The sequence below is a fragment of the Myxococcus sp. CA039A genome (assembly GCF_013336645.1).
Classification (GTDB): domain Bacteria; phylum Myxococcota; class Myxococcia; order Myxococcales; family Myxococcaceae; genus Myxococcus; species Myxococcus llanfairpwllgwyngyllgogerychwyrndrobwllllantysiliogogogochensis.
The window spans coordinates 1-40,985 of record NZ_JABUMQ010000057.1 but is presented as its reverse complement, the minus strand read 5'-3'; the positions used below and the strand labels follow the sequence as shown (position 1 = coordinate 40,985).

The following is a 40,985-nucleotide window of genomic DNA, read 5'->3' as shown; positions in this document are numbered from 1 at the left end:
GGCAACGGGTTCAACGTGGTGCAGGGGGGCGGGCAGCAGGACCTGCAGGAGTTCACGGCGCAGCCGTCGGCGGGGACGGGCTGGGCCACGGCGTATCAGTTCAACCTGGGAGACATCGCGGCGGGCGCGGAGAAGTGGGCCGGCGTGGCCTTCGTTCACTTCGGCAATCCGGAGGGGACGGCCACGGCGCGGCAGTGGCTGACGGACTACGTGGGCGCGTTGGATGCGAAGGCGCTGGTGGAGGCGGAGGTCGCGCGCTGGGCGGCCTTCCAGACGGACACCGTGAAGGTGCCGACGGGCACGGTGGAGAACGAGGAATCACTGGTGCGCCACTCCGCGGTGGTGCTGCACATGGCGCAGGTCCGCGAGGGTGAGACGTTCATGCGCGAGTCGCTGAGCCGGGATGGCGAGACGCGCCTGACGCGCTTCAAGGCACCCAACGGCGCGCCGGCGACGCTGCCGGGCATGGTGAAACACGCGGGCAAGGGCGCGGTGCTGGCGAGCCTTCCGCCGGGCCAGTGGACGTATGCGTGGATTCGAGACGGCGCCTACGCGGCGGCGGCGATGGCCACGCTGGGCATGCGGAGCGACGCGCGCGAGGCGCTGACGTACTACCTGAACGCGGACAGCGGGCGGTTCCAGAACTGGCGCGAGCTGCAGCCGTACTCGATGCCGCCGTACCTCATCACGCTCACGCGCTACCACGGCTTCGGTGTGGAGGAGACGGACTTCAACGAGGCGGGGCCCAACCTCGAGTTCGACGGCTTCGGGCTCTTCCTCTGGGCGCTGCGGCACTACGAGCGCACCACGGGGGACGTCACGCTGGTGGACCAGCACTGGCAGACGGTGTCGACGAAGGTGGGCGACGCGCTGGTGGCGCTCATCGACCCGGAGACGGGGCTCATCCGGCCGGACTCGTCCATCTGGGAGACGCACTGGAACGGGCGGCAGCGCGCGTGGGCGTACACGAGCCTCACGGCGGCGCGCGGCCTGTGTGACGCGGCGGTGCTGGCCGAGCGCGTGGGGGATGCCGAGCGTGCGACGCGCTACCGCGCCGCGGGCGAGTCCATCCGCCGGGCGATGGCGGAGAAGCTGACGGACAGCAACTTCGCGCTGGCCTCCAACCTGGAGGAGCTGAAGTCGGGCCGGGGATACTGGGACACGGCGGTGTTCGACGCGTTCGCGTTCGAGCTGTTCGACCCGGCGGGGAAGATTGCCCGGGAGACGATTCGCGGATTGGACTTGAGGCTGTCGTCTCCGGCGGGCGCGGGCTGGTCGCGCAACGATGACCGCTATGACCACACGGGCGGCGCGGACATGAGCCCGTGGGGCAGCGAGTACGACAGCGCGGAGTGGGTCATCGTGAGCCTGCGCGGCGCGATGGTGAAGCGGATGGCGGGGGACCCGGAGCGCGCGGAGCGGGTGCTCAAGTGGGTGACGGACCAGTCGCTGAAGAACTACCTGGCGGTGTCGGAGACGTATGACGAGCTGAACGGCACGTACAAGTTCAACTCGCCCATGGTGGGCTTTGGCGCGGGGGCGTACGCGCTCGCGCTGGCGCACCGCGCGGACGGCACGGCGGACCCGGCGTGTGGCGCGTACCTGGATGAGAGCACGCTGTCGAAGCCGCCGGACGCGGGCTCGGGTGAGCCGGACGCGGGCTCGGGCGAGCCGGATGCGGGCCCGTTTGTGCCGGATGCGGGGGACTCGGAGGCGCCGCGTGTCAGTGGCGGCGGGTGCAGCGCCTCGGGCCCCGGCGCGATGGCGGTGTGGCTGATGCTGGCGCTCGCGGGACTCACCGCGCTGACGCGGCGTCGCCGGGCCTGAGGCAAGGGGCTCGGCTCAAGGGGCTGGGAGCAGGGCGGGACAACGCCCGGCGCTTGTGGACACTCCAACGAGACATGACGCGCCCCAGACTTCCAGATGGAGACGTTCCATCCGGTGTCGGGGCAACGGGATGTCGCTGGAGTTCGCCTCAAGCGCGGGCGTGGATGACCGCCCGCCCCGTGGGCCCGCCGTGCTTCAGCGCCGCTGGTCGCTCCGGGCCTGGGTGCGACGGTTGCGAGAGGTGGTGTGCGCGTTGCGACGGACGGCGCCGAAGCGCTGCTGCTTGCGCGCACCGCCCTTGCGGCGCTGGGCCCGCGTCGCTCGCACGGACGTGGTGGCGGTGCGTCCGGCGGTGCGCGCGCGGCGCACGGGCTTGCGCCCACCCACGGTCCTCGTCGCCCGACGGGCCGGCGCCGAGGCGCGAGTCCTCCGCGTGCTGCTCACCTTTCGCACGGTGCGAGCCCGCTTGGCCTCCACCGCCTCACGGCGCTCCATCATGGCCAGGCGCTTCTCGAAGCGCATCAGGGCCTGACGGAAGTACGTCGCCTTGCGCAGGGTGTTGGCGTTGCCCTCGGCGCGACGGGCACGGGTCGGCTGCCGCCGGCCCAGGGCTTCACGCCGCTGACGGCGCGCCAGGCTCTCGTACTTGGTCATCAATCGCCGCGCGCGCAGGACGCGACCGCGCAGCTCCCGGGTCGACAGCTCCGTGAGGTTGCGCGGGGCGCTCGACAACACGAGCCTGGCTTCGGTTTCCGACAACAGGGACATCTTCTTCGAGGGAATCGTACGCAAGGGCCTGCTCCTTCAAGGCAGTGTGGCTTTCCTCGCGGAAACGTCGGCACGTGTCCCCCGCGCAGCAACCTGCTCTCCAGGGTGATTGGGGGCGCTGGCGCTACTCGAAAATGGACAACTCGGAGAGCGCGTAGATGAGGACGGGTCCTCCCGCGTTCCCCGCCCTCACCTGTAGCCGCACCTGACGAACCGGCGCGTCACCCGTGAGCGGCACGTCGAGGAAGCGCGCCTTGCGCTCCATGTCCAGCGGACCATCCCCATAGGGGCTGTCCTCCCCCGTCGATTCGATGGTGGTGGAGAACACCGGGTCGAACGGGCTCGAGGGGTCGTGGTTCACGTAGGGCACCTCGGCGAGCGTCGACCAGGTGGCGCCATCCGCGCTGCCCTCCACGCGCACCTGAATGATGGGGTCGAACCCCGTCACCATCTGCAGGTCGCGAATGACGGCGCGCCGGGGCCGCACGGCGGTCTCCCACTGGAGCGTCACGTTGTTCACGCCCGACGTCTCGCGGGTCAGGTCCGTCCGCACGGTCAGCAGTGAGCCATCCGTGTACGGGCACGGCGCTCCCGTGGGAGTCGGGACGCACGAGGCGCCGCGGCTGATGGGGCGCAGGCTTCCGCTGGGAACGGGCAGCCAAGGGCCACGCCATTCCACCCGGAACGACACGCTGCTGCTGTTGGCGGCCAGGGGATAGAAGAGCCACGAGCCCAGTGTCACGGCGCGGACCTGCGCCTCCACGCCCGGGAAGTCCTCCAGAAGATAGGGATTGGCATGCCAGGGCGACGTGGGGTCGTGCACTTCCCACACGCGGCCTCCGGGACCATGGAGCTGCAGCACGGGGTACGGGGTGAGGGGCTCCACGGGCGTCGGGTCGCCGTTGTCCTGGAAGTAGATTTCCGGAAGCTCCGCGGAGGCCGGCAGCGCGGGCGGTGGAGGCGCCGAGGCGAAGGAGAACTCGGGGCCCTCCGCGCCCAGGGCCAGCGCGAGCTGGGGTGCCCAGGGCCGCAGCGGTGGCAGCTCCGCGTCATCGTAGAAGACGAACGAGCTGAAGACGCCGTGGCCTTCCTCCAGCGGCGCCGCCACGCGAAAGCGATACTGGGTGAAGTCGGAGAGGCGCTCGTCGATGGAGTCGCCGTAGAGGACCTCCAGCGTGAAGGCCCCCGAGCGCTCACTGCGGCTCTCTCCGTAACGCTCGAACTCGCTAGCGGTGGGGTCGACGAAGCCGGAGCGCGTGTGAACCTTGCGCTCCACGGTCACCGTCGTGTCCGAGTTCGGAGAGCCGTCCAGGTGTTGCAGTCGGCCATAGACGAAGATGGGGTCTTCGGGCTTGCGGTCGCAGCCCGCGGCGACGAGCGCGAGCAGGGCCAGGGAGCGGAGCGGGTGGCGCATGTCAGTAGGTCCCCTTCACGCCGAGGAGCGGGAGGATGATGGGCAGGCTCTGGGGTTTGCGCTGGGGAGTGCCCGCGCGGTCGAAGCCATAGTCATAGGCAATCACCTCCTGCCGGGCCGACACGTTGAGGACGTCCAGATAGGCGTCGAGCGTGAAGTCCTCCATGGCCCATGATTTGGCGACGCGCAGGTCCACGCGGAAGAACGCGTCCAGTCGCTCGGACTTGTCCCGGTCCTGTCGCACCCAGTGCTCTTCCCCCTCCGGCGTCGTCACGATGCGTTGGGTGAGGGTGGTGATTTCGCCGGACTCGGGGCGGCCGGTGTTGAAGTGCACCACCGTGCCCACCGTCCAGTTGTTGCCGAACTTGTAGCTGAGCGCGGCGTTGATGACATGGGCCTGCTCGAAGGCGAAGGGCAGCGTGCCCTCCTGCGTACCCACCACGTGGTCATCGTCGCCGTAGCGGTCGAAACGCACGCGGCGCTTGCTCTGGAGGAAGCTGTAGGAGACCCAGCCGAACCAGTCGCGGCCCAGCGGGTGCCGGGCCATCAGCTCGAAGCCATACGCGTAGCCGCTCGTGGAGGGGTCGGGTGTCGCGAGTCCCCGGCGTCGTCGGTTCTCCACCACCTGCTGCAGGTCCAATTCCACCGCGCGGGTGAGGGGGTTGTAGAAGGCGTCGCCGCTCAGCTCCAGGCCGTCCATCGCCTTCCACTCGGCGCCCACGTCGAACTGGAGGCCCTCCTGGAGTCCGTAGCGGAGGCTGGAGGTGTCCACGGCGGGCAGGTGCACCAGCACGGTGGGCGATTGGTGGAAGACGCCCGCGCCGCCCTTGAGCACGAGCGCGTCCGTGAGCTGGTGGCGCACGGTGAGCCGAGGCTCCACCACCGCGTGATTGATGCCGGGGGACAGGTGGTAGTTGTCCAGGCGCACGCCCGGCTGGAGCACCCACTTTTCGGCGGGAACCCACGTCACCGCCGCGTAGACGCCGGAGAAGGTCGCCAGCGAGGAGGGGCTCTTGATGGGGTCCACCGGGTCGTCGGGGTTGGTGCCCGGGGGGATGCCGGTGCCGGTGATGTCGGTGGCGGCGCGCCGGTGCTCCACGTCGCCGCCCACGGCGAGCTCCAGCGTGGAGTCCAGGCGGCGCTTCCAGCCGGCCCGCATCGCGAACGTCGTCTGGCGCAGGGCGTACTCGCCCACCTTGCGGAAGGAGATGGCGCCGCTCGGCAGGCGTTCCGACTCCTCTCCGTCGAGGCCCAGCGCGTCCGAGCCCACGGTGAGGCCCACTTCCGCATCACCCCCCGCGAGCGGATGGGTGCCGCGCAGGTCCACCCGGTGGAAGCGGGACACGATGCTGCCGCCGGTGGAGCCGATGTAATAGGTCGAAGGGCTGGAGCCCACGTCGTCCGAGCTGCCCAGCGCGAACAGGCGCACGCGGCCCTCGCCGACCTTCTGCTCGATGCGCGCCTGGTAGTCCCAGAAGTTCGCGTGCACCTTCTCCGCGTCGGACCCACTGAGGAGTTTGGACCCCAGGGAGATCAACAGCGCCGAGTAGCTGACGCGGCCGGCGACGCTGACGGAGGTGCCGGTGCTCTCGAAGGGGTACTCGATGAAGCCGCCGCTGTTGAGCAGGTCCGCGTAGGCGGTGACGTGCAGCCGGTCCTCGCGCGGTCGGCTCAGCCGCCCCTCCACCGCGCCGCCCAGCAGCCGTCCGTACTGCACGGGCGGCGAGCCCGGGAAGAAGTCGACGGTGTCGATGAAGTCCGGGTGAATCACCGCGGGCCCGAGCATCAGGTGGTACAGCATGGGGATGCGCACGCCGTCGAGGAAGAAGCCGGTGGCGGCGGGCTGGCTGCCACGCACCACGGGGTAGCTGATGCCCGAGGCGAGGCTGCCCACTCCGGGCATCAACATGACGACACGGAACGGGTCGCCCAGCGTGCCGGGCACCTCGCGGAGTTCCTGCTCGTGCAGGGTGATGCGCGTCACCTCGGTGCGGGGGCGGTCGTCCCGCACCACCGTCTCGTAGGGATTCACGCGCCCGGGCTGCAAGCGGTAGATGACCTGGAGCGACTGGCCCTCGGAGAGCGTTTCCTCGAAGGTGCTCGGCGTGTGTCCGGGGGCGCGCGCTTCCACGTGGTGGGTGCCGGGGCGCAGCTCCAGGGTGAAGCGCCCTTGTGCGTCCACGGTGCCCGCGGGCTCCGTGCTCCCGTCCACGAAGAGGAGCGCATCGGCGAGGGGACGGCGCGTGCCGCGCGCGCGCACCTCTCCGGTGAGTCGCGCGGTGGAGACGGGGACGGGCGCGGCGGGAGGCACGAAGCGGTAGACGAAGGGCAGGCGCACCGCCACGGGCACTCCGGCGAGGGTGGCGGGAGTGAAGCGCAGACCCGGCGCGGCCTGGAGCGCGGCCTCGGTGAGGCGGGGCTCGTGCGGTGCGTCGACGACCTTCACCTCGGCCACCGCGCCCTGTTCATCCACCAGCAGCTCCAGGGTCACTTCACCGGGAGTGCCCTCCAGGCCCACGGGCCATGCGGCGGGTGCGTCGGCGACGAGGGTCGGTGGCACGAGCGCGGCTTCACCGCCATCGGTGGTGAGGCCCAGTCGCGTGGCGTCCTCGGCGGACACGGAGGTGCCGCCGTCGGTGGACTGGAGTTCGACTTCGACGGTGCGGGACTCGGCGGAGGGGGCGGGGAGGCCCTGCGCTCGCACGAGGAAGGGCACTGCCGCCAGGACGAGCAGCGGCAGGAGAGAGCTGCGCTCAAAACGCATGGGAAACCTTCAACACCGGATGGGCAGAGAACTGTCACCCCGGCCGGTGTGCTCTCACGCGGCGCAGCCTCACCTCCCCGGGCACGGGCGTCCACTGTTCTCGACACGGGATTGCACGAATGGCCCGGGTCCCGGAAACGGGACCCGCAGCTGTCTGTGCGAAAGGTACAAGCGAGGCGTAAGCGCCAGGACGTTGGCCTGTCCGTTCGTCTGCTCGCGTGTGTGGCGCTTCACGAAGAGCGCGTGCAGGCGGGCTGACCGGGTGGAGGTCCCTGGAGGGCACCACTACCGTTGAGTCGAGCAGGGGGCTTTGTGGGGGAAGGAGTCGTGGGGCGATGCGCACGGTGAAGGATGAGCTGCTCTTCCGAGCGGTGGAGCACACCCTGTCGGGCCAGCCCATCGAGGCGGCGCACGAGCTGGCGTCGTTGGAGACGTTGCTGGATGTGGACTCGGTGCCGGAGGACCTGGGCTACCTGCTCTTCGCCACGGCGGTGTCGCATCGCCTGGAGGGCGTGGGGGTGGGGGCGCGCAATCCCTATCTGTATCCGCATCCCGAAGAGGGGGCGCGGCAGATTGATTTGTTCCGGCTGTTGATGACGCACATGCCGCTGGCCTCCGCCGCCGATGCGTTGGCGAACGCGGTGTTGGTGGAGTTGTTGGGGAAGCGGGACGAGGCGACGTTGGTGGACGTGGGAATCGGCCAGGGGCGGCAGGAGGGGCGGTTGTTGAAGGCGCTGTCGGAGCAGGGAGCGCTGCCGCGCAGGTTGACGCTGGTGGGCGTGGACCCGAGCGGAGCGAGCCTCGCGCAGGCGGAGGAATCGACGGCGAAGGTGGCGCGCGAGGTGGGAGCGTCGGTGCGCTTCGTGGGGGTGGAGGCGCCGGTGGAGAGCCTGTCCGAGTCGACCTGGTCGGTGTTGCGAGGGTTGCCGGGGCCGAGGGTGGTGAACGCCGCCTTCGCGCTGCACCATGTGGCGGAGGAGCCCGGGAGCGTGGGCGCGGTGCGAGACGCGGTGCTGCGGCGGCTGCGAGCGTTGGAGCCGTCGGGGGTGGTGTTGTGCGAGCCGAATACGGACCACTTCCGCGCGCCGCCGCTGGAGCGCTTCCTGAATGCGTGGAAGCACTTCACGCAGGTCTTCCATCTACTGGACACGCTGGAGGTTCCTCGCGAGGAGCGAGCCGCCATCAAGCGCTTCTTCGGGAGGGAGGTGGAGGACGTGGTGGGGACGGTGGACGAGTCGGCGCGCTGCGAGCGACACGAGCTGGCGGAGACGTGGATGGCGAGGCTGAAGCGCGCGGGCTTCGTGCCACTGGAGCTGCTGGAGCAGGTGGAGCCCGAAGGCGTGCATCCGGTGCTGGAGTTGCGGCGGGAGCCAGGGCTGGTGGGCTTGAGCTGGAAGAACGAAGTGCTGGTGGCGGTGATGGGCGTGAGGCCGGAGGGGGCACGTGCGTGAGGGCGCGGCGCGTGGTGCGTGTGCCTCGTGAGGCTGGGCGTCCGGGTCGTGCGAGGATGGGGTGCGTTGAGTGTGGGAACCGAGGCTTCGCGAAGATGTGATTCGCGTGGCATGAACGTCGGGGCCACGTGAGGTCGAGGTCATGGAGTCGGAGGAGCACAGGTGACGGACGAGGGACGTGAGGACCTGGCCGGTCAGGTGCTGGAGCGCTGTCGACGCGCGGGGGTCCGGCTGGTGTTGGCGGAGGCGTGCACCGGGGGCCTGCTCTGCGCGCAACTGACGGACGTACCGGGCGCATCCGCGGTGGTGGAGCGCGGCTTCGTGCCGTACTCGCATGAGTCCAAGGTGGAGCAGCTCGGTGTGTCGCTGGCGCTGCTCCAGGAGCACGGCTCGGTGAGCGCGGAGGCGGTGGAAGCCATGGCGCATGGGGCGCTTGCGCACTCGCGCGCGGACTGGGCGGTGGCGGAGACAGGCATCGCGGGGCCGAGCGGGGGCACGCCGCTAAAGCCCGTGGGACTGGCCTTCATCGCGGTGCTGCGTCGAGGCGGGACGGCCACGGTGGAGCGCCACGTCTTCGATGGGAATCGGAGTGAAGTGCGGCACGCGGTGGCGCGACGTGCGCTGGTGTTGTTGCTGGCGCGGTTGAACGTCGAATCTTGAACTGGACGTTCACCCCGCACTCCCGGGTGTCTGGGCACCCGTCGAGGTGACCCCTACGCTGTAGGACGTCGGAGAGAAGTGCCTCCGTGTGTCCGTGTGGCGAAGGAGCGCCCGGTGTTCCGAATCGGGGTGGATGTCGAGCATTCCATCGTGGAGTTCGTCCTGGAGGGCTACATCCGGGTCCAGGAGATGGAAGTGTTCGTGTCGGAGCTGGAGGCGGCGACAGACTCGCTTGCGGGGCGCGACATCAAAATCAAGGCGGACCTGAGGACGTTCCGTCCCGCGTCACCGGAGGCGACGAACATGATTCGCCGGGTGCAGGAGTACGGACTGCGCTCTGGCGTGGTGCGAGTCGCGGAGCTGGTGGAGAGCGAGATTGTCGCGCTCCAGCTCAACCGGGTCGCCGAGAACAGCCACACGGACAAGATTCTGCGCCGCTTCTGGGAAGACGCTCCCGCGCGTCACTGGCTCATCCACGGCGACGTGGAGGATGGAGCGGCGTAGCGCCTAGTCAGGAAATCCGACTTCAGGCTCCGTCCAGGCTTCGTCCGGGAGCGACAACGGTCCCACGGGCAATCGCGCGAAGTGCGGAATGGTCGGGTACTCACGTTGGATGGGGAGCGCATCCAGCTCGGCCAGCCGAAGCAGGGCCGTGCCTTGGATGAAGACGGGGCCATCCGTGCGCCGTATCTCCACGGGAAAGGCATCCTTCTGACGGAACTGTCGGCCACGCTCCGCGATGGTCGCGAGCAGGCCGTCGTGGAAGGCCTCCGCGTCCCGCTCGAGGAGGGCCCTGCAGGTGCTGAGGAAGGGGGCGTGCTCGCCTTTGACGACGACGCCCCAACGCTCCAATAACGGCTGGAAGTCGAAGGGTGCTCGGGTGTGCAGTTGCAGGAGTCGCTTGTGCATGAAGTGCTGCAGGAGGAAGTCGTCTTCGTACTCCGCCCGAGCCTCGTGGTGTTCCGAGGCCAGTCGAGCAAGCTCCACGGCCAGGCCGAGCTGTCCGGCGGCGAGGGCATCATGGAAGGACGAGTTCCGGCTCGGGCAGGTGATGAGCGGCTCGAAGGTGCGTCCTCCCGCCTGCAATCGCAGCAAGTGGAGCTGTGCCTGCGCGGACTTGCAGAGGAGGACCTGAAAGCGGTCCGTGCGAGCCTCGGAGAGCAGCTCTCCGATGGCCAGGCGGTGATACATCTTCGAAGCGACGAAATAGGCGCGCCCGGAGCGCTCGACGGCCGCCTTTACGGTGATGGCCTTCAGGGCCATGGTCAGCGTGTACCAGGCGTTGTCTTGGATGGTTTCCAGGTCCATGGCGGGTGGCTCCTTTCGTGTGTCAGACGAAGTAGCCCTTCTCGCCCATGGCGACGTAACGGATTCCTGTGACGCCGTTCTGGTCGAGGATGGCACGCAAGTCATCGCGGATGACGAAGAAGCGAGGCATGACGCTGATGCGAAAGAGCCTGGCGTCCTTGGGCACCTTTTCCAGGTCCAGATAGAGCTGTTTGATGACCTGGAACTCCCCGGGCGACATGATGGATTTCTCGCCTCGCGTCTTCTTGAGGTCGACGCAGTCCTGGACTCCCAGGAGGTTGGCGATGAAGCAGCCCTCGGCGGCGACGCGGCCCTTGTGGTTCCAGAGGGCGAAGGGGAGGTACTCGATTTCAGCGCCAGCCTCCTTGTCGAGCAATGCCTTGAGTCGCCCGGTGATGAGGTAGACAAGCAGCGAGTTGGGGATGAAGTCTGGGACGACGATGCCGCGATGGCGTCGAGCCATGTTCAGTCGGACGCCCGTTGGATAGTTCGCCGCCATGGACGTCCCCTCGGAGGCGGGCCACATGGACCCCTTCATGGGGCTGGGAAACTCGTTGACGAAGCAGTACTCCACGGTTTCCTCCTGGGTGAGGTAGAAATACTGGTGGGTGTTCGTGGTCATGGTCGTGTCGACGGAGGTCTCAAGGAAAAGGAGGGGCTCGGAAGGCGCGTGCGCGCACCGTATTAGACGGCGTCATCCACGGTGGCGAACTGGAACTCGCCCGACAAGCCCTTCGCGAGCCCCGTCTTCCGAAGGAGCTTGCGAAGTGACGTGGAGATGTTCTCCAACTCGGTCGGCGCGTCCGATAAGTCGGGATGCTCGTCTGTCCTGGCTTGTTGCTTGCCCATCTTGTCCCGCACGGTTTTGACGTGGCTCTCGACGACGCGGCTGTAGCCGAGGTGATTGTTGACGTGCGCGGGCAGCAGATACACCCAGCCCATCATGGGTCTCGTCGGCAGCACCATGATGTTGATTCCTCTGTTGATGTTGTATTTCAGTTGTTGAAGCATGGGAGTTTCGTCCTCGAAGACCTGATAGAGGGCATCCGTCGGGATGAGGTGATGGGCATGGTGGCTCCAGGGTCTGGCCTGTTTGCCGGCCCTCTTGAAGTTGTCTCCCGTGCCGAGGTCCCATGCTCCCGCCGTGACCAGGGGATTGTTCTTGTCATCCCGGCCGGCCATCCGGATGCCCATCTCAATCTTCTTGCCCGCCTCCAGTGACTTCTTGGTTTCTTTTGCCTTGGGTTGGTAGCGAAAGCCGAGGGCTGCCTCGAGCCGTTTGCGTGCCCGGTTGCCTTCCTTGTGGAAGGGAAGGTTGTACCAGTGTCGGTCATTCGCCGTGTGGTACGTGACGGCGTTCTTCTTGTGGTCATGCCCCTCGAAGAGGCACTTGCGCTCGAAGGGATACTGGCGCGGGTGGGTCCAGACGCAGCGGGTCACGCACCCGTTCTCCTCGCCCGCCTCATGCGTGTCGCGTGTCTTGAGCTCCGCCAGATGCTCGTTCTTCTCGGCGGTCTTGGCCTTGTCCTCTTCCTTCGCCGCCTCCGCCGCGAGCTTGTCCGAGTCCGGGGCCGCGTCGGCCGCTTCCCGGGCCTTCTTCGCCTTCTCGCTCGCTTCCCGGGCCTTGGCCGCTTTGTCTTGATATTGCGCGACGGCTTCTTTTTGGGCGAGTTCCAGGCTCATCGATCACCTCGTCGAGCGAGACTGAGTGGGGATGTCATCAAGGAGGAGCGCGCCCCGCGCGGCGTCATCTCCCATGAGGAGGATGAGAGCCTGATCGCTCTCGGCGTAGCTCCGTGTGAAGGCGCGGACGGCGAGGCACGCGGAAACGGCGCCCGTCGCCGCGCCAAGTTCTCCAAAGGGTTCGGGCGGGTACCAGTAACGGAGCTCGGCGGGCAGCCCTGCCTCCCTCATTCGCACCAGGGCCATTCCAAACTCACGGGCTCGGAACTCGTCTCCGTTGAGGTTGACGACCACGAGGTTCGGCTTGCGCCTCGGGTCCCCGAGACAGGCCTCGACCGCGGCGGAGAGCGCGACGCCATGCTCGGGCTTGTCCGCGGCGCGGTCATGCGCGGCCGGCCGCGTGGCCACGGCGGTCACCGTCGCCTCCGCGGGCGCGGACCGCGCACGGAGGGCATCGGCTCGCTCCAACAAGACGAACGCCGAGGCCTCGCCCGGGAAGAAGCCCGAAGGCTGCTCCTCGGTCCGCAAGAGCCCCAGCGTGTGAAGCGTGGTCAGCGCGTCACCGTGGACGCACGTGTCGATACCGCCCACGATGCACCGGTCCAACTCGCGCAAGCGAAGCCGTTGAATGGCCTGCTCCACCGCTTGAGCGAAGATGGCGGGTCCCCCATGGAAACAAGAGCGCAACGCGGGAGGGATGGACACGTCTTGCATGGAGAGCAGCGACGGCACCAGGGAGGTCTCGAGCTTGTCGCGCCATTGACGTTGCTCCTCGAAATGACGCGCGAACTCCGCCCGCGCGACGTCCATGGGCGCGGGGCCCTGCCCCAGCAACTCGAGCTGCAGCAGCCAGGTGGCATGGAAGTGGCCGGGGAGGCACAGGTGGAAGCCCGTGCGCGCATGATGCGCGGGCTCGAGCTTCGCGGAGGTCATCAAGTCGGAGAGCGCCGCGTCTCCCAGGCGGAGCAGACGACCGATTCCCTCGAAGCCATCCGTCAGCCCCCGGACCGCATGTCCCTTCAAGGGGACGCTCTCCAGCGTGTCGAGGTCGGGCTCCTCGACGTCGAGCTGGGTCCAGTGGGTGGCTCCAGCTCGCGCGGAAGCACAGGCCGAGGCCACGTCCAATCCCCCCGAGGTGGTCATTCCCAGCGCGGTGATGGCGATGGCTCCCACTGGCAGTGGGGGAGCTGACACGGGGGCCGTCATGAGAGGACGCCTCCAGCGAGCTGACGGGTATTCAGCGTGAGCGCGGTGCTTCGCAGCGCGGCAAGGGCTGTGAGCTGCTGGCGAAGGAAGGCCCGCGTTCGGAGCTGGCAGGCCCCCTGACTGCGCAGGGTCAGCTCCAGGCTCCAGGCGTGCCGTCGCCGCATGGGCTCCGTCCACTGGGTTTCGAGCAGCGAGGTCTGGGTCCAGGGACGGCCGCGCAGGTACCGGACCGTGGGCTGGAACTGCTTGCGGGTTTGTTCCCACCAGGCGCGGATGGCACCGGCGTTGGGGAGGGGCAGCCCCGCGCCCGGGAGTGGATGTCGTTCGGGCGCCGCGGGGGCCTCGTCGGGGTCCTCGGAGCTGTCGGGAGGTCGCGCCACGAAATCTCCTTCAAGAGGGAGGCCGGTGATAGCGCTGAAGGCCTCCGCCGCCAGATGGCCCACGGCCTCATCCTCGAGATGCTCCAGGCAGGCTTCGGCGGCGGACACGTGGCCATTGAACCCCAGGGCCCAGAGTGCGTCGGCACGCAGCTCGGAGTCGCGCAGCAGCCCGGCGAACAGCGCCGCCGCCTCGGGGCCCGTGCCGAGCGACAGGAGCAAGGCAGGCAGACCGGGGACACGCTCCCGTGAGGCGAGCTGCTCCCTACAGACCGCCCACGTCTCCCGATGACCTGACAGCAGTCCGGCGAGGAGCGCCGCATCGCGAACCTCGAGCTCGGGCGAGGACAGGGCCTGACGGACCCCGCGCCAGTCGACCCCTCTCCTCGCGCGGACCGCCGCGCGAAGCGCCGAAGCGGCGACCTTCGGGTCGGTCGATATGGCGAGCGCTTCGACGAGGGCCTGAGGCTGAGTGGACTGGAAGCCGAGCACGTCCAAAGCCAGGGCTTGCAGTCGCGGCTCGGAAGCACCGAGAAGGGGTTGGAGCCAGGCTGTCCGTGGCCCGGGCGTGAGGACTTCGAGCGCTCGTTGGATGCTTGGAAGAGCTTCGGGCGGCGCCTCTCGCAGGTGTTGCAGGAGGACCTCGGGCGCCCAGTCGATGCCACCTTCGAGGAGCGCGAAGACCGCGGTGGACAGGCGCTCAGGCTCCTCCGTGGTGAGCGCGGGCCTCAGGAGCTTCCGGGCCACCGGTTCTCCACCGAGGACCAGGGCATCCACTCGCGCGAGCAGGCGCTCCTCGCTTGCGAGGGCCTCTGCGGGTATCTCGTCTGGCGCTGAGAGGCTTTGCTCCCATTGGCCCCACTGGAAGCTCGCCTCATCGAGGTGCTGCTCGTAGTGGTTCCAATTAAAGACGATGTCGGTCCGCAGCGTCATGGCCACGTTGCTAGAGGTGCTTCTTGCAGACGCGGCACTTGGGTTCCTTCTTGCTCCCCGCGCCCGCGACCACCGGTCCCTGCATGAGAGGAAACGGCGGCGTATTCTTGTCGTTGTGGAGCATGAGGTCGAAGGCGCGGGCCACGTTCTTCCCCTCGAACTTCACGTCGAAGGAGAAGTTGATGAACTCCGCCTTGCCCTTTGTCTTGCTGGAGGCCACGCCGCCACCGGCCGTGCCCGCCTCGTCACCCGTGCTCGTCTTGAAGTTGGAGTCCTTCACGCACACGGGATTGCCCGCGACAGACACCTTCTTCGTGCCCTTGTCGGTGTCGGAGGACTGGGCCACGTTGGGATAGGGAATGGGGACGGGCCCCGCGGGGCTGGGCGTCTTGCACACATCCGGGAAGGCCGTGGTCACGCCCCCACTGTCCTTGGTGACGACGGACATCTTGTTGACGCCTGTGTTGACGGCCATGGCCCCACCTCCAGGTCCGTCAAGGATACACTGCGCGTGAGTCTGGGTTCGAGTCCCCCTCCCCAGAGAGCGTCCTGGGGCGCGCTGGATGTCGTCTAGTTGATCTCCACCGAGCCACCCTTGATGCGGTGGGTGCCCGTCGCTCGCGACTCCAGATAGGTCCCCTTGATGATGACCTTGCCATTGCGGCGCAGGGTGATGCTGGCTTCGCCACACTTGAGGACGACTTCGTCCTGGCCCTCGATGACCACCCGCTTGCCGTCGACGTGTGCCTCGGTAGGCGGTGGCGCTGGCTCGGCGGTCTCCAGCAAGGCATCCAGCAAGGGCGTGGGGCTGGGCTCGTGGATGAGGCCCATGATGAAGGGCAGCGCCGGGTCTCCGTTCTCGAAGAGGAGGACCACCTTCTGGCGTCGGGCCACGGCCTCCTGGAGGCCCCGGGGCTCCAGGGCCACCGCCAGTCGCGCGGGGACGGGGCCCGAGGAGTTGCCAGGAAAATCCACGAGCGGTGCTCCCGAGGCCTCGAGTCCCACGAGCTGTCCGGAACGACTCCCGAGGATGGGCTCCCGCACCTGGGGGCCGGGCTGGCTCGACTTGCTGGCGGGGTGTGAGCTCATGCGGAAGGCCCTGGCGAACGAGGTGGATGAAGACGAAAGCTCTCAGCCGCGACCAGGCTGACGACGAATGATAGCGCATTCATGCGAGAGGCCGCCTGACAGGTGCCGGAGGGCCCTCGCCGTGCGCGGAATCGGCCAGCGCGGCCCCTCAATCCGATGTGGGCTTCGACACACCTTCCGCCGTGACACGCAGTCCCCGCACGTCGTGCAGGCCGTCCCCCAGGAGGACATGCCCTCGCCACAGCAGCGTCACCTGTTCCGCGTCGGCATCCAGGATGACGGTGTCCAGGTGCATCGCGGGCTTCGCGTCCTCGGTGCCCGCCAGCTCCACCGTGACGACCGGCGGCGTCTGCCCGGGCAGCGAGAAGGCCAGCCGTCCCTTCGGCGAGGCCCCGGCGATGATGACCGCCTCGTCCCCCTTCAAGTACCCCGGCGCCACGAGCCCCGGCGCGGCCGCGTTGAAGAAGCGCCGGTCGAAGTCCTTGGGCAACAGCGGCTTGCGCGTCTTGCTCCACGCCTCGTCATACGTCCCCGCGTACCTCGCCCGAGGCTGCCAGTCCGGTGACGTGAAGCCGAACCCCACCGGCGTCACCCGCTGCCCCAACTCCCGCAGCGGCTCCGCCGGGTCCTCCAGGTTGGGCAACCGCAACCCTTCCTCGAAGTGTCTCGCGCTGGCGCGAAAGCCCGTGCCCACCGGGTTGCGCGGCTCGAACGCCGGCCTCCCCGCATCCGTCCTGTCCCACCCACCGAAGGCCCGCTCCCACTGCAACGCCATCCGCTCGAACGGCAGCGGCTTCGTCGCCGACACCCGCCCCAGGCTCCGGAACCACGTGCGCTCCCCCAACACCCGCACCGCCTTCGTCAGCGGCCCCACCTGGAGCGCCACCAGCACCTCCGTGTCCCCCTTGCGCCGCGCATGCGCATGGCCCAGCAACACCACGTCCGTCGCGGGCTTGATGAACGCGCCCTCCACCTCGTACCGGTAGCTGGACTCCCCGGGCTCGCCCCAGGGCTGTCCCTGCCAGCTCACCTTCGGCTGCTCCTTCACCCCCGTCAGCCCCGCCTCGCCGAGTCCATACGTCGCCTTCACCACGAGCAGGAGCAATGGACGCCCCTCCTCGTCGCAGAGCCCCATCAGGTCAAAGGCGAACGGAGTCTCGTTCTCGACGGCGGGATGCCCCATGGCGCGCGCCCCCAGGCACCAGGCGCGAAGCCCTCGCGCCGGACAAGTACGTCACTGTAGCAGGCCACCCACCTCCGCGAGGCCGGCCCGCCTCCCCCCCGTCGTCACATCGGCTCATTTCTTCGACATCAATGTCTCTCAAGAACGTTCGAATTCCTCACAGACGCGCCCGTGTTTCAGGCAGGGTCGACTTCTACCGCCCGCTTCTCCCTGTGAGCTGTTACCCCGCACCTGGTCTGGACGTTTCTTGCTCAACAAGGAAAAACGCGTAAATGGGCTTTACAAATCATGTCAGGAAATAATCGGAAACATGAATTTTCGATTTTGTATTTGAAATCCTGATTCCAGGTGTGTCACGACTATCCCGTCTTTCTACCGGAGGTAGTGCGTTTGGCTCATCGAGTCCTGAAGACGATTGGTGCGGCTTGGCTGGGAGTAGCGCTCACTGCGTGCGGCACCGTGGATTCCACGGGAGACGAGACGAAGGCTCCTGAAGCGAAGTCCGGCGGCGACATCCAGGGCTCCCTCGGGAAGCTGCCGGGTGCGGGCGTGGCGGGCGTGCACTCCGACGGCATCCCCTTCACGGTGGTCGGTGAGCTGGGCAAGGTGGAGCGCACGCTGTCCGCGCTCTCCGTGGGCCACGCGGCCTTCGCCGCGGCTCCCGCGCTGTCGGGCATCGCCCCCATCTTCCGCCTGAGCGCGGACGACATGTTCCTCAACAAGGCCCGCACCGACGCCCAGGGCAACCAGCACCTGCGCTACCGGCAGACGAAGAACGGCCTGGAGGTCGTCAACGGCGAGCTCGTGCTGCACGTTCGCCCGGACGGCCAGGTGTACGCGGCCAACAGCTCCGCGCGCGACGGACAGGACCTGCCCGCGGTTCCCCGCGTGGATGGCTCCGCGGCGGCCCGTGCGGCGGCCCGCGCCACGGCCGGCACCGGCATCTCCACCGAGGGCGAGCCCCGGCTCGTCTATGTGCGTGACGTGAACGAGCAGCTCTTCCTGGCGTGGCAGGTGCGCGTCGTCGGCACCCAGGTCGAGGGCATCCCGCTGGTGGACGACGTGTTCGTCGACGCCCGTGGCCAGGCCGGTGTGGTCGCGCGTCACCCGCGCATCCACTCCGCGCTCAACCGCCGCGTGTACAGCGCCAACAACGGCAGCACCACGCCGGGGACGCTGAAGCGCAGCGAGGGCCAGGCCGCCATCGGCGACGCCCACGTGGACATGAACTACGACCAGCTCGGGTACACGTACAACTGCTACCAGACGCTGTTCGGCCGCGACTCCATCAACAACGCGGGCGCCACCCTCATCAGCACCGTTCACTACGGCAGCAACTACGTGAACGCGTACTGGGACGGCACCCAGATGGTGTACGGCGACGGCGACGGCGTGAACTCCATCGAGCTGGGCAAGGACGCGGACGTCACCGTCCACGAGCTGACCCACGCCGTGACGGAGAACGAGTCCAACCTCACGTACTCCGGCCAGTCTGGCGGTCTGAACGAGGCGATGTCGGACACCTTCTCCGCCATCTGCGAGAGCTGGGCCTCCGGCTCCTGGGCCACCACGCCCGCCATCTGGATGATTGGCGAGGACGTGTGGACGCCGGGCACGGCGAACGACGCCCTGCGCTACATGGATGACCCGAAGAAGGACGGCGCCTCGCTGGACTTCGCCTCCGACTTCACCTCCAGCACGGACGTGCACTACAGCTCGGGCATCCCGAACCTGGCGTTCGCGCTGCTCTCCAAGGGTGGCACGCACCCGCGCGGCCGCTCCACCATCTCCGTGCCGGCCATCGGCGTCGAGAAGGCCGCCCGCATCTGGTACAAGGCCAACACCGACATCTACACGGCCTCCACCACCTTCGTTCAGGCGAAGACGTGGACCATCCAGGCCGCGCTGGACCTCGGCTATGACCAGGCCACGCAGGATGCCGTGAAGGCCGCGTGGGAAGCGGTGGGCGTGGGCGTCACCCTGCCTCCCCAGCCGTCCGTCGTGCTGACCAACGGCATCCCGGTGAACAACCTGGGCGGTGCCACGGGCAACCAGAAGTTCTTCAACCTGACCGTCCCGGCCGGCGCCACGAACCTCAAGTTCACGCTCGCCGGTGGCACGGGTGACGCGGACCTGTTCGTCCGGTTCGGCTCGCAGCCGAGCTCCTCCACCTACGACTGCAAGTCGGAGAGCAGCAGCAACACGGAGACGTGCACCATCACCACCGCCCAGGCGGGCGTCTACCACGTGCTCATCAGCGCGTACGCCACCTACTCCGGCGCGACGCTGACGGGCTCGTTCACCACGGGCGGTCCTCCGCCGAACGTGCTGCAGAACAACGTGCCGGTGACGGGCCTGGCGGGCGCCGCCAGCTCCTCCGTGAACTACACGATGGACGTGCCGGCCAACACCCGGGTGACGTTCACCACCACGGGCGGCACGGGCGACGCGGACCTGTACGTTCGCTTCAACGCGGCCCCCACCACCACCACGTACAACTGCCGTCCGTACCTGTCGGGCAACGTCGAGACGTGCGCCCTGACGAACACCACGGCGGGCAAGTACTACGTGATGGTGCGTGGCTACTCGGCCTACACCGGTGTCACGCTGAAGGGCGCGTACTAGTCCTTCACGTCACATCGCAGGTCTGAAGCAAGCACCCGGGGGGCCTTCGTGGCGGCCACCCGGGTGCTGTCTTTTTGGGGCGGCACCTGTCCGCCAGCCCTCCCGTCACGCGGGCGTGTCCGGAGGTCCTTCGCGGGGCAGCTCGACGGTGAAGGTGCTGCCCTCGCCGGGCGTGCTCTCCACGCGGATGGTGCCCCCGAGCGCGGTGACCAGCTCCCGCACCAGGTGGAGCCCGAGCCCGAGCCCCCCATAGGCGCGCACGGAGACGGCGCGCTCGAAGCGCTCGAAGATGTGGGCGAGCCGGTCGGCGGCGATTCCGATGCCCGCGTCCCGGACGCTCACGTGGACGACGTCCGCGTCGGCCCAGGCCCGCAGGGTGATGGGTTTGCCGGCGCCGAACTTGAGCGCGTTGGAGACGAGGTGGACGAACACCTGCTGGAGCCGCGCCGCGTCCCAGCGGCCGACCAACTCTCCTCCCTCGACATGAAGCGCCAGCTCGCAGTCGGCGCGCTTCAGGGGCTCTTGCATGCGCCGGGTGACGGCGCCGAGGACCTCCACGAGGTCGACGCGCGACAGGTGCAAATCCAGGCGCCCCGCCTGGAGGCGGGAGATGTCGAGCATCTCCTCCACCAGCGTGGCCAGCTTCAGGCTCTGGCTGTCGAGCGTCTTGAGTCCGCGGATGGCGACGGGCGGCAGCCCCTGGGGCGTGTGACGCAAGAGCGTCTGCACCATGAGGCGCAGCGACGTGAGCGGGGTGTTCAGTTCATGGGAGGCGACGCTGAGGAACTCATCGCGCAGGCGGATGGCATCCTGGGACTCGCGGTAGAGGCGGGCGTTGTCGATGCAGACGGCGGCGCGGCGGGCCAGCTCCTGCGCCAGGCCCAGGTCCACCTCGCTGTAGCGGCGACCGGGCGTGCCGGAGACGAACGTCGCGACGCCCAGCGTCCTGCCTCCGGCGATGAGCGGCACGTGCATGGCCGCCTGTGAGCCCAGCTCGCGCAGGCGCTCGACATACTCCGGGCCGTGGCCGTGCTCGCGCAGCATGAAGTCGGTGACGTCCGCGCGCAGGAAGGGCTGGCCGGTGCGCAGCGCGTGGATGACGGCGGGCGGAGACGTCCAGTCCACGGGGTAGTGCTCCAGCAGCTCGCGCAGGCGCGCCTCCTTCACCGGGTCCACGTGGGCCACCGCCAGCGTGCGCAGCGTGTCGCCTCGCTCGACGACGGTGAACATGCACCAGTCCGCGAGGAAGGGGACCACCAGTCGCGTGGCCTTCGCGAGCGTCTGCTCCAAATCCAGCGACTCCGCGAGCGCGAGTCCGGAGTCGGCCAGGAAGCGCACGGCCCGCTCCGCGCGGCGGCGCTCCTGCACCTCGACATGGAGCTGCTCGAACAGGCGGCTGTTCTCCAGGGAGATGGCGATTTGCGACGACAGCGTGCGCAGCACCCCCACGCGCTCGGGCGTGAAGGCGCGGGTGGCCAGGTCGTTCTCCAGGTAGAGCACGCCCACCGTCTTGCCATGGCGCTGGATGGGGATGGCCAGCGCGGACTTCACGGCGCGGCGGAGGACATAGGCGTCCTGGACGAAGCGCCCCTGGTGCGCGGCGTCGGCCAGCACCAGCGTCTCCCCGGTGCGGAAGGCGTGCTCCAGCAGGGTGATGGGCACCTGGCTGGCATGCGCCAGGGGCGTGCGCTCCAGGCTGACGGGCTCGGAGATGGCGCCCACGGCGCGGACCCGGAGCGCGCCCGCTTCATCCAGGACCAGCGCGCCCCGCGTGGCGCCCGCGGCCTCGAAGCACACCGCCATCAGCTTCTCCAGGAGCCGGTCCAGCACCACCTCGCCCACCAGCGTCTCCGACGCCTTGAGCAACGTGAGCAAATCCAGCGACGCGCCCGGGGCATCGGGCCTCGTCGGGGTGATGCCCGGCTCGCTCCAGGAGCGGTCGACCAGGGACTTGAGTTCGGGGAACTCCTCCTCCAGCAGCACCACCTTGGCCTGCGCGCCCCAGCGCGTGTAGCCGTCCAGGGCCGCGCGCAGGTGGAGCGTGGCGAAGCGCTTGTGATGGAGCTGCTGGTGGAAGCGCCCCGCCAGCTCGTTCGCGAGGGCCTCGTCCTGGAGGAAGCCCTCGGTGTGGGCCCCGTCGATGGCGCTGTCGTACAGGGCCATGGCCTCCAGGTGCCGCCCCTCCAGGCGGGCCACTTCGGCCGAGACGAGCTGGTGCTTGTGGCGGAAGTTCTCCGGGCAGGTCTCCGCCCAGCCGCCGAGCTTCCGCTGGTTCTCCGCGAGCAGGCCGAGCATCGCCTCGCGCTCCTCGGGAAGACGGGTGGCCCGCGCCGCCAGCGTCAGCGACGTCAGCACGTTGAAGTCGACGTTGCGGAAGAAGCCCTGCGCGAAGTGCTCGTAGGGCAGCGCCTCGCGCGACATTTTCAGGGCCTCGTCCAGGTCGCCCAGCACATACGCCACCAGCAGCTTCAAGAGGGCGTGCAGATAGAGGCTGGTGTGCGTCGTCAGCCCCGAGTCGAGGAAGTCCTGCTCGTTGAAGTCGTCGTCGCTGAGTCGGGCGAGCTGGTGGGTGCGGCCCTGGAGCGCGCGAATGGCCTGACGGGAGAGGATGGACACGTCCGCCATCACCTGGACGCCCGCGCGGCGCGCGAAGGACAGGCTGGTGTCGATGGAGCCCAGGACGCGGACCAGCTCGGTGCCCATGGCCAGCTCGGTGGAGACGACGGTGGTGAGCGCGTAGCTGGTGAACTGGAGGTCTCCACTGGCCAGCCCCGTGGTGACGGCGCGCCGCAAGAGCGACAGGTTGGTGCGCAGGGGCGCGCGCCAGTGATTGATGTTGAGGGTCAGCGTGATGAGGGCCCGGCACTCCTGGCGCGCGTCACCCAGCCGCCGCGCCAGCGCCACGCCCAGGTTGCACCAGGTATAGGCGCTCGCGGCGTCGCCCTCGCTGGCGAGCAGCATCCCGTGACAGGCGTACACCGCGGGCGCCCAGCGGGAGTTGCCGTGCTCCAGCGTGAGCACCAGGGCGAGGGTGTTGAGGTACGAGAAGAGGTTCGGGTCGACGAAGAACGCGGGCGTGACGAGCTCGGACAGGAGCTGCACGCAGGCCAGGTGGCGCGGGTCCTCCAGCAGGGGCGCCTCCAGCAGCTCCTCCACCGCGCGCCCGCGCAGGTGTTGCTCCATCCGCGCCCGCTCCGACGCGAGCGCCTGGGCGTAGCCATGTTCGGGCAGCTCCATTCCGAACAGGCGCAGCCCCTCCTGGCCCGCGCGCAGGGCCTCCGCGTAGTGGCCGTTCATCAGGAGCGCCAGCACCTGGAGGACGTACAGGTCCACCTTGCGCGGCGCGGAGGCGGCGTGCTCGTGGGCGGTGTGGAGCAGCTCCTCCGCCAGCTTCCCGTTGCCGGACAGGTAGGCGCACTCCGCCGCCTCCTTGTGGACCTGGAAGATCTGCTCGTGTCGCCGGGGCCAGTCCTCGCGGGGCAGCAGGGCCAGGCCCCGCGTGAGGTACACCAGCGCCGCGCCGAAGGCCGACGCCTCCTTGGCCTTGAGGCCCGCGCGAAAGAGCAGCTCCGCCAGCGTCTGTCTCTCCCCGGCGCCGCTGAGCTTGCGCGCGCCGCGAGACAGGTGGTCCACCACCGCGAAGAGGCGCTCCTCGAGCAAGTCCCCTCGCGCCCCGCGCAAGAGCTGGCGCCCCGCCGCCAGATGGAGCTCCTCGCGCTGGTCCTCGGTGAGCAGCGAGTACGCGGCCTGTCGGACGCGGTCATGCGCGAAGCGATACGTGGCCTCGGGAGTGATGGGGGTGTCCTCCGTGCGCGCCTGCGGGCGCGAGGGCTCGTTCTCCGGAATGAGCAGCCCCTCGCGCAGCAGGCTCCACAAGGCGGAGGCCGTGTCCTCCGTCGCGCGCTCGTCGACGAGTGATGACAGCAGGCCCAGCTCCACCCGGTCCCCCAGACAGGCGGCGACCTCCAACACGTACTGCGCCCGCTCCGGCAGCCGACGGATGGCGGCGAGCATCAGCTCCACCACGTTCTCCGTCACCTCCACGCGCCGCAGCCGCTCCAACTCCCACGTCCACGTGCCCTGCTCCAAATCGAAGTTCAGCAGTCCGGACGTGTGCAGGAGCCGCAGCAGGCGGGTGAGGAAGAGCGGGTTGCCCGCCGTCTTGTTCAGGAGCAGCTCCGCCAGGGGCGCCACCTCCGACGGCTCTCGGCGAAAGGTGTCCGCGCACAGCGCGGTGATGGCGGCGGCATCCAGCGGCGCCAGCTCGAAGGAGTGGGAGGGAATCGCCCCCTGCTCCTCGAGCGTGCGCAGAAGCCGCGGCAGCGGATGCTCGGGGCTGACCTCCTGGGAGCGCCAGGCGCCGACGAAGAGGACGTGGAGCGAGCCGGGGTCTCCGCAGAGGCTCTTGAGGAGCTGGAGCGAGCCGGGGTCCGCCCACTGGAGGTCATCCAGGAAGAGGAGCAGGACGTGGCGGGGCGTCGCCAGCGCCTGCACGAAGGACTGGAAGAGCAGGTGGAAGCGCGCGGACGCCTCCACCGGTCCCAGCTTCGGTGGCAGGGGCTGCGGGCCGAGCAGCTCCTCCAGCGCGGGGATGACGTCGCTGATGACGCGGGCGTGGGGGCCCAGGGCGCCGAGCAGCCGCTGACGCCAGATGTCCCGCGCCTCCGGGGCCTCCTCCATCAGCTCGCGCAGCAGGCCCTGGAACGCCTGGACGAACGCGGAGTAGGGCACGTTGCCCTGGAGCTGGTTGAACTTGCCGGTCAGCAGTCGGTCGCCGCGCGCCGCGTCTCGCGCCAGCTCGTGGACCAGCGCCGACTTGCCGATGCCCGCCGCGCCGGACAGGAGGAGCAGCTCGCTGGTGCCCTGGCGCACCCGCTCCCGTGCCGCGCGCAGCTCGGCCTGCTGCGGCTCGCGGCCATACAGCCGCTCGGGGAGGGACAGCTGGCGGGCCAGGTCCAGCCGCCCCAGCTCGAAGTCGTCGGACAGGTCCGCGCCCTTCCTGCGGCGGACCTCCTGGAGGTCCACGAGGAGGGAGTCGGCGCTCTGGTAGCGCTCCTCGGGCATCTTCGCGAGCAGCTTGAGGACGATGTCGGAGACGACGCGAGGGACGGCGGGGTTGGCGAACGCGGGCGGCACGGGATGCCGGGCCAGGTGGGCGTGGACCAGCTCCACGGGGTCCGCGGACGTGAAGGGCGGCAGGCCCGTGAGCAGCTCGTAGAACGTCGCGCCCAGGGAGTAGAGGTCCGCGCGGTGGTCGATGAGCCGGTTCATCCGGCCCGTCTGCTCCGGGGCGATATAGGCCAGCGCCCACTGGAGCTCTCCGGGCATGTCCCCGGAGGGCGCGAGTCCGGAGACGCGCGTGGCCAGGTCGAAGTCGATGAGCGTGAGGCGCTGGCCGCTGGCACTCATCACGAGGTTGGTGGGGTTGAGGTCGCGGTGGATGACGTGGTGCTGGTGCAGGCGGGAGAGGATGCCGGCGAGCTGCAGGGCCAGCTCCATGAAGACCTCCACGCCCACCGGCCTGCGATGCAGCCACTCCTGGAGGTTGTGGGGCCCGGCGTCCTCCAGGACGAGCGCGAGCGGTTGCGAGGGCTCCTCGGTGAGCGAGACGACGCGGGAGATGTCCGGCACCGCGTCGCGCAGCTCGCGCAGGAGCGCGTCCTCGTGGCGCAGCATGGGGCCGCTGCCGACGGCGAGCGGACCTCGGCGGACCTGCTTGATGACGAGGGGTCTGCCGTCCTGTCCCCAGGTCCGCAGGACGACGTAGCGGCGTCCTCGATGAATCTCCTGAAGTCCTTCGGTGCCCGGCGCCTGCCACATCTCGCCCTCGCCGTGAAAGCCCTCCGTCCGGTCCCCGCGCGGCCAGGCCCACCCGGCCACTCCCCGCGCGGCTTCCCGCTTCCTTCACGATTTGGACGGAGGTGCCTTACGGCACGCGCGGCGCACGCGCTGACGGGCGACCCGCCGGGGCCTCGCCCGGCCTCCGGGTGTGGCGCGCCCGCCGGACACGGTCTTCAGCTCACGCGGCGCAGCTCGGGCAGGTCCTCGGGCCGCAGGGCCCAGACGGGCGCGGGTGGCAGCGCGGAGAGGAAGCCCGTCTGCACCGCGGGAAAGCCGTCCACCTGCGCCGCGTCCGGGAACAGGGTCCCCGCGCGGACGAGGCTGCCCGCGCCGACGATGCAGCCCCGGCCCAGGCGGCTGCGGTCGCAGAGGATGGCGCCTGGCTCCACCACCGTCCCCGCGCCCACGAAGCAGGCGTGCACCAGGCAGCCTGGCCCGATGAAGACGCCGTCCTCGATGACGAGCGAGCCGCCCGGCTGCAGGTGCACCACCGCGTTGGCGTGGATGCGCACCCCCGCGCCGATGCGCAGCGGGACGTGGGACTCGCCCACGATTCTCACACCGGGGCCGATGATGGCGCCCGGTCCGATGAGCACGTCTCCCGTCACCTCGCAGGTGGAGAAGAGGGTGGCGGTGGGGTGGACGAGCGGGTGCTTGTCTCGGAAGGAGTACAGCTGTCCCATGGGGGCGTCCTCGGCGCGGTCTCTCGCGAAGAAGGGGGTGAGGGGTTGTTCGGGCAGCGAGAGGGTGCCGCCTCGCGCGGTGCGCAGCCGCTCCAGGTCGCCGGTGTCGACCCGGCGGACGACCCGGGCGGGCCGCCCCACGACGACGGAATCGGAGGGCACGAACATGCCCGCGGGCACCAGCGTGCCATCCGCCACGAGGCAGCGGTCTCCCAGCTGCGCGCCGGGCATGAGGATGGCGCCAGCGCCCACGTCACACAGGTGGCCCGCGGATGCGCCGAGCATGAGGCTCCTCGGACCGAGCGCGGTCTTCTCTCCCACCGCGACGGGGTGTCGGGCCGTGCCGATGACCACGGCGTTCTCCCGGACCGCGGAGCCCGCGCCCAGTTGGACCGAGCCTTCTGGAGAGCACACCACCGCGCCTTGTGCGACGTGGACCCCCGGTCCCAGGTGCATGCGTCCCAGCACGCGCGCACTGCTGGCCAGACGGAAATGAGCGGCGCCCTGACTGGGGTCCGTGGAAGGTGCCACACGCGAAAAGCTCGTCACCATGAGTGGAGGCAAGCTACACCTCGGCCCGGGACAGAAGGACGGCCCGCCGGCGCTGGATGGGTGTTCGAGGCAGGACGACCGAGCCCTCGGGGCTCCGCCTCCGGTACGGGGCAAGAGACTTCCACGCACGCTCGTCCGGGCGCGAAGGACAAGGGCCCGCCCGCTCGTCCGTCCGCCGTGCTCCGGGCCCGGGGTCAGCCGATGACGGCGGCGGCCGTCCCTGGACGCGCCCGCGCCTTCCTGCCAGAAGGGCCCAGGTTCGGGGCGGCATGGAGGCCGGAAATGTCGGAGGTGGATGCGCCGTCGTCGCGGGAACCCGCGGTGGGGCTCTGGGCTTCGCTGAAGGAAGCCATGCATGGCACCGAGCGGGACCTCACGGGTCTGCCGGTGAAGCGGGCCATCTTCCTGCTCGCGGTCCCCATGGTGCTGGAGATGGTGATGGAGTCCATCTTCGCCGTGGTGGACGTGTTCTTCGTCGGGCGGCTGGGCGCGGATGCCGTCGCGACGGTGGGCCTGACGGAGTCGCTGCTCACCATCATCTACGCGGCGGCGGCGGGTCTGAGCATCGGCGCCACGGCGCTGGTGTCGCGCCGCATCGGTGAGAAGGACCCGGAGCGGGCCGCGCGCACGGCGGTGCAAGCCATTGGCCTGGGGGTGCTGCTGGCCATTCCCGTGGCGGTGGCGGGCGTCGTGTTCGCCCGGCCGTTGATGGAGCTGATGGGCGGCTCGCCGTGGGTGCTGGAGCACGGCGTGCGCTACACACAGGTGATGCTCGGCGGCATGGGCAGCGTGCTGCTGCTGTTCCTCATCAACGCCATCTTCCGGGGCGCGGGGGACGCGGCCATCGCCATGCGCGTGTTGTGGCTGGCCAACGCCATCAACATCGTCCTGGCGCCCATGCTCATCTTCGGCCTGGGGCCCTTCCCGGAGCTGGGCGTCATGGGCGCCGCGGTCGCCACCACGTTCGGCCGCAGCTGCGGCGTGGTGTACCAGCTCTACCGGCTGGCGCGTGGCAGCGGGCGGCTCCAGGTGCGCCGCGAGCACCTGCGGCTGGAGCCTGGGACGATGCTGGCCATGCTGAAGCTGTCCGGCGCGGGCACGGCGCAGTCGCTGGTGAACACCACGAGCTGGGTGGTGCTGGCGCGCATCGTCGCGACGTTCGGCAGCGCGGCGGTGGCGGGCTACACCATCGCCATGCGCATCGTCCTCTTCGCGCTCTTGCCCTCGTGGGGCCTGGCCAACGCGGCGGCCACGCTGGTGGGGCAGAGCCTGGGGGCGAAGCAGCCGGAGCGCGGTGAGCGCGCGGTGTGGACCGCGGGCGTCATCAACGCCGTCTTCCTGGGCTCGCTGGGGCTGTTGTTCATCGTCTTCGCCCAGCCCCTGGTGAGCGCCTTCTCGCCCGACGCGGCGGTGGTGGACTACGGGGCCCACGCGCTGCGCATCATCAGCGGAGGCTTCCTCTTCTACGCCTTCGGCATGGTGCTCACGCAGTCGTTCAACGGCGCGGGGGACACCGCCACGCCCACCCTCATCAACATCTTCTGCTTCTGGCTGCTCGAGCTGCCGCTGGCGTGGGTGTTGTCGGGGCCTGTCGGGATGGGGCCCTCGGGCGTCTTCCTGGCCCTCACGGTGGCCTTCTCCATGCTGGCCATCGTCTCCGCCATCCTCTTCCGGCGAGGCACCTGGAAGCTCCGCGAGGTGTAGGGGGCTTCCGGCTTCTTCCGTGAGCGCGCGGTGCGCTCACGGTGGGAATGCACCCGGGCGCTTGACTCGGGTGGGGGGAGCGGAGGGCAATGGGCCCCATGAGACGTGCGCTCCTCGTGGCCTGCCTGCTGTTGGGACTCCCTTCCTCCGCGGCCGAGCCGCCCCGGGCCTACGTGCTCAAGGCCGCGCGCCTGTTCGACGCGAAGACGGGGAGGCTCGTCACGCCGGGCGTGGTGGTGGTGACGAACGGCAAGGTGGCGGCGGTGGGCGCGGGCGCGAAGGCGCCGGAGGGCGCGCGCGTGGTGGAGCTGGGGGATGCCACGTTGCTGCCCGGTTTCATGGACTCGCACACGCACCTGACGGGCGAGCCGGGCGAGGACTGGAGGCAGGACGTCATCGACTCGCTCCAGCGGACCATTCCGGAGCAGACGCTGGAGTCCCTGCCGCGCGTGCGCGCGACGCTGATGGCGGGCTTCACCACCGTGCGCAACCTGGGCGCCGGAGACTTCATCGACGTGGGGCTGCGCAACTCCATCCGCCGAGGCACGGTGGTGGGGCCGCGCATGCTGACGGCCACGGCGGGGCTGGGCACCACGGGTGGCCACTGCGACGAGGGCAACTCCTGGCGCAAGGGCGTGCTGGCGGACGAGACGGGCGCGGGCGTGGCGGACGGGCCGGAGGCGCTGCGCGCGAAGGTGCGCGACACGCTCAAGTACGGCGCGGACCTCATCAAGGTGTGCGCGACGGGCGGCGTGCTGAGCCTCAACTCGGATGTGGACTCGCCGCAGCTCACGCAGGCGGAGTTGGATGCGATTGTGGATGAGGCGCACGCGCGCAAGCGCAAGGTGGCGGCGCATGCCCACGGCGCGGAGGGCGCCAAGCGGGCCATCCGCGCCGGCGTGGACTCCATCGAGCACGGCTCGCTGCTGGATGACGAGGCGCTCGACTTGATGAAGCGCAAGGGCACCTGGTTCGTGCCCACCGCCATGGCCTTCCAGGGCGTGAAGGAGCGCGCGGACCAGGGCCGCCTGCCGGAGGACAACATCCGCAAGGTGCGCGCGGTGGACGAGGCGCGCAAGCAGTCGCTGCGCAAGGCGATTGCGCGGGGCGTGCGCATCGCTTTCGGCACGGACGCGGGGGTCTTCGAGCATGGGCGCAACGCGGGCGAGTTCGCGCTGCTGGTGGAAGCGGGCATGGCGCCGGCCGAGGCCCTGCGCGCGGCGACGGTGCACGCGGCGGAGCTCCTGGGCGTGTCCGCCACGCTGGGCACGCTGGAGCCGGGGAAGCTGGCGGACGTGGTGGCGGTGCCGGGCAATCCGCTCCAGGACATCCGGAAGACGGAGGCCGTGTTCTTCGTGATGAAGGAGGGCGTCATCTACCGCCATGACGCCGAGCCCGCGGTGCCCTCCGCCGCCCGCTGAACGAACCCCCGCGGGCCCGACGAGTCCTCCTCGCACGGGCCCGCGCCCCTCGTGGGTGGGGGGCTGCTTCAGGCGCCGTGCGCGTCGCCCAGCGAGGCATCCCAGAAGGACGCCTCCACCTTGTGGCCGTCCGGGTCCCTCACGAAGCAGCCGTAGTAGGGCTCGCCGTAGAGCGGGCGCGGCCCGGGGGCGCCCTCGTCGGTGGCTCCCGCCGCGAGCGCGGCCGCGTGGAAGGCGTGCACCATCTGCTTCGAGGTGGCGATGAAGCCGAAGTGCGTGCCGTTGCCGACGGTGGCGCGCTGTCCGTCGAGGGGCATCTGCACCCAGAACTCCGGGAACTGCTTGCCGTAGGCCACGGCGTTGGGGAAGTCGAGCACCCGACGACAGCCCAGCGTGGCGAGCACCTGGTCGTAGAAGGCCACCGCGCGGGCGAAGTCATTCGTTCCGACGGAGACGTGAGAGAGGATGCTCGGGTTTTCGTCGCTCATGGATTCCTCGAACCTATCGGCTCAGGGGCAGTAGGGGCAGGAAGGCATGCCCGGATTGTCTGATTCGAACTGGGCGTACACGCGGCAGTTGTCGTTGCGCTTCAACGTGTTGCCCTGGCAGCCGTAGTGGTACGCGGCCTGGCAGAACGCGGAGGACTGAGGGTCCGCCGCCGGCCCCGAGTACGGACTGGTGCACGAGCCCGACGTGCCGCCACACTCGTCCGCGTCGTCCTTCAGCTCCGAGTACGAGCACGAGCTGTTCTCACCATACGCGGAGCAGGTGCTGTCGGACGGGCACCACTTGCAGGCATTGGCGACGTACTCACTCGCGCACGAGCCGCAGGTGGAAATCTCCGTACAGACGTCGTCCTCGGTGCAGGCGGAGAGGCCGAGGGACAGCACGAGGAGCGCGAGCAGGGTGATGTGACGGGGCAAGGTGACTCCGAATACCGGGGGGACACGGGATTGTTGTCGGAGCCTCGTTTTTCAATCAACGAGTCCGGAATCATCCAGGGCGACTCCTCCGAAGACTCTCGAAATCTCAGCCGACGGAGAACAGGCGCGCCTTGCGGAGTTGGACTTTGAGTGTCTGACCCGGGCGCACTTCAAGTGGTGGGGCCACCACGCGCAGCAGGGTGCCGTCGACGGGGAAGCGGTACTCGGCGGCGTGTCCGAGGAACAGGCGCGCGGAGAGGGGCAGAGGGGTGCCCTGTTCACCGAGCGCCAGGTCCTCGGGCCGCACGACCAGGGTCGCGGGGCCCGGGGGTGCTGAGGTGTCGGCGGGCAGTTGGAACACCGTGCCGCTCCGCGCGGTGTGGAAGGCGCCCTCGCGCACCTCGCCGGTGAGGACGTTCGCTCCGCCGACGAAGCCCGCGACGAAGGGCGTGGCCGGCTCGCGATACAGCGTCTCGGGCGCGTCCACCTGCTCCAGCACGCCCTGGTTCATCACCGCGATGCGGTCCGACAGCGCGAGCGCCTCGCCCTGGTCATGCGTGACGAAGACGAGCGTGGTGCCCAGCCGCGCGCGCAGGGCCGCCAGCTCCGCGCGCAGCTCCTCACGCAGCGCCGCGTCCAGGTTGGAGAGCGGCTCGTCCAGCAGCAGCACGCGGGGGCTGGCCACCAGGGCGCGCGCCAGGGCCACGCGCTGAAGCTGTCCGCCCGACAGCTCGTGGGGCCTTCGAGTCGCCAGCGCCTCCAGGCGGACCCAACGCAGGGCCTCGCGCACCTTCGCGGCGACCTCCGTCTTCGACATGCGACGCAGCGTCAGCGGATAGGCCACGTTCTCTTCCACCGAGCGGTGCGGCCAGACGGCGTAGCCCTGGAACACCATGCCCAGTCCGCGCCGCTCGGGCGGCACGCGCACGCCCGGCCCCGCCACCATCTCCCCGCCAATGCGGATGACGCCCGTGTCGGGGTGCTCCAGGCCCGCGAGCATCCGCAGCGTCGTCGTCTTGCCGCAGCCGGAAGGGCCCAGCAGCGAGACGAGCTCGCCCTCACGGACCTCCAGGCTCAGGCCGCGCACCACGGGCGTGGCGCCGTAGGACTTGAACAACCCTTCCAACGAAATCGCCGCCATCACCGCGCCTCCGCCGCGCGCCGGGCCACCAGCGCGAGCACCGCTTGTCCCAGCACCACCAGCGCGACGAAGGCGCAGGCCAGCACCGCCGCCGCGGCGGGGTCCGCGTAGCTCTGCAGGTCGAACAGCAGCTTGCCCAGCACCTCCGAGCCCGCGGGCACCAGCAACACGGACATGGTGATTTCCGTCGCGCACGAGAGGAAGGCCAGGATGAAGGCCACCGTGAGCGCGGGCCGCAGGAGCGGCAGGGGCACGTCGACGAAGGCCCTCAGCGGCCCCGCTCCGCTGATGCGCGCCGCCTCCGTCAGGGACGGGTCCAACTGGGCCAGCGCCTCCGCGCTGTTGCGCGTCCCCAGCGCCAGGTACTTCGCCGCATAGGCGATGAGCAGCAGCCACGGCGTGTGCGCCAGCGCGAGCACGAAGGCCACCTTGTCCACGAGAATGAAGCGCCAGTCCCGCGAGAAGGCGAGCAGCAGCGCCAGGGCCAGCACCGTGCCGGGCACCGCATAGGGCCATACGGCGACGGCCTCCACGCCCGCGCCGAGTCGGCGGAAGGCCCGCTGGAGCAGGGCCGCGGCGAGCCCCAGCCCACACACCAGCGCGCCCGCTCCCGTCGCGAGCAGCAGGCTGAGCCCCGTGGCGCGCAGGGTGCGCGGCTCCAGCAGGACGCCGGACCAGTGCGCGAGCGTGAGCTCCTCCCACGCAAGCCTCGCCCCGAAGCTGCGCTGGAGCGAGGTGAGCAGGATGGCGGCGAGCGGCAGCAACACGAGCAGCGCGCACGTGCTCGCGACCCCCACGGTGGCCCCGGTGCGCGCGCGGCCCAGGGACAGGGGACGCGAGGCCAGGCCCTTGCCCGTGCTCAGCCGCACGCGGCCCGAGCGGCCCAGGGCCCACGTCGCCAGCAGGGACAGCGGAGTGAGCAAGAGCAGCGCGAGCGCGAGCGCGGAGGCCCGGCCCAGGCCCTCGTCCCCGAGCAGCACGAGTTCGTAGATGCGCGTGGTGAGCACGCGCGTGGGCGGAGACGCGGACACCCCCAGCAGGTACGGCACGCCGAACGACGACGCCGCCATCAGGAACACCATCACCGCGCCGGACAGGAGCGAGGGGAGCACCAGCGGCACCGTCGTCGTCAGCAGGGCCCGCGCGGGCGAGGCGCCGCACACGCGCGCGGCCTCCTCCAACGCGGGGTCCACGCGTCGCAAGGCCGCCGCGCCCGCCAGCAGCACCAGCGGCAGTCCGGACAGGCCCTCCACGAAGGCGATGCCCACCGGGCCGTGGATGTCGAGCGTGCCCTCACCCAGCAGCCGGTTGAGATAGCCCGCGCGCGGACTGGCCAATGACAGCCAACCCATGCCCCAGATGAACGCGGGAATCGCCGAGGGCAGGGTGAAGAGGACGGTGAAGGCGCCGCGCAGCGGCAGGTCCGTGCGGAACAGCAACAGCGACAGGGGCGTGCCCAGGACCAGTGCGAGCACCGCCGCCCCGCCGGAGATGGCCAGCGTGTTGCCCAGCGCGCCCGCCTCCGAGGCCAACCAATCCCAGCCGAGCGTTCCCGGGGCTCCCGCGCCGCGCGCGAGCAGCAGCACCACCGGGCCCACCGCGAAGAGGACCAGGGGCACAAGCCACGCGAACAGCCCGAGCCACCGCGCCGGGGGGCTCATTTCGAGAAGGCCCGGCTGAAGGCTTCCTTGATGACGCCACCGCGCGTGAGGCCCTCTTCCGTCAGCGCGGGTGTCCACGGCTGCGTGCGTGTCAGCAGGGTGTCCACGCCGGGCTCGCCGCCGGGGCCCGGGAGGCGTGGATCCACCGCGTGCATGTCACCCTTCTCGACGATGAGGCGCTGGCCCTCGGGAGACAGGAGCACGTCCACCACCGCCTTCGCGGCCACGGGGTTGGGCGTCGTCGCGAAGAGGGCCACCGGCCCGGGGATGGTGACGGCGCCGTCGGAGGGCCAGACCACGCGAATCCGACTGCCGCGTGAGCGGGCCGTGAGCGCGTTCTCCAGCAGCAGCACGCCCGCGTCCGCCTCGCCGCTCTCCACCTTCTGGAGCACCGCCGCGTTGCCGCCCGCGACGATGGCGCCGCGCTCGCGCAGGCCGGTGAAGTACCCATCGCCATACTTCGACTGACAGAACACCGCCCAGGTGAAGGCCGTGCCCGACGTGAGCGGGTCGCCGATGGCCACCCGCCCCGTCCACGTCCCGTCCACCAGCGCCGCGAAGGACGTGGGCGGAGGAGGGGAGTCCTCGCGGTGCACCAGCACCATGGTGGACACGCGGATGGAGGCATGGCGGGCGTCCAAATCCAGCAGCGAGCGTGGGACGCGCAGCACATGCGGGGAGGCATAGGGCAGGAAGGCGCCGGAGCGTGCCAGCCGTTCGACGAAGAACGGGTCCGACGCGGAGAGGATGTCGGCGCGCACGGCGCCGGCGGCGCGCTCGGCCTCCACCCGGCTGGCCACCTTCTCGCTGCCGGCCTGGTACCAGCGCACCGTGACGCCGGGGAGCTTCTTCTTCAGCAGCGGCTCCAGCGCGTCCAGCACGTGCTGGTACATGGACGTGTAGACCCAGACCTCGCCGGACGGGGCGCCCTCGTGGGAGAGGGTGGCGCCGGACGAGGGCGCGGCGGACTCGATGCGACACGAGGCGAACACGGCCAGCGCGAGGAGGAGGCCGGCCGTTCGGGCCAGGGTGGGAAGGGACATTCGCCCGGGATTATGCGGCACCCCCGCCGAAAGTCGCCGTCCCTCGCGGACGCCTCTTCAAAAGGAAAGCCCCCTCCGCGCCCGGAAGGCACGAAGGGGGCTGTCAGTCGACACGCGTGTCGCCCTACTTGCAGGTGCGGGGCGTCATGGCGTCAATCCAGTCGGCGATGAGCTGCGAGCCCGCGTCGTGGCGCAGGGCGCGGCCAATCTCCGGCATCATCTTTCCCGACTCCTCGGTGTTCATGCGGTACCAGAGGATGGACGTGGAGTGGTCTCCGGGGACGATGTCGAACTCACCGCCCACGCCGTTGCCCGCGGAGCCCGGCCGCTTGCAGTGGCCCAGGCTGAACTCGTCCGTCGTCTTGATGTCCAGGAACAGCCGGCTGGTGATGCCGGGCTGCGCCTTCGGGTTGTGGCAGTGCGCGCAGTTGATATCCAGGTAGGTGCGCGCGCGAATCTCCAGGCTCGCCTCCGCCGTGTTGAAGGCGTCCGGCGCGCGAGGAATCTGGATGGCGGGAGGCAACCCCGTCAGCTTCCCGAGGTCCGCCAGGTGCTGGAGCTGGTTGAGCGTCTGTCCGTCGTAGACATGGTCCCGGTTGAGATACCGGGCCTTCACGCCGATGGGCAGCAGCTGCTGGTTGTCCTGCTCGTCCACCACGTGGTGGCACTTCTGGCACTGGTTGCGCTGGGGCACCAGGTAGTCGAACCTCTTCGCCACGCCCTGGGCGTCGATGAACTCGAAGTTCTTGAACACCTTGCCGCCCACGGCCTTGTCCGCCTCCGTCAGCGCGTCATTCCAGACGTAGGGATACGCCTCCCAGCCGCCCGGCTGCCGCACCAGGATGCGCGTCTCCAGGGGGCGCACGTTCTTGTCCGGCTCCCGGAAGTCGGCGGGGAACGCGAACGTCTTGGTGATGATGGTCCCCACCGGCAAATCCAACACGTCCGACGCCGAGTACACCGCCGCCTTGCCCGCGGGCACGTACAGCGTGCGGGACTTCAGCGAGTAGTCGGAGAACAGCGGCGTGGTCAGCTCGTAGGGGATGTTGCCCGCCACGGGCTGGAAGTCGCTGGTCGCCGGGCTCCCGGTGAACAGCCCCAGCTCCGACAGCTTGTTGGGGATGGTGACGGTGCCCTCGGGCAGCCCCGCATCGGGAGTGCCCGCGTCCGTCCCCGCATCCACTCCGGCGTCGGGTTCACCGGCATCCGGTCCAGCGTCCGGCCCCGCGTCGGGTGTGGACGGAGTGCCAGAGTCACCCGCATCCGGGGTGCCGCTGTCGTGGTTCCCCGAGTCAGGCGGGTTGTCGCCGCCCGGTGGGTCATCGTTTCCACCCGAGCAGGCGGCCACCGCCACGGCGAACAGCACCGCGGCGAGGCCCAGGCGAGTCATGTACGGCGCGCGCATGGCGAGTCAGTCCTTGAACCGCTGCTCAGGGAAGCGCCAGCGCGGGGCTGAAGCCCGAGCAGTTGAACGGCGCCACGCCCTGGTTGTAGCGGCGCGTCTCCGCCCAGGCACCCGTCGGGTCGGGCGTCGTCGCGGTGAGCTTCGCCGTCACGGCCATCAGGTCCAGGTCCACCACGGACTCCTTCGAGGACGCCGGCAGCGTGTTGTTGACGAAGCAGATGTTGACGCCGTTGGCGATGGTCTCGTTGCGCGGATACGGGTCGATGCCGTCCCACAGCACGTGCTCCACCCGCTCCACGCCGTGCACGGCCTTGCCGTAGGCGTAGAGGTTGGACATCAGGAAGCCCAGCGGGCGGAGCGTCATGCTCGGCGCGCCATGGTCGATGTTGCCGCCGCTGCCACCCGTGAAGGTGTTGTCGTGGATGCTCACGTCCGCGCTGGCGAAGTTGTAGAAGGCCGCCGCCCACAGGACGGGGTTGGGCTCGATGGACAGGCCGCTGAGCACCGCGATGTCCACCGTCTCGTTGTCACCCCACGTGTTGCCCACGAACTCCACCCGGCGCGACGCCAGGATGAACGTACCCGTGCCCGCCGGCACCTGCGACACCGTGCTGCTGCTGGTCGTCACCGACGCGAAGTTGGGGCGGTTGTTGCCGGTGATGATGTTCTTGGTGATGAGGATGTCGGTGCCCTTGATGGGGTTGCCCGGCAGGTCGAACACCACCAGACCCGTGGTGTTGTCGATGGCCGTGTTGCCCTCCACATAGGCGTACTTCGTGTTCTCGATTTCGATGCCCGCCACGTTCTTCTTCGCGATGTTGCGGCGGACGATGGTGTAGCGCGTCTGGCCCACGTAGATGCCGGCGTCGGCGGCGTTGTACGCCTCGCTGTCCTCGACGAGCACGTAGCGCGACTTCACCGGGTAGATGCCGTACTTGCCGTTGTCCGGGTTGTTCTCCTGCGCCCACTCGGTGCGGATGCGCTGGATGAACACGTTGGCGGAGTTCTCCACGCGCAGCGCGTCCTTCTTCGCGTTCCACAGCGCCAGGTCGCGCACGGTGAACAGCTTGCCAATCACGTCCATGCCGTTGGTGTTGGAGGCGGCGTTGGAGAAGTCCAGCACGGTGCTGGCGGTGCCACCGGTGGCCTCACCCTGCGCGCCCCGGCCCGCGCCGACGATGGTGATGCCGTCCTGGCGGATGGTCACCGCGTTGTCGAAGCGGAACGTGCCCGCGCCCAGCTGAATCGTGGTGCAGGGCTTGAGCTCATTGACCTCGTTCTGCAGCGCCTGCTCCTGACCCGGATTGAAGGTCACCGTCGTCCGCTGGGCGTCGGTACATGAGAACTCGGCGGGCCACACGGTACCTGAGTCAGGAGTCCCGGAGTCCGGGGTCCCCGAATCCGGCGTGCCCGAGTCCGGCACACCGGGGCCCGGGTCCGGGTTGGCGCTCGCGAACGTCCGGTCATCGTCATCATCCGAGCATGCGGGAATGGCGAGCAGACCCAGCGTGGCGACGAGCACGGCACGTGACACGCGCGAAAGCGGCAGACGGTTCATCAGGTTTCCTCCTGCGGAAAGGCGCGCCTCTTCGACTCACATGAGTGCGATGCTGAGAAGCGCGGCGAGGGATGCGCGAATACTCGTCTCCGCGCCGCCCGACCTCAAGCGTTCGGTGAGGAATTCCTCCACGCCTGGGTTTCGTGACGCGGTGCGATGTGCAATGGAATGGAGCCTGTATTTTCGCGGGTCAGGAGATGCGTCCCTCGTGCTGCCCTACTTCCCCTTCGAGCAGGACACCTATGCGACGGCACTTGGAGTACGCGCCCTGCGGGCAGGTGAAACACTCATCGAGATAGACGCACCGCATTATGCGGCTGAGCTGGCGTTGAAGGCGTCGCTGCTGCGCGAGGATTTCCGCGCGCGATTCCAGGCATTGCCAGGAACGGAGCCGCTTCAATGGGAGGTTTTGAGGCTTTTACTGACGCGCATGGCGGACGAGTCGCCCGCTCACTTCACGCGGCTCGAAGGCGAGGGTGGACGCTGGCACTGGCGCAACGCGCTGCTCGGCACGGATTCCCGCTTCGTGCCGGGAGACGCGGAAAGCCTGCCCCTGGCGCCGCTGGACTGGGTGGGCCGGCAGGTGCAGGAGGATCTGCTGGTGCTCGACGGCGCGCGTGAGGGTTTTCCGCTGGTCGCCGGCCAGCTCTGTTTTCCTTCCGGGTGGTGCCTGGACCAGAAGCTGGGCCGGCCGTTGTTGGAGGTCCACGCACCGGTGCCGCGCTTCGCCGAGCAGGTGGGCGCCGCCACGCTGCGGTTGATGGAGGGCCTCAAGCCGGGGCGCACCGTCACGCGCTGCAACTGGGCCCTCACCGTCACGGACCGGCTGTGCATGGAGCCCCACGCGCGGGCGGAGTGGCTGCACCTCTTCGACGGCCTCACCCCCCAGAACGCCGGTGAGCGCTGCTTCCTGCGCCTGGAGCGCCAGACGCTCAGCCGCCTCCCGGAGTCCGGCGCCGTCCTCTTCACCATCCACACGTACCTGGCACCCGTCGCCGGCGAGGTGCCCACGCCCGAGCGCCGCCGCCGCCTGGCCCAGGTGCTGCGCACCGTCCCCGATGACATGAGCGGCTACAAACGCCTGGGCCCCCTGCGCGAGCCCCTGCTGGCGTACCTGGAGGCGCCCCCCTCGGATGCAGGTCCGTCCGAGTCACCCTGAGTCCGGGCGACGAAGACGTCGGGTGGAGAAATATCCCACCCAGATGGAATGAAGGCCAAAGTCTGGCGCTGTTGAGCGTCCAGGTGGTGCCGGCGAGCAGATGAACGCGCGTTTCTGTAGTAAGTCGCCCCTCCGGAACTGTGACTGGCAGCGGGTTCGCTGCCGCTGCAAGCCAAGGAAGGGCAAACACATGCGGAAGATGTGTCTGGTTGCGATGATGCTGAGCGTGGCGGCGTGCCAGCCTCAGGGTGCGAAGGATGGCAGTGCCACGGCGACGACGCCGGGCGCGGCGGCCACCCCGCAGAGCGAGGACCAGAAGACGCTGTACGCGCTCGGCCTGTCCATCGGCAAGAGCATCAGCGTGTTCGAGATGACTCCGGAGGAGTTGGAGTACGTCAAGGCGGGCCTCACCGCGCAGGTCAAGGGCGAGAAGCCCGCGGTGGAGCTGGAGACGTACGGGCCGAAGCTGCAGGAGCTGGCGCGCGCGCGCAGCACCCAGAAGGCGGAGAAGGAGAAGGAGAACTCCAAGAAGTTCCTGGACGAGGCGTCGAAGGAGTCCGGCGCGACGAAGACCGAGTCGGGTCTCGTCTACAAGGAGCTGACCGCGGGCACGGGTGATTCCCCGAAGGCCACGGACATCGTGAAGGTCCACTACAAGGGCACGCTGCCCAACGGCACGGAGTTCGACAGCTCCTACAAGCGGGGCGAGCCCACGCAGTTCCCGCTCCAGGGCGTCATCAAGTGCTGGACGGAGGGCGTGCAGAAGATGAAGGTCGGCGGCAAGGCCAAGCTGGTGTGCCCGTCCGACATCGCCTACGGCGACCGCGGCGCGCCCCCGAACATCCCGGGTGGTTCGGCCCTGGTGTTCGAGGTGGAGCTGCTGGAGATCGTCAAGCCCCCCGAGGCGCCTGCTGCTGGCGCGCCGGGTGCGCCGGGTGCTCCCGCGACGCCTCCGTCGGCCGCGCAGAAGAAGTAGTCACCTCCCTGCTCCACTCGGAGCGGGAGAGAGGAGGGCTGGCCAGGGGAATCCCTTGCCAGCCCTCTTCGTTTGGGGCGCTCGGAGCGCCACACGCCGAGGGAGGAACTCGATGCACCGTCACCTGCTGCTGTTGGGCGCGTTGTTGATGGTGGGAGGTTGCACGCGGGGCAGGCCCCACGAGGTGCTGCGCGAGCCGTCGTCCACGGGCGCGGTCTCCGAGGCTGAGTTCAAGGCGATGCACACCCTGCGCGGTGACGCGCCGCCGGAGCTCCTGGGCCAGGAGGTGGAGGTGGCCGGGACGAAGGCGTACCTGAGCCTGCCGCCCGACGCGAAGGCGCCGCTGCCCGCCGTGCTGCTCATCCACGAGTGGTGGGGCCTGAATCCTCACATCCGACACTGGGCGGATCGGCTGGCGGCCAACGGCTACGCGGCGCTGGCGGTGGACCTGTATGGCGGCAAGGTGGCCACCACGTCGGATGAGGCGCTCGCGCTGCTCAAGGCGGTGGACCCGGCGCGTGGGATGCAGGTGCTGAAGGCGGCGCACGTGTTCCTCCAGGCGGACTCGCGGGTGCGCGCGACTCGCACGGGGAGCCTGGGCTGGTGCTTCGGTGGGAGCTGGTCGCTGCATGCGGCCATGGCGATTCCGGAGCTGGACGCGGCGGTCATCTACTATGGCAACCCGGTGACGGACCCTCAGGAGCTGGCGGCCATCCGGGCGCCCCTCCTGGGCATCTTCGGGACGAAGGACGCGTCGATTCCGCCCGAGACGGTGCAAGAGTTCCGGGAGGCGTTGAACGCGGCGGGGGTGCGCCACCGCATCGTCGAGCTGGAAGGGGAGCATGCGTTCGCCAACCCGTCCGGCCAGCGCTACGACGAGCGCGCGGCGGCGATGGCCTGGGCGGAGACGTCGATGTTCTTCGAGCACCACCTGCGGCGCTGACAGGGCGCGGATGTCCAGCGGTCCACATGTGTTCGCGGGAGCGTGACGCGAGGTTGCTCCTGGGCTCCAGGTCGGCTTGAACAGGAGCACGGCTTCGGGAGGTGCGGTTGTCGAGGATGGGTGTGAGTGTCGTGGTGGGCCTGGGGCTGCTGCTCTCCGGGAGCGTGGCGCTGGCGGCGTCGCCCGTGGTGGCTGACGCGCCTCCGCCGTTCGCGGGAGCGTGGCGGCGTCCCGATGGGGGCCTGGTGCGGGTGGGCCGGGACGCGTCGTCTGCCTTCTTGATGGACTTCGCCTCGCGGCGGCGTTGGCGGCTGGAGCCTCGGGGCGAGGGGTTGTGGTCGCTGGAGGGCAGCCGGCCCGCGGCGCTGGCCGTGTGGCGCGCGCCGACGTTGACGTTGAGCGGAGTGGCCGCCGGGGCGCTCGTGCTGGAGCCCGTGCCGGTGCGCACCGAGGAGCTCTCGTTGCGCAGCGGCGACGTCACCTTGTCCGCGACGCTGTGGTTGCCGGCGGGAGGGCCGCCTCGTCACGCGGTGGTGCTGTTGCACGAGGCGGGGCAGGGCACGCGCGAGTCGCTGGAGCCCTATCCGACGTTCCTCGTCGAGCAGGGGCTCGCGGTGCTCACGTTCGATGCGCGGGGCACGGGGCGCTCCACGGGGGACAGTCAGCCGTGGGAGTCCGGGGTGCGGG

31 protein-coding genes are annotated in these 40,985 nt (G+C 69.5%); 11 read left to right on the top strand and 20 right to left on the bottom strand.

The features are described from left to right. Positions 1-1,827, top strand: a 1,827-nt coding sequence (locus HR086_RS12425) for a glycoside hydrolase family 15 protein (RefSeq protein WP_174465721.1), incomplete at its 5' end; no start/stop codon positions are given. A gap of 195 nt (positions 1,828-2,022) precedes the next feature. Here the strand turns inward: HR086_RS12425 and HR086_RS12420 are convergent. The 3 genes from HR086_RS12420 to HR086_RS12410 form a co-directional block, all read right to left on the bottom strand. Then, positions 2,023-2,619 (bottom strand): hypothetical protein, encoded by a 597-nt coding sequence (locus HR086_RS12420; protein WP_141648579.1) that lies wholly within the window; start codon positions 2,617-2,619, stop codon positions 2,023-2,025. A 100-nt stretch (positions 2,620-2,719) separates the two neighbouring features. Further along, entirely contained in the window at positions 2,720-4,009 is a 1,290-nt protein-coding gene (locus HR086_RS12415; protein WP_174465720.1) for a hypothetical protein, read from the bottom strand. Position 4,010: 1 nt separating this feature from the next. Then, the gene (locus HR086_RS12410; RefSeq protein ID WP_174465719.1) at positions 4,011-6,773 is read right to left on the bottom strand and encodes a TonB-dependent receptor domain-containing protein; all 2,763 of its coding nucleotides are present in this window, start codon (positions 6,771-6,773) and stop codon (positions 4,011-4,013) included. A gap of 335 nt (positions 6,774-7,108) precedes the next feature. Here HR086_RS12410 and HR086_RS12405 point away from each other — a divergent pair, with 335 nt between their 5' ends. The 3 genes from HR086_RS12405 to HR086_RS12395 all read left to right on the top strand — a co-directional run bounded on the left by HR086_RS12405 (position 7,109) and on the right by HR086_RS12395 (position 9,388). Next, the gene (locus HR086_RS12405; RefSeq protein ID WP_174460610.1) at positions 7,109-8,224 is read left to right on the top strand and encodes a GRAS family protein; all 1,116 of its coding nucleotides are present in this window, start codon (positions 7,109-7,111) and stop codon (positions 8,222-8,224) included. A 162-nt stretch (positions 8,225-8,386) separates the two neighbouring features. Continuing rightward, on the top strand, positions 8,387-8,884 hold the full coding sequence (locus HR086_RS12400; RefSeq protein ID WP_174465718.1) for a CinA family protein: 498 nt from the start codon (positions 8,387-8,389) through the stop codon (positions 8,882-8,884). A 114-nt stretch (positions 8,885-8,998) separates the two neighbouring features. Beyond that, the gene (locus HR086_RS12395) at positions 8,999-9,388 is read left to right on the top strand and encodes a hypothetical protein (protein WP_174465717.1); all 390 of its coding nucleotides are present in this window, start codon (positions 8,999-9,001) and stop codon (positions 9,386-9,388) included. Positions 9,389-9,391: 3 nt separating this feature from the next. Here HR086_RS12395 and HR086_RS12390 read toward each other — a convergent pair whose 3' ends face one another. The 8 genes from HR086_RS12390 to HR086_RS12355 form a co-directional block, all read right to left on the bottom strand. Then, the gene (locus HR086_RS12390; RefSeq protein ID WP_174465716.1) at positions 9,392-10,192 is read right to left on the bottom strand and encodes an immunity 49 family protein; all 801 of its coding nucleotides are present in this window, start codon (positions 10,190-10,192) and stop codon (positions 9,392-9,394) included. A 22-nt stretch (positions 10,193-10,214) separates the two neighbouring features. Then, positions 10,215-10,814 carry an imm11 family protein gene (locus HR086_RS12385; protein WP_174465715.1) on the bottom strand — a complete coding sequence of 200 codons (600 nt, stop codon included), beginning with the start codon at positions 10,812-10,814 and terminating at the stop codon, positions 10,215-10,217. A 62-nt stretch (positions 10,815-10,876) separates the two neighbouring features. Then, positions 10,877-11,875, bottom strand: coding sequence for an AHH domain-containing protein (locus HR086_RS12380; RefSeq protein WP_174465714.1), 999 nt, complete (start codon positions 11,873-11,875; stop codon positions 10,877-10,879). A 3-nt stretch (positions 11,876-11,878) separates the two neighbouring features. Continuing rightward, positions 11,879-13,081 carry a beta-ketoacyl synthase N-terminal-like domain-containing protein gene (locus HR086_RS12375; protein WP_174465713.1) on the bottom strand — a complete coding sequence of 401 codons (1,203 nt, stop codon included), beginning with the start codon at positions 13,079-13,081 and terminating at the stop codon, positions 11,879-11,881. Beyond that, positions 13,078-14,391 (bottom strand): TIGR02270 family protein, encoded by a 1,314-nt coding sequence (locus HR086_RS12370; protein ID WP_174465712.1) that lies wholly within the window; start codon positions 14,389-14,391, stop codon positions 13,078-13,080. Before HR086_RS12370 ends, HR086_RS12375 begins: the two co-directional genes overlap by 4 nt. A gap of 10 nt (positions 14,392-14,401) precedes the next feature. Beyond that, entirely contained in the window at positions 14,402-14,866 is a 465-nt protein-coding gene (locus tag HR086_RS12365) for a DUF4150 domain-containing protein (RefSeq protein WP_174465711.1), read from the bottom strand. A gap of 95 nt (positions 14,867-14,961) precedes the next feature. Then, positions 14,962-15,480, bottom strand: coding sequence for a DUF6484 domain-containing protein (locus tag HR086_RS12360; protein ID WP_174453775.1), 519 nt, complete (start codon positions 15,478-15,480; stop codon positions 14,962-14,964). Positions 15,481-15,628: 148 nt separating this feature from the next. Further along, complete coding sequence (locus tag HR086_RS12355) at positions 15,629-16,663, bottom strand: DUF2169 domain-containing protein (protein ID WP_174465710.1); 1,035 nt, start codon at positions 16,661-16,663, stop codon at positions 15,629-15,631. A gap of 390 nt (positions 16,664-17,053) precedes the next feature. Here HR086_RS12355 and HR086_RS12350 point away from each other — a divergent pair, with 390 nt between their 5' ends. Then, the gene (locus HR086_RS12350; RefSeq protein WP_174453781.1) at positions 17,054-19,288 is read left to right on the top strand and encodes a M4 family metallopeptidase; all 2,235 of its coding nucleotides are present in this window, start codon (positions 17,054-17,056) and stop codon (positions 19,286-19,288) included. Between the two features lie 105 nt (positions 19,289-19,393). Here the strand turns inward: HR086_RS12350 and HR086_RS12345 are convergent, their stop codons facing one another. Then, complete coding sequence (locus tag HR086_RS12345) at positions 19,394-25,168, bottom strand: AAA family ATPase (protein WP_174465709.1); 5,775 nt, start codon at positions 25,166-25,168, stop codon at positions 19,394-19,396. A gap of 134 nt (positions 25,169-25,302) precedes the next feature. Continuing rightward, positions 25,303-26,280 (bottom strand): gamma carbonic anhydrase family protein, encoded by a 978-nt coding sequence (locus HR086_RS12340; protein WP_373564288.1) that lies wholly within the window; start codon positions 26,278-26,280, stop codon positions 25,303-25,305. Between the two features lie 366 nt (positions 26,281-26,646). Between HR086_RS12340 and HR086_RS12335 the strand changes: the two genes are divergently transcribed. Both HR086_RS12335 and HR086_RS12330 read left to right on the top strand, forming a co-directional pair. Then, positions 26,647-28,068, top strand: coding sequence for an MATE family efflux transporter (locus HR086_RS12335; protein ID WP_174453783.1), 1,422 nt, complete (start codon positions 26,647-26,649; stop codon positions 28,066-28,068). 98 nt (positions 28,069-28,166) lie between these two features. Then, on the top strand, positions 28,167-29,489 hold the full coding sequence (locus HR086_RS12330; RefSeq protein WP_174465707.1) for an amidohydrolase family protein: 1,323 nt from the start codon (positions 28,167-28,169) through the stop codon (positions 29,487-29,489). Positions 29,490-29,557: 68 nt separating this feature from the next. Here the strand turns inward: HR086_RS12330 and HR086_RS12325 are convergent, their stop codons facing one another. The 7 genes from HR086_RS12325 to HR086_RS12295 all read right to left on the bottom strand — a co-directional run bounded on the left by HR086_RS12325 (position 29,558) and on the right by HR086_RS12295 (position 37,220). Then, positions 29,558-29,977, bottom strand: coding sequence for a VOC family protein (locus HR086_RS12325; RefSeq protein ID WP_141645442.1), 420 nt, complete (start codon positions 29,975-29,977; stop codon positions 29,558-29,560). A 21-nt stretch (positions 29,978-29,998) separates the two neighbouring features. Beyond that, positions 29,999-30,412, bottom strand: a complete 414-nt coding sequence (locus HR086_RS12320) for a hypothetical protein (RefSeq protein ID WP_174465706.1) — start codon at positions 30,410-30,412, stop codon at positions 29,999-30,001. Positions 30,413-30,518: 106 nt separating this feature from the next. Continuing rightward, positions 30,519-31,553 carry an ABC transporter ATP-binding protein gene (locus tag HR086_RS12315; RefSeq protein ID WP_174453785.1) on the bottom strand — a complete coding sequence of 345 codons (1,035 nt, stop codon included), beginning with the start codon at positions 31,551-31,553 and terminating at the stop codon, positions 30,519-30,521. Beyond that, positions 31,553-33,214 carry an iron ABC transporter permease gene (locus HR086_RS12310; protein WP_174465705.1) on the bottom strand — a complete coding sequence of 554 codons (1,662 nt, stop codon included), beginning with the start codon at positions 33,212-33,214 and terminating at the stop codon, positions 31,553-31,555. Before HR086_RS12310 ends, HR086_RS12315 begins: the two co-directional genes overlap by 1 nt. Next, positions 33,211-34,257 carry an ABC transporter substrate-binding protein gene (locus HR086_RS12305; protein WP_174465704.1) on the bottom strand — a complete coding sequence of 349 codons (1,047 nt, stop codon included), beginning with the start codon at positions 34,255-34,257 and terminating at the stop codon, positions 33,211-33,213. The genes HR086_RS12310 and HR086_RS12305 overlap by 4 nt, the downstream gene beginning before the upstream one ends. A 124-nt stretch (positions 34,258-34,381) precedes the next feature. Beyond that, positions 34,382-35,662 (bottom strand): SO2930 family diheme c-type cytochrome, encoded by a 1,281-nt coding sequence (locus HR086_RS12300; protein ID WP_174465703.1) that lies wholly within the window; start codon positions 35,660-35,662, stop codon positions 34,382-34,384. Between the two features lie 25 nt (positions 35,663-35,687). Beyond that, positions 35,688-37,220, bottom strand: a complete 1,533-nt coding sequence (locus tag HR086_RS12295; protein WP_174465702.1) for a parallel beta-helix domain-containing protein — start codon at positions 37,218-37,220, stop codon at positions 35,688-35,690. Between the two features lie 208 nt (positions 37,221-37,428). Between HR086_RS12295 and HR086_RS12290 the strand changes: the two genes are divergently transcribed. From HR086_RS12290 to HR086_RS12275, 4 genes are all read left to right on the top strand, one after another. After that, positions 37,429-38,379, top strand: coding sequence for a DUF3445 domain-containing protein (locus HR086_RS12290; protein ID WP_174465701.1), 951 nt, complete (start codon positions 37,429-37,431; stop codon positions 38,377-38,379). 190 nt (positions 38,380-38,569) lie between these two features. Continuing rightward, positions 38,570-39,355 (top strand): FKBP-type peptidyl-prolyl cis-trans isomerase, encoded by a 786-nt coding sequence (locus tag HR086_RS12285; RefSeq protein WP_141645450.1) that lies wholly within the window; start codon positions 38,570-38,572, stop codon positions 39,353-39,355. Between the two features lie 112 nt (positions 39,356-39,467). Further along, positions 39,468-40,298, top strand: coding sequence for a dienelactone hydrolase family protein (locus tag HR086_RS12280; RefSeq protein WP_174460619.1), 831 nt, complete (start codon positions 39,468-39,470; stop codon positions 40,296-40,298). 116 nt (positions 40,299-40,414) lie between these two features. After that, the coding region (locus tag HR086_RS12275) for a hypothetical protein (RefSeq protein ID WP_217441774.1) at positions 40,415-40,985 on the top strand (571 nt) is incomplete at its 3' end.

Excerpts from the sequence above, each read along its gene's own strand:
- HR086_RS12415 (WP_174465720.1), bottom strand. The coding sequence starts at position 4,009 with ATGCGCCACCCGCTCCGCTCCCTGGCCCTGCTCGCGCTCGTCGCCGCG.
- HR086_RS12410 (WP_174465719.1), bottom strand. The coding sequence starts at position 6,773 with ATGCGTTTTGAGCGCAGCTCTCTCCTGCCGCTGCTCGTCCTGGCGGCA.
- HR086_RS12405 (WP_174460610.1), top strand. The coding sequence starts at position 7,109 with ATGCGCACGGTGAAGGATGAGCTGCTCTTCCGAGCGGTGGAGCACACC.
- HR086_RS12390 (WP_174465716.1), bottom strand. The coding sequence starts at position 10,192 with ATGGACCTGGAAACCATCCAAGACAACGCCTGGTACACGCTGACCATG.
- HR086_RS12385 (WP_174465715.1), bottom strand. The coding sequence starts at position 10,814 with ATGACCACGAACACCCACCAGTATTTCTACCTCACCCAGGAGGAAACC.
- HR086_RS12380 (WP_174465714.1), bottom strand. The coding sequence starts at position 11,875 with ATGAGCCTGGAACTCGCCCAAAAAGAAGCCGTCGCGCAATATCAAGAC.
- HR086_RS12375 (WP_174465713.1), bottom strand. The coding sequence starts at position 13,081 with ATGACGGCCCCCGTGTCAGCTCCCCCACTGCCAGTGGGAGCCATCGCC.
- HR086_RS12370 (WP_174465712.1), bottom strand. The coding sequence starts at position 14,391 with ATGACGCTGCGGACCGACATCGTCTTTAATTGGAACCACTACGAGCAG.
- HR086_RS12365 (WP_174465711.1), bottom strand. The coding sequence starts at position 14,866 with ATGGCCGTCAACACAGGCGTCAACAAGATGTCCGTCGTCACCAAGGAC.
- HR086_RS12360 (WP_174453775.1), bottom strand. The coding sequence starts at position 15,480 with ATGAGCTCACACCCCGCCAGCAAGTCGAGCCAGCCCGGCCCCCAGGTG.
- HR086_RS12355 (WP_174465710.1), bottom strand. The coding sequence starts at position 16,663 with ATGGGGCATCCCGCCGTCGAGAACGAGACTCCGTTCGCCTTTGACCTG.
- HR086_RS12335 (WP_174453783.1), top strand. The coding sequence starts at position 26,647 with ATGTCGGAGGTGGATGCGCCGTCGTCGCGGGAACCCGCGGTGGGGCTC.
- HR086_RS12330 (WP_174465707.1), top strand. The coding sequence starts at position 28,167 with ATGAGACGTGCGCTCCTCGTGGCCTGCCTGCTGTTGGGACTCCCTTCC.
- HR086_RS12325 (WP_141645442.1), bottom strand. The coding sequence starts at position 29,977 with ATGAGCGACGAAAACCCGAGCATCCTCTCTCACGTCTCCGTCGGAACG.
- HR086_RS12315 (WP_174453785.1), bottom strand. The coding sequence starts at position 31,553 with ATGGCGGCGATTTCGTTGGAAGGGTTGTTCAAGTCCTACGGCGCCACG.
- HR086_RS12310 (WP_174465705.1), bottom strand. The coding sequence starts at position 33,214 with ATGAGCCCCCCGGCGCGGTGGCTCGGGCTGTTCGCGTGGCTTGTGCCC.
- HR086_RS12305 (WP_174465704.1), bottom strand. The coding sequence starts at position 34,257 with ATGTCCCTTCCCACCCTGGCCCGAACGGCCGGCCTCCTCCTCGCGCTG.
- HR086_RS12300 (WP_174465703.1), bottom strand. The coding sequence starts at position 35,662 with ATGCGCGCGCCGTACATGACTCGCCTGGGCCTCGCCGCGGTGCTGTTC.
- HR086_RS12295 (WP_174465702.1), bottom strand. The coding sequence starts at position 37,220 with ATGAACCGTCTGCCGCTTTCGCGCGTGTCACGTGCCGTGCTCGTCGCC.
- HR086_RS12285 (WP_141645450.1), top strand. The coding sequence starts at position 38,570 with ATGCGGAAGATGTGTCTGGTTGCGATGATGCTGAGCGTGGCGGCGTGC.
- HR086_RS12280 (WP_174460619.1), top strand. The coding sequence starts at position 39,468 with ATGCACCGTCACCTGCTGCTGTTGGGCGCGTTGTTGATGGTGGGAGGT.